Below are 57,362 nucleotides of genomic sequence, written 5' to 3' on the forward strand. Positions count from 1 at the left end.
CGCGCGCCCCGGAGAAGGAGGTCTACCGCGCCCCGGTCAAGCTGGTGCGCAACGCCAGCACCGGCCAGGTCGACTACGACGCGATGGCCAACGTGACCGCGGCCCCGCCGCAGGCCCACGGCCACATGGGCCTGCGCGCCAGCCGCTCGGCCGAGCCGGCGTCGGCCGCGACCAGCGCGCTGTCGGACTTCCCGACCGACCACAGCTACCTGGACATCCCGGCCTTCCTGCGTCGCCAGGCCGACTGAGTCGAAAGGCGGCCGGCCGCCCGCGCCCGACCAGGCGTGGCGGTGCGGTTCGCAGCCGGCCGGCCAGGAAGGCCGCGTCCGGTCAGGGTCTGGTCCCGCTTGCGGGGTTAGGCCTGCTGTCCCCAGGGGGTCAGGAAACCTTGGCCCGCCGGCCCTGCCGGCGGGTCCTTTTCCGGCCGATGAGGGCAGGGATGGGTCCAAAAGTGTGAACCAGCCCACATTTGTTGCTGAAATGGGACGCTGGGAATAATGTTAGGTTTTCGTTCATTGCGCCCTGTGCTATGGTTCGAGCGGTTTTGCGCGCTCCTCCCGGAGAACGCCACAAAAATGATCAGACAAAGAACCCTCAAGAACGTCATCCGCGCCACCGGCGTCGGCCTGCACAGCGGCGAAAAGGTCTACATGACCTTGCGCCCGGCTGCGCCCGATACGGGCATCGTTTTCCGGCGCGTTGACTTCGAATCGCCGGTCGAGATCCACGCCAAGGCGGAAAAGGTCGGCGACACCAGCCTCTGCACCGCGCTGGTCGAGGGCAACACCCGCGTCATGACGATCGAGCACCTGCTGTCGGCCATGGCCGGCCTGGGCATCGACAACGCCTACGTGGACCTGTCCACGGCCGAAGTGCCGATCATGGACGGCTCCGCCGGTCCCTTCGTGTTCCTGCTGCAGTCCGCGGGCATCGAGGAGCAGGCCAAGGCCAAGCGCTTCATCCGCATCCTCAAGCCGATCAAGGTCGAGGACGGCGACAAGTGGGCCCGCTTCGAGCCGTTCGAGGGCTTCAAGGTCGGCTTCACCATCGATTTCCAGCACCCCATCTTCAACAAGTCGACCTCCAGCACCGAGATCGACTTCTCGACCACCTCCTTCGTCAAGGAAGTGAGCCGGGCCCGTACCTTCGGCTTCATGAAGGACATCGAGTTCCTGCGCGAGCGCAACCTGGCGCTGGGCGGCTCGATGGACAACGCCATCGTCCTGGACGACTACCGCGTGCTCAACGAGGACGGCCTGCGCTACGAGGACGAGTTCGTGAAGCACAAGATCCTCGACGCCATCGGCGACCTCTACCTGCTGGGCCACAGCCTGATCGGCGCCTTCTACGGCTACAAGTCCGGCCACGCGCTCAACAACCAGCTGCTCCGCACCCTCCTGGCCGACACCTCGGCCTGGGAAGAGGTCACCTTCGAAGATCCGGCCCTGGCGCCGATCTCCTACGCCCACCCCGCCCAGGCGGTGTAAGGCGGCTGTCATCCCGCGGTAGCGGAATGAGACAGGGGTCACAAAGTTTGACCCCCATTTAACGTCTGGTTAACGACTCGACCCCGAGGCCGGGGCATCATGCCCCGTCGGTGCCTGACCGGGACGACGAGGCCAGCCGCAGAAGCTGTGCCCGCAGTTCCGGATCCGAAACCGATTGGGCGGTGGCCCGCAGTGAATCGCGGACTGCCTCGGAGAGTGGACGGGCGGTACCGGTCCCCGTGGGGACGGGCAACACCGGAGCAGACACTTTCACCACGAGCGACCGGCCCCTGAGGCCAGCCGCGGCCGCCGCGTCCAGCAGGGCGTCGGCATGCAGCCGCAGCTTGGCCTTCCAGACCGGCGCGCTCACCAGGAATACCAAGTGCTTGTCATCCACGTTGGCCAGCTTGCATTGGCCGGCCAAGGTGGCGGGGAGACTCTGGCGCAGCAATGGATCCAGCGTGGCCAACCATTTGGCGCGCTCGACCACGTTGGCCAGCCCGGAACCAGCCAGCGCCTCGAGCGCGAGCGGGGGAAGGGCAGGCGACGACGCGGCGCCGCGGACACGGGTTTTAGGTGGTTCAGACATGATGAATGTCATCATCGCAGCAAAATTCCTCCGGGCGCCAAAAAAACTGGCGTTCGACCAACCGAAGGTCGCGGGCATCGCACTGGGCGCCATCGCGCTCGTGCTGGCCACCGCCTTCGGGCTGGGCTACCTGGCCCGCGGCGCCAACGGCGCGGCCCTCCAGGAAATCGCCCGCATGCAGTCCCAGCTCGACGCCCAGGCGCTCGAGCTCGCCCAGGCCCGCGAAGAGGCCCAGCGCGAGGTCAACGCCATCGCCGCCCGCGTCGGTGAACTCCAGGCCCAGGCCAACCGCCTCAACGCCCTCGGCGACCGCCTGACCCGCGTCGGCAAGCTCAAGGACGGCGAATTCAACTTCGGCGAACTGCCCGGCCAGGGCGGCGGCGAGACCGCCGGCGACATCGCCGCCGGCGACCTGCTCGCCAGCCTCGACCAGCTGCAGTCGCAGTTCGACCATTCCGGCCGCCAGCTCGACGTGCTCGAGGCCCTGCTGTTCGACCAGGACGTCGACGCCAAGCGCACGCCGTCCGGCATGCCGGCCCCCGGCTACATCGTCTCGGGCTACGGCAGCCGCAACGATCCCTTCGGCCGCGGCCGCGCCCACCACATGGGCATCGACATCGATGCCAACGGCGGCGACCCGATCACCTCCGCCGCCGACGGCGTGGTCAGCTACTCCGGCTGGCGCAACGGCTACGGCAACACCATCGAGATCGACCACGGCAACGGCTTCAAGACCCTGTACGCGCACAACGCCGCGAACCTGGTGAAGTCCGGCGACGTGGTGCGCGCCGGCCAGCTGATCGGCAAGGTCGGCTCCACCGGCCGCTCCACCGGTTCGCACCTGCACTTCGAGATCAAGCTCGACGGTCGCCAGGTCAACCCGCGCCAGTACCTGGACCGGGTCCGCGGCTGAGCGTCGCGGGCGGGCTTGATAGTCCCGACCCCGTCCCCAAGTTAGACTAGACGGCCGCGACGCCCCCCGAGGGCTGCCGCGGCCGTTTCGTTTCGCGCCCCGCGCGGTCCTTTCCCTTACCGGTTTTCCCCATGCTCAACAGCTTGCTCACCCGCATCTTCGGCAGCCGCAACGATCGACTGCTGCGCCAGTTCCAGAAGAACGTCGCCGCGATCAACGCCCTGGAGCCCGAGCTGGAGCGTCTCAACGACGCCGCCCTCAAGCGCAAGACCGAGGAATTCCGCGAGCGGGTCGCCAACGGCGCCAGCCTCGACTCCCTGCTGGTCGAAGCCTTCGCCGTCTGCCGCGAGGCCTCGCGCCGCGCCCTCGGCCTGCGCCACTACGACGTGCAGCTGATCGGCGGCATGGTGCTGCATTCCGGCCGCATCGCCGAAATGCGCACCGGCGAAGGCAAGACCCTGGTCGCCACCCTGGCGGTGTACCTCAATGCGCTGGCCGGCAAGGGCGTGCACGTGGTCACCGTCAACGACTACCTGGCCAAGCGCGACTCGGCCTGGATGGGCAGGCTCTACAACTTCCTCGGCCTGACCGTGGGCGTCGTGTACCCGGGCATGCCGCATTCGGACAAGAAGGGCGCCTACGCCGCCGACATCACCTACGGCACCAACAACGAATACGGCTTCGACTACCTGCGCGACAACATGGCGCTGTCCAAGGACGACCGCTTCCAGCGAGGCCAGTTCTTCGCCATCGTCGACGAGGTCGACTCGATCCTGATCGACGAGGCCCGCACCCCGCTGATCATCTCCGGCCCGGCCGACGATTCCCCGGAGCTGTACGTCAAGACCAACCGCATCGTCCCGCACCTGGTGCGCCAGGAGAAGGAAGACGGCGAGGGCGACTACTTCGTCGACGAGAAGGGCAAGCAGGCCCACCTCTCCGAGCAGGGCATGGTCCGCGCCGAGGAACTGCTGCGCAATGCCGGCATCATCGGCGAGGACGACACGCTGTACTCGGGCAACAACCTGGCGGTGGTGCACCACCTCAACGCCGCGCTGCGCGCGCATGCGCTGTTCCAGCGCGACGTGGACTACATCGTCCGCGACGGCGAGGTCATCATCGTCGATGAATTCACAGGCCGCACGCTGGCCGGCCGCCGCTGGTCCGACGGCCTGCACCAGGCCATCGAGGCCAAGGAAGGCGTGCCGATCCAGCGCGAGAACCAGACGCTGGCCTCGATCACCTTCCAGAACTACTTCCGCATGTACGGCAAGCTGGCCGGCATGACCGGCACGGCCGACACCGAGGCCTACGAGTTCCAGACCATCTACGGCCTGGAAGTGGTGGTGATCCCGACCCACCGCCCGATGGTGCGCAAGGACCACGCCGACCTCGTCTACCTGGCGCGCCCGGCGAAGTACGACGCCGTCATCGAGGACATCAAGGACTGCTACGGCCGCGGCCAGCCGGTGCTGGTCGGCACCACGTCCATCGAGACCTCCGAGCTGCTGTCGAACCAGCTCAAGAAGTCCGGCATCCCGCACGAGGTGCTCAACGCCAAGCAGCACGAGCGCGAGGCGCAGATCGTCGCCGACGCCGGCAAGCCCAAGGCCGTCACCATCGCCACCAACATGGCCGGCCGCGGCACCGACATCGTGCTCGGCGGTTCGCTCGAGTCCGAGCTGCACAAGCTGGGCGAAGAGGCCAGCGAGGCCGACAAGGCCCGCGCCAAGGCCGAGTGGCAGAAGCGCCACGACGAAGTGAAGGCCCTCGGTGGCCTGCACATCATCGGCACCGAGCGCCACGAGAGCCGCCGCATTGACAACCAGCTGCGCGGCCGCGCCGGCCGCCAGGGCGACCCGGGCTCGTCCCGCTTCTACCTGTCGCTCGAAGACAACCTGATGCGCATCTTCGCCGCCGACTGGGTGCAGCGCGCCATGCGCGGCATGGGCATGAAGGAGAACGACGTCATCGAGTCGGGCCTGGTGACCAAGCAGATCCAGAACGCCCAGCGCAAGGTCGAGGCCCACAACTTCGACATCCGCAAGAACCTGCTCGACTTCGACGACGTCGCCAACGACCAGCGCAAGGTGATCTACCAGCAGCGCAACGAGCTGCTCGAGTCCGACTCGGTGGAAGACGCCATCGTCTCGATCCGCGAGGACGTGGTCACCGAGATCGTGCGCCGCCACGTGCCGGCCGAATCGATCGACGAGCAGTGGGACCTGCCGGGCCTCGAGCGCGCGCTGTCCGACGAGTTCGGCCTCGAGGTCGACCTGCAGGGCCCGGCCGCCGCCGAGTCCGAGATCGACGACGAGCGCATCCTCGACCTGGCCCAGCAGGCGGCCACCCGCCTGTTCGAGGCCAAGCAGGCCCAGCTGGGCCCCGAGATGATGCGCAGCCTAGAGAAGCACCTGATGCTCAACGTGCTCGACCAGAACTGGAAGGAGCACCTGGCCCGCATGGATTACCTGCGCCAGGGCATCCACCTGCGCGGCTTCGCGCAGAAGCAGCCCAAGCAGGAGTACAAGCGCGAGAGCTTCGAGCTGTTCGGCGACATGCTGGCCAAGGTGAAGCTGGAAGTGGTGTCTCTGCTGGCCCGCGTGCGGGTCCGCAACGAGGAGGAGGTCGCGGCCATGGAAGCCGCCGAGCGCCAGCGCCTGGCCGCCAAGTCGCAGCAGATGCAGTTCCAGCATCCCGAGACCGGCGGCTACGGCGCGGACGAGGAAGCCGCGCAGGCGCAGGCCCTGGCCGCCCGCGGCGAAGGCGTGCTGGCCACCCCGACCCTGCGCGACGAGCCCAAGGTGGGCCGCAACGATCCCTGCCCCTGCGGCAGCGGCAAGAAGTACAAGCAGTGCCACGGGCGCCTGGAGTGACCCCGGCGCATGCCCGGCGACCGACCTAAACCCCCGGTGCACGTGGTCGCGGCCGTCCTCCGGGACGCCCGCGGCCGGATCCTGCTGGCCCGCCGCACCGCGGGCCGCGACCTGGCCGGTGCCTGGGAGTTCCCCGGCGGCAAGGTCGAGCCCGGCGAAACGGCGCTGCAGGCGCTCGATCGCGAGCTCCGGGAAGAGCTGGGCATCCGCATCGGCCCGGCGCGGCCGCTGGTGTCGGTGCCGCAGGCCTATCCCGGCAAGCGCATCGTGCTCGACGTCTACGAGGTCGACCAGTTCGAGGGCACCGCCCGCGGCCTGGAGCGCCAGGCCCTGGCCTGGGCGCCTGCGGAGAAGCTGGCCAGCTATCCGATGCCGCCCGCGGACCGCCCGGTGGTGGCCGCGCTGACCGCCGCCGATCGCTACCTCATCACCCCCGAGCCCACCGATCGCCCCGGCTTCCTGTCGAAGTTGGACAAGGCCCTGGCGGCCGGCGCGCGCCGCATCCAGTTGCGGGCGCGGGCGATGGCTGCGGCCGACCTCGCCATTCTGGCCCGCGACGCCCAGATCCGCTGCCGCGCCAAGGGCGCCCAGCTGCTGCTCAACGGCGAGCCCGGGCTCGCCGCGGATCTCGGGCTGGGCCTGCACCTGCGTTCGGCCCAGCTGATGGCCCTGTCCGCGCGTCCGGTGCTGGCCGAGGGCCAGCCGGTGGCGGCGTCCTGCCACGATGCAGACGAGCTGGCGCAGGCCGAGCGCCTCGGCCTCGATTTCGTGGTGCTGGGGCCCGTGCGCGCCACCGAGTCCCATCCCGGTGTGGCGCCCATGGGCTGGGAGAAGTTCGCCGCGCTGCGCGAAGGCGTCTCGCTGCCGATTTACGCCCTGGGCGGCATGAAGCCCGCCGACGTGGCCGTGGCGCGCCGGCACGGCGGGCAGGGCGTGGCGGGGGTCCGCGGGCTTTGGCCCAAGTAAGGCTTCGGGCCTGAAGGCCCTCCTACACGAGCCGCTGTAGTAGGGCCTTCAGGCCCGAAGCTTTTCCGCCAGGTCCAAATAGCGCGGATGCAGCTTCGCCACCGCCGCCACCAGGTCATCGACCGGGCCGTCGTTCACGATCACGTCGTCCGCGATCGCCAGGCGCTGTTCGCGGCTGGCCTGGGCCGCCACCATGCGGCCGGCCAGCGCCGCCTCGAGTTGGTCGCGCTGCATCAGCCGGGCCTGCTGGACCGCGCGGGGCACGTCCACCACCAGGATGCGGTCCAGCCACGGGTAGCTGTCGCGGCCCCCGCCTTCGGCCAGCAAGGGAATGGCCACCACGGCATAGGCGCCGGGCGCGGCGGCGCAGGCGGCCTTGAGCCACGTGCGGATACGGGGGTGCAGCAGGGCCTCGAGGTCGCGCTTGGCGGCGGGGTCGGAAAACACCCGGCGCCGCATCGCGGCGCGGTCGAGCTGGCCGTCGGGCAGCAGGCTGTCGGCGCCGAAGCGTGCCGCGATCTCCTTCAGCGCCGGCTGGCCGACCGCCACGACTTCCCGGGCGGCGATGTCGGCATCCACCACGGCCACGCCCAGGGCCTCGAAGGCGCGCGTGGCCTCGGACTTGCCGGACGCCACGCCACCGGTCACGGCGACCAGGGTCGCGGCCATGGGCTCAGTTCAGGCCCGAAATATCGCGATAGGCCTGGATGAGCTGGGCGCCCCAGAGCAGCTGTACCCAGCCGGCCGCCGCGAGGTAGGGGCCGAACGGGATCGGCGTGGCCCGGTCGGCGCCGCGCCAGGTGATCCAGAGCGTGCCGACCACCGCGCCGATCAGCGACGAGATCAGCACGATCGGCAGGATGGCGGTGGCGCCGCACCAGGCGCCCAGGGCCGCCAGCAGCTTGAAGTCGCCGTAGCCCATGCCCTCCTTGCCGGTCAGCCACTTGAACAGCTTGTACACCGTCCAGAGGCTCAGGTAGCCGGCCATGGCGCCGAAGATGGCCTGGCTGGGCGAGGTGAACAGGGTGACCGTGGACAGGCCGAGGCCGATCCACAGCAGGCTCAGCGTGAGCTGGTCCGGCAGCAGGGTGGTGCGCAGGTCGATGCCGGCCAGGGCCACGAGGAAGCCGGTGAACACCATCGCGGCGAGCGCCTCGGGCGTGGCGCCAAAGCGCCAGACGCAGGCAGCGAACAGCAGGCCCGTGACCAGCTCGACCACCGGGTACTGGATCGAAATCGCGCCGCCGCAGCCGCGGCAGCGGCCCCGCAGCGCCAGCCAGCTCAGCACCGGGATGTTTTCCCAGGGCGCCAGCTTGTGGCCGCATTTCGGGCAGGCGGAGCGCTGGACGACGATGCCGGGCGGGGCGGGCTCGTAGGGCTCGGGCAGCTCCAGCATCTCGCGGCTGGTCTTGCGCCATTCCCATTCCAGCCAGGGCGGCAGCCGCAGGATGACGACGTTGAGGAAGCTGCCCACCAGCAGCCCGAAGACGAGGGCGAGGCCGAGCGCGAGGCCCGGCGTGGCCTGGATCAAATCGAGCATCGGGTCAGCCGACGGTCGCGGCCAGCTTGAAGATCGGCAGGTACATGCCAATGACCATGCCGCCGACCAGCACGCCGATCACCACCATGATGAAGGGCTCGATCAGGCTGGCGAGCGCATCCACGGAGTTGTTCACTTCCTGCTCGTAGAACTCGGCGACCTTGAGCAGCATGGTGTCGAGCGCGCCGGCCTCTTCACCGATGGCGGTCATCTGCACCACCATGTGCGGGAAGATGTTGACCTGCTTCATGGCGACGTTGAGCTGGTAGCCCACGGACACGTCGTCGCGGATGCGCTTGACGGCCTCGTTGTAGACGATCGAGCCGGTGGCGCCGCCGACCGTTTCCAGCGCCTCCACCAGCGGCACGCCGGCCTTGAAGGTCAGGGCCAGGGTGCGGGCGAAGCGGGCGATGGCCGACTGGTGCAGGATCATGCCGATCACCGGCAGCTTCAGCATCAGGCGGTCGACGTTGCGCTCCAGCGTCGCCGAGCGCTTGTAGATGAACAGGAAGCCGAACACCGAGCCCGCCACGATGGCAAGCACTGCCCACCACCAGGCCGTGAGGAAGCGCGAGGCGTTGACGATCATCTGGGTGAAGGCGGGCAGGTCGGCGCCGAAGCCCTTGAACACGTCCTCGAACTGCGGCACCACGTAGATCAGCAGGATGGCGCTGACCAGGATCGCCACCGCGATCACGGCCGCGGGGTAGAACAGCGCCTTCTTGATCTTGCCCTTCAGGGCCTCGGTGCGCTCCTTGTAGGTGGCGACCGTGTCCAGGACGGTATCGAGCACGCCGGCGCCTTCGCCGGCGCGGGTGAGGTTTCGGTACAGCGAGTCGAACTGCACCGGGTGGCGCGCCATGGCCTCGCTGAGCGAGCTGCCGCCGGCGATGGAGTCGCGGATGTCGAGCAGCATGTCGCGCATGCGCTGGTTCTTCTGGCCACCGGCCAGGATTTCGAAGCTCTGCACCATCGGCACGCCGGCCTGCAGCATGGTGGCGATCTGGCGGCTGAAGACCGAGATCTCCTGCGGCGTGATGGCCTTGCCGGCATTGCCGAACAGCGGCTTGGACTTGGTGCGCACCACCGTGGGGTTGATGCCCTGCTTGCGCAGCTCCGCCTTCAGCAGGTTGGCGTTCTTGGACGTGGTCTCGCCCTTCATCTTGACACCGCGCTTGTCGGTGCCCTCCCAGATGAACTGCTCCATCGCGTTGGTGCGCTGGGCGGGGGTTTTGGCAGCGGTCGTCGCCATGGCTTAGTCCTTCGTGACGCGGTTGATTTCGGCCAGGCTGGTGACTCCCTGCCGGGCCTTGAAGAGGGCGGACTGCCGCAGGTCGCGGACGCCGGCTTCCTGAGCGGCCTGGGCGATCTGCAGGGCATTGCCGCCCTCGAGGATGATGGACTGGATGTTCTCGGCCATCGGCATCACCTGGTAGATGCCGACGCGGCCCTTGTAGCCTTCATTGCAGTCCTCGCAGCCACCGGGCTCGAACAGGGTGACGCCGGCCTTGATGTCCTCGTGCGTGAAGCCCTCGGCCAGCAGGGCGTTCTCCGGCAGGTGGATGGGCTTCTTGCAGGCATCGTGCAGCCGGCGCGCCAGGCGCTGGGCGATGATGATGGTGACCGACGAGGTGATGTTGTAGGGCGCGATGCCCATGTTCATCAGGCGCGAGACGGTCTGCGGGGCATCGTTGGTGTGCAGGGTGGACAGCACCAGGTGGCCCGTCTGGGCCGCCTTGACCGCGATCTCCGCGGTCTCGAGGTCGCGGATCTCGCCGACCATGATCACGTCGGGGTCCTGGCGCAGGAAGCTGCGCAGGGCCGCGGCGAAGGTCATGCCCTTCTTGACGTTCATCTGCACCTGGTTGATGCCCGGGACGCGGATTTCGACCGGGTCCTCGGCGGTGGAGATGTTGCGCTCCTCGGTGTTGAGGATGTTCAGGCCGGTGTACAGCGACACCGTCTTGCCCGAGCCGGTGGGGCCGGTGACCAGGATCATGCCGTAGGGCTTGGCCAGCGCGTCGAGGTAGAGCTGCTTCTGGTCTTCCTCGTAGCCGAGCTTGTCGATGCCCAGCTTGGCCGCGCTGCCGTCGAGCAGGCGGAGCACCACCTTCTCGCCGAACAGCGTGGGGCAGGTGGACACGCGGAAGTCCATCTGCTTGGTCTTGGAGATGTTGAGCTTGATGCGGCCGTCCTGCGGCAGGCGGCGCTCGGCGATGTCGAGCTGGGCCATGACCTTCAGGCGCGCGGTGATGCGCGGGTGCAGCTTCACCGGGGCCTTGGCCACGCCGCGCAGGATGCCGTCCATGCGCAGGCGGACGCGGAACTCGGTTTCGTAGGGTTCGAAATGGATGTCCGAGGCACCGCGCTTGATGGCGTCGAGCAGCACCTTGTTGACGAAGCGGACCACCGGGGTGTCGTCGCCGCCCTTGGCATCGGCGATGCCGTCGTTGCCGTCATCGTCGCCGCCGGTGGACTCGAGGTTCTCCAGCCCCTCGTCGTCGCCCATGCTGTCGCCCATGCTGTCGGAGGCGGTCAGCGCCTGCTCGATGCTGCGGCGGAGCTTGTCCTCGTCGACCAGGATGGGCTCGACGGTGAGGTTGGCGGCGAACTTGATCTCGTCCAGCGCCCGGGTGTTGGTGGGGTCGGCGATGCCCACGAACAGGCGGTTGCCGCGCTTGAACAGCGGCAGCGCCTGGTGCTTGGTGATCAGCTCTTCGCTGACGAGCTTGGTGGCGGCCTGGTTGAGGTCGAGCGCGGCGCTGTCGAACAGCGGCATGCCGAACTCGACGGCATTGGCCCCGGCGATGTGGGCGCTGGTGACCAGCTTCTTCTCGAGCAGGTAGAGGTGGATGGGCCGCTTCTGCTTGCTGGCCTCGTCCAGGGCCTTGCGCGCGTCGGCCTCGCCCAGGACGCCGTCCAGCACGAGGCGCCGGGCAATGCCGGTGATACCCACCAGGTTGGCGGTCGCGTTGGCGTTCACTCTGCTCCCCAGAGACGCGCTAGTCGCCCAACTGTACCCGAAAACCGGCCGCTGGCCAGCCTCTTGCGGGACATTGTTCGCGTGAAGGGCCGGGAGGCGGCGGCGGGTGGCGGCGGGTTCCGGGGCATGGGGCGGGGCCGGGAATGGGAGGGCTGCCTGAGCAACGGAAAGATGGCCCGCCCGCGGACACGCCCGGCGGCGAGGGGGTGCGCGCATTGGCCGGGGCGCGGCCGTCGGGCCGGGTCGGCGCCAAAAAAAACCCCGGCCGAAGCCGGGGTTCTTCTTTTGCATCCCCCGCGGCAAGCCGCGGGGGATCGTGGTGCCTACGTTACGGAGCGGTGCAGCCGCCCGGCAGGTACGCGGCCTTCCAGGTGCCCGGACGGTTGGTCACGGTGCAGGTCCAGTTGCCATCAGCCAGACGGTTCAGGTTGACGATGGCGCCGTTGACGCGCGGGTTGCCGATCAGGGTGCAGGTGAGAGCACCGTTCTGCGAGCCGTCCGGGTTCGGCGCAAGAACGCCCTGCGCGCCGCAGCGGGCGGTGGCGCCGGCCAGGCCCATGTTCGCCGCGATGTAGTAGCCGTTCGGCTGGCCTTCGTTCACGCCGACTTCGTACGCGGTCTTCGCGCCGGTGATCTCGGACAGGCCGGTGGTGACCTGCGAGCGGGCGATGTAGTCCTGATACGCCGGCAGCGCGATGGCGGCCAGGATGGCGATGATCGCGACCACGATCATCAGCTCGATCAGGGTGAAGCCTTTCTGGATGTTCTTCATGGTGTAACCCCTAGGGTGGTTTGTGATTGTCACGTGCTGGAACGGTGGAACCTTCCGTGGCTTGCCGTGCCAAGGCACGTGCGGTAACGGTGATGCATCTTCTGTGCCAGTCCCCTCTGGCCGGGCACAGGCCGGAATATAGGCACAGAGTTCAACGCAAGACCAGCCGTTTCTGGGACACGCCGCAAGGTATTTTTCGACTTGTCAGAAAGTGACGCGGAGCGTCAGTTCGTGACAGCGGGATAGTGTGACTGCCATCACACTCGGCGCCGCACTCACTCCATTCCGAGCTTCTTGAGCTTGTAGCGCAGCGCCCGGAACGTGATGCCCAGCGCCGCCGCCGTCTTGGTCTTGTTGTAGCGGTTCGCCTCCAGCGCCTTCTGGATCGTCTCGCGCTCCATCTGCTCGATCGCATCCGGCAGCGGCGTGCCGTCCGGGCCGAAGGCGGTGGGCGAGGGGGGCGCGATGGTGCGCAGCGGGGCGTCGGCTTCGTGGCCGATCAGGCTGTCCACCTGCGGCAGATAAAGGTCGGCGACCTCGATGCGCTGGCCTTCGCACAGCGCGACGGCGCGCTCGAGGACGTTCTCCAGCTCGCGCACGTTGCCCGGGAAGGGGTAGGCGGCCAGCGCCGCCTCGGCCTCCTCGGACAGCGCGGGCAGGGCGTCGGCCTGCTCGCCGGCGAGGCGCTTGAGGATGGCGGCCGAGATCACGGGGATGTCCTCGCGGCGCTGGCGCAGCGGCGGCACGGCGAGTTCGATCACGTTGATGCGGTAGTAGAGGTCCTGGCGGAACTTGCCCTCCTCCACCAGCCTGGCGAGGTTCTTGTGCGTGGCCGAGAGGATGCGCACGTCCACCGGCAGCTCGGCCGGCGCGCCCACGGGCCGCACGCACTTCTCCTGGATCACGCGCAGCAGCTTCACCTGCATGTGCAGCGGCAGCTCGGCCACTTCGTCCAGGAACAGGGTGCCGCCGTTCGCGGCCTGGAACAGGCCTTCCTTGTCGGCGTGGGCGCCGGTGAAGCTGCCCTTCTTGTGGCCGAACAGTTCGCTTTCCATCAGCTCCGACGGGATCGCGCCGCAGTTCACCGGCACGAAGGTGCCGGCGGCGCGCGAGCCCTGCTCGTGGATCAGCCGCGCCACCAGCTCCTTGCCCACGCCGGATTCGCCGCTGATGTAGACCGGCGCCTGGCTGCGGGCCACGCGGCCGATGGTCTGCCGCAGCTGCTGCATGCGCGGCGAGTCGCCGATCAGGCGGTTGCTGGCGGGCGTGGCGCTGCGGCGCTGTTCGTTGAGGTCGAGCGCGTGCTGCACCAGCCGGCGCAGCACCGAGAGGTCCACCGGCTTGGTGACGAAATCAAACGCGCCGGCCTTGAGTGCCTGCACCGCGGCCTCGACGTTGCCGAAGGCGGTGATCATGGCCACCGGCGTGTCGGGATAGCGCTGGGCGATGTGCTCGATCAGGTCCTGGCCCGAGCCGTCCGGCAGGCGCATGTCGGTCAGGCACAGGTCGTAGCTGCCCTGGGCGAGCTGGGCGCGTGCGCTCGACAGGTCGGCCGCCGTGTCCACCCGCAGGCCCATCCGGCCCAGGGTCAGGACCAACAGCTCCCGGATGTCGCGTTCATCATCGACCACGAGGGCGCTGCGGGGGGTCGTCATCACTTACCGGTCGGGGCGGGAACCCCTACACATTAGCTGAAGGCGTGGGTCTCAAGCCAGATTGAGCCGGCCCGTGGGGCTGTCGTCCTGCATCAGGGTCATGCCCGGCGGCAGGATGATGCGGAAGCAGCTGCCGCCGCCCGGCACCGGCTGGTAGCTCAGGGTGCACTGGTTGGCCTCGCAAAGCTGCTTGGCGATGTACAGGCCCAGGCCCGTGCCGTGCTCGCTGGTCGTATAGAACGGGGTGAAGATCTGCTCGGCCACCGCCGAGGGGATGCCCGGGCCGCGGTCGAGCACGTTCAACTCCGGCGGTGCCCCCGGCGGCGCGCTAGGCACCGACACGGTCACCTTCGCCGGCTCGCCCGGCATGCGGCCGTAAGTCAGCGCGTTCTGCACCAGGATCGTCAGCACCTGGTGCAGGTGGCGCGGATCGGCCATGGCCAGGGTGCTTCGGTGGCTGATGGCCTGCAGGATGTCGGTCTCCAGCGGGTGGCTGGCCCGGTACTCGTCCACGAAGCGGCGGGCGAACTGGCTGATGTCCAGGGTCTCGGGCTGGGATCGCTCGCGCCGGGCCAGGCCCAGGATGTCCTGGACGATGCCGTTCATCCGCTGGCACTGGGTGTGGATGATCTCCAGCAGCCGCCGGTCCGCCTCGGGCAGCACGGCGGTTTCCTCCAGCAGCTGCACCGAATAATTGATGGCGGCCAGCGGGTTGCGGATCTCGTGGGCGATGCTGGCGGACAGCCGGCCCAGGGTGGCCAGGGTCAGCTCCTCGGCGCGGTCGGAGTAGATGCGGCTGTCGTCGAGGAAGATCAGGAACAGGTTGTCGGTCAGGCTCAGCGACACGAAGCGGGGCAGCACCTCGGGTGCGCCCTCGGCCAGGGTCATGGCCCGCGGGATGTCGCCCCGGCCCTGGCGCCAGAGCAGCAGGGCGCGGTGCAGGTCCATGGCGATGTCGGCCAGCTGCTGGCGGTCGGGCGAGGGTTTGCCGAGCAGGCCCCAGGCCGCCTCGTTGCAGACCTTGACCCGGTGCTCGCCGTCCACCACCAGGATGCCGGTGCGCATGCGCCGGATCACCAGCTCGTTGATCTCGGCCTGGTTGGCCAGCTCCTCACCGCGCTTCTCGGCCAGGGCCTGGGACTCGGACACCTGGCGGCTGAGCAGCTCGCACAGCACCGCCGTGGCCAGGTAGGTCACGCTGAACATCACCGACTCGGCCAGCGGGCGGGCGTTGAGCGGGTCGAAGGTGCGGTTGAGCAGGCTGTCGCCCAGCACCAGCAGCGCGGCCGCGGTGGCAAAGCCCAGGCCCGCGCGTTGGGGCAGGATCAGGGCGCCGGCGCCCACGTTGAACAGCATCAGCAGGGCGATGCCGCCCTGGCTGCCGCTGGTGGTGGCCAGCACGCCGCCCGCCACCAGCAGGTCCAGGCCCAGGCCGAGCGCAGCCTGCCGCCGCGGCGGAATCTGGCTCCGGAAGCTGGCGTAGACCATGCCGAGCGCCGCCGCGAGGTAAACCACTACGAGCGCCTGCAGGAGCACCGGCTGCCGGATCTCCAGCATCAGCTCGCCCAGCGGGCTGAAGGCCACCAGGGCCAGCAGCGCCGCCTCGAGCACCCGGTAGAGCGTGAAGAAATAGAGTTCGCGCCGCTGCGGCGAGGCGGCGTGGGCGGTGCGGTGGTTGGGGGGCGCCATGGCCCGATTATGCCTGCGAACCCGCCCGGTCCGGCCCGCGGGGCGCGTCCCGGGGTCCGCGGGTCGGGCCTTTTGCCTTTGCCGGAGGGGTCGGCGACAATACCGCCCCTCGCTCGCGAGCCCTCCCCAAGCACAGGTAGCCGCATGAACTTCCACGAATACCAGGCCAAGCAACTGTTCGCCGACTACGGCATCGCCGTCCCGGCCGGTCGCGTCGCCCGTACCCCTGAAGAGGCCGTGGATGCGGCCAAGGCCATTGGCGGTGACTTCTGGGTGGTCAAGGCCCAGATCCACGCCGGCGGCCGCGGCAAGGCCGGCGGCGTCAAGCTGGCCAAGACCCTGGACCAGGTCCGCGAGTACGCCAAGGGCATGCTCGGCACCAAGATGGCCACCTACCAGACCGCGGGCATCGCCCTGCCGGTCGACACGGTGCTGGTGACCCAGGCCACCGACATCGCCAAGGAGCTCTACCTCTCGGTGCTGGTCGACCGCGGCACGCGCTCGATCACCTTCATCGCTTCGGCCGAAGGCGGCATGGAGATCGAACAGGTCGCCGCCGAGAACCCGGACGCGATCAAGACCCTCAACGTCAACTTCGTGCAGGGCCTGCAGCCCTACCAGTGCCGCGAGATGGGCTTCGCCCTCGGCCTGAACGCCAAGCAGGTCAACCAGCTGAGCAAGATCATGCTGGGCCTGTACAAGCTGTTCAACGAGAAGGACCTGGCCCTGGTCGAGCTCAACCCGCTGGCCATCCTCACCAACGGCGACCTCGCCGTGCTCGACGGCAAGATCAACTCCGACGACAACGCCACCTTCCGCCACCCGGAACTGGCCGCCATGCGCGATATCCGCCAGGAAGACGAGACCGAGGTGCTGGCCAGCCAGCACGACCTCAACTACGTCACCATGGACGGCAACATCGGCTGCATGGTCAACGGCGCCGGCCTGGCCATGGCCACCATGGACGTGATCTCGCTCAACGGCGGCTCGCCGGCGAACTTCCTGGACGTCGGCGGCGGCGCCACCAAGGAGCGCGTCACCGAGGCCTTCAAGCTCATCCTGTCCTCGGACAAGGTCAAGGCCATCTTCGTCAACATCTTCGGCGGCATCGTCCGCTGCGACATGATCGCCGAGGGCATCATCGCCGCGGTGAAGGAAGTGGACGTCAAGGTGCCGGTGATCGTGCGCCTCGAGGGCACCAACGTCGAGAAGGGCAAGGAGATCCTCAAGAACTCCGGCCTGGCCATCCAGGCCGCCAACGACATCAACGACGGCGCCAAGCTCGCCGTCGCCGCTGCAGCCTGAGGACATCAATCCATGAGCGTTTTGGTCAACAAGAACACCAAGGTCATCGTCCAGGGCTTCACCGGCCAGCAGGGCACCTTCCACGCCGAGCAGATGCTCGACTACGGCACCAAGGTCGTCGGCGGCGTCACCCCGGGCAAGGGCGGCACCACCCACATCGGCCTGCCGGTGTTCAACACCGTGCGTGAAGCGGTCGAAGAGACCGGCGCCGACGCGTCCGTGATCTACGTGCCGCCGCCGTTCGCGGCCGACGCCATCCTGGAAGCGGCCGACGCCGGCATCCGGGTCATCGTCTGCATCACCGAGGGCATCCCGGTGCTGGACATGCTGCGCGTCAAGAACACCCTGATGGGCTACGACGACGTCGTGCTGATCGGCCCGAACTGCCCCGGCGTGATCACCCCGGGCGAGTGCAAGATCGGCATCATGCCGGGCCACATCCACATGCCCGGCAAGATCGGCATCGTCTCGCGCTCGGGCACGCTGACCTATGAAGCCGTGAAGCAGACCACCGACGCCGGCCTCGGCCAGTCGACCTGCATCGGCATCGGCGGCGACCCGATCAACGGCACCAACTTCATCGACGCGCTCAAGCTCTTCCAGGAAGACCCGCAGACCGAAGGCATCATCATGGTCGGCGAGATCGGCGGCAGCGCCGAAGAAGAAGCGGCCGAGTTCATCGCCGAGTACGTCACCAAGCCGGTGGTCGGCTTCATCGCCGGCGCCTCGGCCCCGGCCGGCAAGCGCATGGGCCACGCCGGTGCGATCGCCTCCGGCGGCCAGGGCACCGCGGCCGGCAAGTTCGCCGCGCTCGAGAAGGCCGGCGTCACCACCGTGAAGTCGCCCGGCGACCTGGGCAAGGCCATCGCGGCCCGCCTGAAGAAGTAAACTCGCGCCATCGACCGACCCGAAGGGCCGCCGCGTGCGGCCCTTCGTCGTTCAGGGCCACGACCGACGAAAGGCTGGATATGACCCGCAAGCTACGCATCGCGCTCGCCCAGTTCGACTTCCCCGTGGGCGCCGTGGCGTCGAACACGCAGCGGATCAAGGCGATGCTGGCGGAGGCGCGCGATGGGCATGGCGCCGACCTGGTGCTGTTCCCGGAGCTGGCGCTGTCGGGCTACCCGCCCGAGGACCTGCTGATGCGGCCGGCCTTCCTGGCCGCCTGCGAGCGCGCCATCCACGAGATCGCCGCCAGCTGCCGCGGCATCACCGCGGTGGTGGGCTGGCCGCAGGCCGCGGGTTCGGTGGTGTACAACGCCGCCAGCGTGCTGCGCGACGGCCGCATCGACCGGACCTACCGCAAGCGCGAGCTGCCCAACTACGCGGTGTTCGACGAGCGCCGCTACTTCGCGGTGGATCCGGACGGCGAGGCCTGCTGCTTCGAGCTCAAGGGCGTGAAGGTCGGGCTGGTCGTGTGCGAGGACCTGTGGTTCGCCGAACCGATGGCCGAGACCGTGGCACTGGGCGCCGAACTGGTGCTGGTGCCGAACGCCTCGCCCTTCGAGAGCGACAAGACCGCGCAGCGCGATGCGCTGCTGGCCCAGCGCGTGCAGGAATCCGGCGCCGGGCTGGCCTACCTCAACCTGGTCGGTGGCCAGGACGAGCTGGTGTTCGACGGCGCCTCGGTGCTGGCCGACGGCGACGGCGGCGTGCACCCGGCCGCGCGCGCCTTCGAGGACCACTGGCTGGTGGCCGATTTCGACGCCGACGACCGCCGCTTCACGCGCGTGCAGTGGCCCGAGGAAGACGACGAGACCCGCGAGTCGCTGGCCTATCGCGCCATCGTGCGCGGCATCCGCGACTACTGCGGCAAGAACGGCTTCGACCGCGTCTGGCTCGGGCTGTCCGGCGGCATCGACTCCGGGCTGGTGCTGGCGCTGGCGGTGGATGCGCTGGGCGCCCGCAACGTCGCCGCGGTCCGGCTGCCTTCGCGCTACACCTCGGGCCTGAGCAACGACCTGGCCGAAGAGCAGGCGCGCCTGCTGGGCGTGCGGCTGGAGACCGTCGCGATCGAGGCGCCGTTCACCGGCTTCCTCGAGGCGCTGTCGCCGCTGTTCAACGGGCTCGAGCCCGGCATCGCCGAGGAAAACCTGCAGTCGCGCTGCCGCGGCGCGCTGATGATGGCGCTGTCGAACAAGTTCGGCGGGCTGCTGCTCACCACCGGCAACAAGAGCGAATACGCGGTCGGCTACGCCACGATCTACGGCGACATGTGCGGCGGCTTCGGCCCGATCAAGGACCTGTACAAGACCGAGGTGCAGGCGTTGTGCCGCTGGCGCAACGCGCGTTCGCCGGCCATCCCGGAGGAAGTGATCACGCGGCCGCCCTCGGCCGAGCTGCGCGAGAACCAGACCGACCAGGACTCCCTGCCGCCCTACGAAATGCTCGACGCCATCCTGTTCCGCCACGTCGACCAGGAAATGTCGCTGGGCGAGATCGTCGGCGAGGGCTTCGACCGCGACACGGTCGAGCGGGTGCTGCGGCTCGTGCGCATCAGCGAGTGGAAGCGGCGCCAGTCCGCGCCGGGCCCGAAGCTGTCCAAGCGCGCCTTCGGCCGCGAGCGCCGCTACCCCATCACCTCGGGCTGGCGCGACTGAAACGAAAACGCCGCCCGGTGGGCGGCGTTGCGTCGACCCGGCAGGCGTGGCCCGTCAGTCGAAGGGGTTGATGCGGCTGATGATGCCGGTGCCGCTCGGCCAGCGCTCGCCCTGCGACAGGTAGGCGTGGTCGGGGTGGTTGGCTTCCAGCACCTTGCGGGCGTCGGCGGCCAGGTCGTCCTGGCCGAGCGCGGCGTAGGACGCGGCCATCAGGGCCAGGGCATCGCCGTCGTGCTCGCTCTGCGGGTAGGTCTGCAGCAGGTACTTGCCGCGGTTGGCGGCGGCCACGTAGGCGCCGCGGCGCAGGTAGTACTGGCCGACGCCCGCTTCGTGGCGGGCCAGCAGGTTGCGCAGGTACACCATGCGCTGGCGCGCGTCCGGGGCGTAGCGGCTGTTCGGATAGCGGCGCACCACGTCGGCGAAGTCGTTCAGGCTCTGGGTCGGCGCGCCGAGGTCGCGGGTGGCCAGGTCCTGGCGGGTCAGGCGCAGCAGCGCGCTCGAGCTGCGGTCGAAGTTGATCAGCGCCTTGAGGTAATAGGCGTAGTCGATGTGCGGGTGGGTCGGGTAGGTGCGGATGAAGCGGTTGATCGTGGAGGTGGCCTCCTCGGTCATCGCCAGCTTGTACTGCACGTAGGCCAGCTCCAGCTGGGCCTGCTCGCTGTACTCGCCGAACGGGAAGCGCGCGACCAGGCGCTGGTAGTAGCGGCCGGCGCGGGCGAAGTTGCGGTTCTCCAGCGCCATCTTGCCGGTGGCGTACATCTCTTCGACCGGCAGGGTCTCGGTTTCGTCGCGCTTGTCGCCGAACCAGCCGCCGATGGTCGAGCACCCCGCCAGGCCGGTGGCCAGCATCAGGATCATGAGGAAACGCGTCATTCCGTGCAGTCGGGTCATCAGGTTCGGCAGGTCAGGGCGCTGGAGGCAGCGAGTTCAGGGATAATACCGGAAAGCCCGCTGTCGCCTCCATGAATGCGGCCCCGGGCCCGCCCCGGCCCCACGAGACCCCCATGTCCCAGCCCAATCCGCCAGAAAACGACGACAACGAGCGCGAACTGCTCGAGTCCAGCATCCCCCTGGCCTCGGCGGGACGGCGCTTCGACCAGGTCCTGGCCGAGCTGTTCCCCGACTTCTCCCGCTCCCGCCTCACCGAGTGGATCAAGGCCGGCGACGCCCTGCTCGATGGCCGCCTGGTCAAGCCCAAAGAGGCCGTGCGCGGCGGCGAGCCGGTCACGCTGTCGGTCCGGATCGAGGTCGAGACCGGCGAGGCCCTGCCCGAGGACATCCCGCTCGAGATCCTGTTCCAGGACGAGGACGTGCTGGTGGTCAACAAGCCGGCCGGCCTGGTCGTGCACCCCGGCGCCGGCAACCCGCGCGGCACCCTGGTCAACGCGCTGCTGCATTTCGACCCGCGCCTGGCCGGCCTGCCGCGCGCCGGCATCGTCCACCGCCTCGACAAGGACACCTCCGGCCTGATGGTGGTCGCCCGCAACCTGCGCGCGCACACCTCCCTGGTCGAACAGCTCTCCGGCCGCGAGGCCCACCGCCAGTACCTGGCCGTGGTGCAGGGCACGATGGTCGCCGGCACCACCATCAACGCGCCCATCGGCCGCCATCCCACCGACCGGGTGCGCATGGCCGTGGCCAAGGAGGGCGCGCCCGGCCGCGACGCCATCACCCACTACCGGGTGCGCGAGAAGTTCCGCGCCCACACCCTGGTGGAATGCCGCCTCGAGACCGGCCGCACGCACCAGATCCGCGTGCACATGGCCTACGTCCGCCACCCGATCGTGGGCGACCCGCTGTACGGCGGTTCGTTCCGGCTGCCCAAGGCCGCCACCGAGGACCTGGTTGCCCGCCTGCAGGGCTTCAAGCGCCAGGCGCTGCACGCGGAGAAACTCAGCTTCAAGCATCCCGCCACCGGCGAGATGGTGACGGTGGAGTCGCCGATGCCCGAGGACATGCAGGGCCTCGTGCTCGACCTGCGCAACGACACCGCGGCCGCCAAGAAGGCGGGATGAGCGCCGCCGGCGCCTGGACCGAAGCCGGCTGGCCGGCGCCGCCCGGCATCCGCGGCGGCACCAGCCTGCGCGGGGGCGACGGCCTGTCGCCGCCTCCCTTCGATCGCCTGAACCTCGGGCTGCGCTGCGGCGACGACCCCGCGCACGCCCGCGCCAACCGGGAGCGTCTGGCCGGCTGGCTCGGCCTGCCGTCCACCCCGCATTGGCTGGACCAGGTGCACGGCACCGCCGTGGTCCGCGTCGACGCGCCGCCCGCGGGCGGGCCCGAGCCGGTGGCCGATGCCGCCGTCACCTCCGCGCCCGGCGTGGTGCTCGCCATCCTGACCGCGGATTGCCTGCCGGTGCTGTTCGCCGCCCGCGACGGCGGCGAGATCGGCGCCGCCCACGCCGGCTGGCGCGGCCTGGCCGCCGGCGTGCTCGAGGCCACCGTGCAGGCGATGCACACGCCGGCGGGTGAGGTGATCGCGTGGCTGGGGCCGGCGGCCGGGCCCCGGGCCTACGAGATCGGCGCGGAGGTGCGCGAAGCGTTCCTGGCCCACGATCCGGCGGCGGCCGACGCGTTCACCGCCACCCGGCCGGGCCACTGGCGCGCGGACCTGTATGCGCTGGCGCGCCAGCGGCTGGCGGCGGTCGGCGTGCGCGAGGTGCACGGCGGCGGCGAGTGCACCCTCAGCGATGCCGGGCGCTATTTCTCGCACCGCCGCGATGGCCGCAGCGGGCGGCTCGCGACCCTGGCCTGGCGCGAAGGCTGAACCGGAGGCGATTTCCTGCCTTCTGGCAGGCTGACGCCGCGCGGCGCCCGTGTCATGTTCGCGCCTCCCCGGCCCGAGACCTCCGCATGCGCGCACCGATCCTCGCCCTGACCCTGCTGCTGCTGTCGCTGCCCTTCGCGGCCGCGGCCGCCACCGTTGCCGAAGCCACGGCCTGGCTGGTAGCCAAGGATGCGCGCGCCGCGCCCGCCATCACCGCCCTGCTCAAGGCCCAGCCGCGCAGCGCCGACGTGCACGTGCTGCACGCGCGCCTGCTGCTGCAGCAGCGCGAGCCGGAGGATGCGATCGAGGCGGCCGAGCGCGCGGTGGGCCTCGCGCCGACCGACGCGCAGGCGCACTACTGGCTGGGCAACGCGCTGGGCCAGCGCATCGGCCAGGTGAACATGCTGCGCCAGGCGTCGATGGCGCCGAAGCTGCGCGAGGCCTTCGAGCGCGCACTCGAGCTCGACCCGGCGATCCACGAGGCGCGCCTGAACCTGATCGAGTTCTACCTGCAGGCGCCGTCCATCGCCGGCGGCAGCGTCGACAAGGCGCGGGCCCACGCCGCCGAGCTGGTGCGCCGGGATCCGCCGCGCGGCCACTTCGCGACGGGCCGGCTGGCCCAGCACGCCGAGGACCTGCCCGCGGCCGCCAAGGCCTACGGCGCCGCCTACCGCGCACGCCCGGACAGCACCAACTTCCGCATGGCCGCCGGCACCGCCTGGCAGGCCACGAAGCAGTGGGACGAGGCCTTCGCGCTCTACCAGGCCTGGACGAAGGAGGACCCGACGGCGGCCGGCGCCCAGTACCAGCTGGGCCGCACCGCCGCGCTGTCCGGCCGGTTCCTGGCCGAGGGCGAGGCCGCGCTTCGCCGCTACCTCGCCCTGCCGCTGGTGCCCGGCCAGCCGCCGCTCCACCACGCCTGGTACCGGCTGGGGCAGGTGCAGGCCCACGCCGGCAAGAAGGACGCCGCGCGCGTGTCCTTCCAGAACGCGCTGAAGGGGGAGCCCGGCAACGACGACTTCCAGGCCGCGCTGTCCGCGCTCTGAACCGCCGGGCCGGCCTTCGCTTGAAAGGCCCGCGCCGGGGCGCCATTTGCTTGGCATACGGGCGGCACCCCGCCGCCCCGGATTCCCAAGGGGCTCCCCGATGCGCATGGACAAACTCACCTCGCGTTTCCAGCAGGCGCTGAGCGACGCGCAGTCGCTGGCCGTGGGCCGCGACCACAACCTGATCGAACCGCTGCACCTGATGGTGGCCCTGCTCGACCAGCAGGGCGGCAGCACGCGCCCGATGCTGGCCCAGGCCGGCGTCAACGCCGCCGCGCTGCGGCAGCGGCTGGGCGAAGCGCTCGACAAGCTGCCCAAGGTCAGCGGCCAGGCCGGCGACGTGTCGCTGGGCAACGACCTGGCGCGGCTGCTGAACGTCTGCGACAAGCTGGCGCAGCAGCGCGGCGACGGCTTCATCGCCAGCGAACTGTTCGTGCTGGCGGCGCTGGAGGACAAGGGCGCGCTGGGCCAGGCGCTCAAGGCCAGCGGCGCGCAGAAGGCGGCGCTGGAGCAGGCCATCGAGGCCCTGCGCGGCGGCGAGAAGGTGCAGGACGCCAACGCCGAGGAGAATCGCCAGGCGCTGGAGAAGTACTGCATCGACCTCACCGCCCGCGCCGAGGCCGGCAAGCTCGACCCGGTGATCGGCCGCGACGAGGAAATCCGCCGCACCATCCAGGTGCTGCAGCGGCGCACCAAGAACAACCCGGTGCTGATCGGCGAGCCCGGCGTCGGCAAGACCGCGATCGTCGAGGGCCTGGCCCAGCGCATCATCCACGGCGAGGTGCCCGAGGGCCTGCGCAACCGCCGCGTGCTGTCGCTGGACATGGGCGCGCTGATCGCCGGCGCCAAGTTCCGCGGCGAGTTCGAAGAGCGGCTCAAGGGCGTGCTCAGCGACCTGTCCAAGCAGGAAGGCCAGGTGATCCTGTTCATCGACGAGCTGCACACGATGGTCGGCGCGGGCAAGGCCGAGGGCTCGATGGACGCCGGCAACATGCTCAAGCCGGCGCTGGCCCGCGGCGAGCTGCACTGCATCGGCGCCACCACGCTGGACGAGTACCGCAAGTACGTCGAGAAGGACGCGGCGCTCGAGCGCCGCTTCCAGAAGGTGTTCGTGGGCGAGCCCTCGGTCGAGGACACCATCGCCATCCTGCGCGGCCTGAAGGAACGCTACGCCGTGCACCACGGCGTCGAGATCACCGACCCGGCGATCGTCGCCGCGGCCACGCTGTCGCATCGCTACATCGCCGACCGCCAGCTGCCGGACAAGGCCATCGACCTGATGGACGAGGCGGCCTCGCGTATCCGGATGGAGATCGACTCGAAGCCGGAGGAGATGGACCGCAAGGAGCGCCGCCTGATCCAGCTCAAGATCCAGCGCGAGGCGCTGAAGAAGGAGAAAGACAAGGAATCGCAGCAGCGCCTGGCGGATCTCGAGACCGAGATCGCGACGCTGGAGCGCGAGTTCAACGACCTGGAGGAAATCTGGAAGGCCGAGAAGGCCACGCTCACCGGCGCCACCAGGGTCAAGGAGCAGCTGGAGCAGGCGCGCCTGGCGCTGGACGCCGCGCACCGCCAGCAGGATTTCGCCAAGGCCAGCGAGCTGCAGTACGGCCGCATCCCCGAGCTCGAGAAGCAGCTCGAGTCGGCCCAGGCCGTCGAGACCAAGGGCTTCCAGCTGCTGCAGGACAAGGTGACCGCGGAGGAGATCGCCGAGGTGGTGTCGCGCTGGACCGGCATCCCGGTCAGCAAGATGCTCGAGGGCGAGCGCGAGAAGCTGCTGAAGATGGAAGACGCGCTGCACCACCGCGTGGTCGGCCAGCACGAGGCGGTGAAGGCGGTGTCCGACGCGATCCGTCGTTCGCGCGCCGGGCTGTCCGATCCGAACCGGCCCAACGGCTCCTTCCTGTTCCTCGGCCCGACGGGCGTGGGCAAGACCGAGCTGTGCAAGGCGCTGGCCGGCTTCCTGTTCGACACCGAGGACGCGATGGTGCGCATCGACATGAGCGAGTTCATGGAGAAGCACTCCGTGGCCCGCCTGATCGGCGCGCCCCCGGGCTACGTGGGCTATGAAGAGGGCGGCTACCTCACCGAGGCCGTGCGGCGCCGGCCCTACAGCGTGCTGCTGCTCGACGAGGTCGAGAAGGCGCATCCGGACGTGTTCAACATCCTGCTGCAGGTGCTCGACGACGGCCGCCTCACCGATGGCCAGGGCCGCACGGTGGACTTCCGCAATACCGTGATCGTGATGACCTCCAACCTCGGCAGCCAGCACATCCAGGAGCTGAGCGGCGAGGGCGACGCGGCCTACATCCAGATGAAGGCGGCGGTGATGGGCGTGGTGCAGTCGCACTTCCGCCCGGAATTCATCAACCGGCTCGACGAGATCGTGGTCTTCCACCCGCTGGGCCGCGAGCAGATCCAGTCCATCGCCCGCATCCAGACGGCGTACCTGTCCAGGCGCCTGGCCGAGCGGCAGATCAGGCTCGAGATCGACGACGCGGCGCTGGCCCTGCTGGGCAACGTCGGCTTCGATCCGGTCTACGGTGCCCGGCCGCTCAAGCGCGCCATCCAGCAGCAGCTGGAAAACCCGCTGGCCCAGAAGATCCTGGCCGGCGAGTTCGGCCAGGGCGACACCGTGAAGGTCACCGCGGAAGGCGGGACCCTGGCCTTCCTCCGCGCCTGAGAGAAAAAGGGGTCAGAGTGATTATTTGCTTCAGGCAAATAATCACTCTGACCCCTTTTTCGCGCTACGGGCTTACCAGGTGTAGCTGGCGTTGGCGTACAGGTAGGCGCCGTTGAAGCCGAACGGCGAGCTGCCGCTGTAGGGCAGCTGCCCCGAGGTGGAGTTGGCGAACAGCACTTCGTCGGGATAGCTGTCGAGCACGTTGTCCGCGCCCAGCGTGAAGCGCCAGCGCTCGTGCGTGTAGCTGGCCGACAGGTCCAGCGTCCACTCCGCGCCATAGGTCTGGTCGCGCGAGGTATCCGCCGGGTTGTTGCCGAACAGCACGGTGAACTCGCCGTATCGGGTCGCGGTGGCTGCGAACTCGAACGCCCCCGCCTTCCACACGCCGCCGGCCATCAGCTTGTCGCGCGGGGCGCCCACTTCGAAGCGGGCCAGCTCGACGCGGCCGAAGCGCAGCGCGGTCGGGTCGATCGCGGTGAGCGTGGCCGGGTTGGCGGCGACGCGGTCGATGTCGGTCTTGTTGTAGTTGTAGCCCAGCGTCAGGTCGAGCGTGCTGTCCTGCAGCTGCCAGGCATAGGTGCCGACGATGTCGACGCCGCGCGTGGTGGTGTCGATGGCATTGGTGAAGTAGCGGCCACCGCCCAGGCCCGGGAAGCCGTTGGCGTTGAGGTAGTTGCGCACCGCGGTGCTGGTGAGGTTCTCCGACAGCGTGATGCGGTCGTCGACCTCGATCTGGTAGGCGTCGATGGTCACGTAAAGGCCTTCCGCCGGCTGCAGCACCAGGCCGATGCTGGCGTTGGTGGATTCCTCGGCGCGCAGCGGCTCGGCGCCCAGCGCGATCGCCGCCGGGTTGTTGACCCGCAGCGTGGCGATGTCGAACGGCACGCCGCCGATGAAGTTGGTGGCCGTGGACTGGAAGTACTGCTGCTGCAGCGACGGTGCCCGGAAGCCGGTGGACACCGTGGCCCGCACCGCGACCGCGCGGTTGAACTCGTAGCGCGAGGACAGCTTCCAGTTCGAGGTGGTGCCGAAGTCGGAATAGTCCTCGTAGCGCGCGGCCAGTCCGAGGGACAGGCGCTCGGTCACCTCGCCCTCGAGGCCGGCGTAGACCGAGACGTTGTCGCGGTCGAAGCTGCCGCCGTCGCTGGGCCGGAAGCCGGGGAAGACCTGCGCGCCCGGGATGTTCGCGAACGTGCCCAACGCGTAGGACAGCGGCTCGCCCGGGCTCTGCGTGAAGCTGTCCTGGCGCCACTCGGCGCCGTAGGACAGCGTCACCGGATAGGCCAGGCCCCAGTCGAGCTGGTTGCTGAAGTCGAGGTTGAACACATCCTGCTCGACCTCCAGCGCGCCGGCGTAGAACTCGGTGGGCGAGGTCGGGCCGAGGCTGCGGTTGAGCGTGTTGAGGATGTCGAAGGTCAGCTCGTTGGTGCCGTAGGTGTAGCTCACGTCCACCGAGGTGCCGTTGGCCAGCGTGCCGCGCACGCCGAAGCCCAGGTGCGCGTCGGTGGAGACGTTGTTGATCTGCGGCAGGAAGCCGTCGGGGTAGATGGCCGGGATGTTGCGGGCGTCGCCGGCCGGGCGGAAGAACCCGTTCGAAAGGGCATCGCGCTTGGTGTAGATGCCGGTGCCGTAGAACGCGAAGGTTTCGCCGAGCGCGAGCTCGCCGTTGAAGGTGAGCGAGCCGTAGTCGACCGCCGGGTCGCCCTGGCGCTGCACCACCACGCCCAGCGGCGGCGTGGTCGGGCCGGGCGTGCCAATGAAGGGGCGGGCGCGGTCGGTCTGGTTCTGCTGGCCGGCCTGGGCCGAGAGATGCAGGAAGCCGTCGGCACCGAGTGCGAAGCCGGCATCGGCGCCGACCTGGGCGATCTCGCCGTCGCCGGCGCTGTACTGGCCGTAGCGCGCGTTGACGCTGCCGCCCGAATCGCTGCCCTTGAGCACGATGTTGATCACGCCGGCGATCGCGTCCGAACCGTACTGCGCCGAGGCGCCGTCGCGCAGCACTTCCACCCGCGAGATGGCGGAGATCGGGATGGTGTTGAGGTCCACCGGCGACGAGCTGCGGCCCTGCGAGCCGTTGACGTTCACCAGCGAGCCGGGGTGGTAGCGCTTGCCGTTCACCAGCACCAGCACGTGGTCGGGCGACAGGCCGCGCAGCTGGGCCGGGCGCACGGTGTCGGTGCCGTCGTTGATGGCCGGGCGCGGGAAATTCAGCGAGGGCAGGGCGCGCGACAGCGCGGTCGCCAGTTCGGGCGTGCCGGTGGCGGTCAGCGCTTCCGGGGTGAGGATGTCGATCGGGGCCGTGGATTCGGCCACGGTGCGGTCGGCGACGCGGGTGCCGGTGACGATGACCGCGTCGAGCAGGGCGGTGTCGTCGGGGGTTTCCTCCGGCGCGGTCTGGGCGAACACGGGGCTGGCGGCGAGGGCCGCCAGCAGCGCGAGGGTGAGCGGGTTGCGGCGCATCGGGTCTCTCCTGCAGGGCTGGGGACGGCCTTTGATACCACGACAGCCGGCGGCCGGCACCCAAGCTTCCGGCATGTCCTCATGCCGTCCCTGCCACAAGGGATTCACGTCCCCCCGGGCAGGCTCTCGGAGATGCCCGTCCAACTCGTCTGGTTCAAGCGCGACCTGCGCACGCATGACCATGCCCCGCTGTGCGCGGCGGCGGCGCGCGGGCCGGTGCTGCCGCTCTACGTGGCGGAGCCGGGCTACTGGGCGCTGCCCGACGCTAGCGGCCGGCAGTGGGCGGCCACCGCCGAGGCCCTGCAGGAATTGCGCGACGACCTGGCGCGGCTGGGCCAGCCGCTGGTGGTCCGCAGCGGCGATGTCGTTCACGTGCTCGACCAGCTGCATCGCGAGCACGGCCTCGCCGGTCTCTGGTCGCACGAGGAAACCGGCAACGACTGGACCTTCGCCCGCGACCGCCGCGTTGCCGCCTGGGCACGCGCGAACGGCATCCCGTGGCAGGAGTCGCCGAACGGCGGCGTCCAGCGCCGGCTCCGCAGCCGCAACGGCTGGGCGGCGGAATGGGAGCGCCGGATGGCGCCGTCGCCCTTGCCCGAGCCCGAGATCGCCCCGGTGCCAGGCGTCGCGCCGGGCGACATTCCCGCGGCGGACGCGCTGGGCATCGCGCCCGATCCTTGTCCCGGCCGCCAGCGCGGCGGCCGCCGGCGCGGCGAGCGCGCCCTGCACACCTTCCTCGCCGGCCGCGGCGCGGGCTACATGCGCGGCATGAGCAGCCCGCTCTCCGCCGAAACCCGCTGCTCCCGCTTCTCGCTGGCGCTGGCCACCGGCGCGCTGTCGCTGCGTGAAGTCGTGCACGCCGTTCGCGGCGCCAGGGCCGAAGGCAGCCCGGTGCCGGCGCGCGACCTCGCCTCGCTCGAGAAGCGCCTGCACTGGCACTGCCACTTCATCCAGAAGCTCGAGAGCGAGCCTGGCATCGAGTTCCGCAACGTCCACCGCGGTTTCGACGGCCTGCGCGAAGACGACTTCAACCGCGAATGGTTCGGGGCCTGGCAGCGCGCGGAAACCGGCTGGCCATTCGTCGACGCCTGCCTGCGTTCGCTGCAGCAGACCGGCTGGATCAACTTCCGGGCGCGGGCGATGCTGGTCTCGATCAGCAGCTACCACCTCTGGCTGCACTGGCCGGAGCCGGCGCGCCAGCTCGCGCGCTGGTTCACCGACTACGAGCCCGGCATCCACTACCCGCAGGTGCAGATGCAGGCCGGCGTCACCGGCATCAACATCCCGCGCATGTACAACCCGGTGAAGCAGTCGCAGGACCAGGACCCGGACGGCGCCTTCATCCGCCGCTGGCTGCCCGAACTCGAGGCGGTGCCGGACGCCTGGATCCACACGCCGTGGCAGATGGGCGCGGCGCAGCAGCGCGCCGCCGGCCTGCGCCTCGGTGAAACCTATCCGCTGCCGGTGCGCGACCACGAACAGGCCGCCCGCGAGGCGCGCGCGAAGCTCACCGCCTGGAAGCGCGCCTACGTCGCCCGCGAGGAAAGCCAGCGCGTCTTCGAGAAACACGGCAGCCGCAAGCGCCAGCCTTCGCGCGGCCGCACGAAGGCCACGCCGTCGAAGGCGCCGCTACCGGCGGAGCAGGGCGACCTGTTCTAGCCGTCGCCCTTGTGGGAGGGACTTCAGTCCCGAAGCCTTTCGCCGGAAAGCTTCGGGACTGAAGTCCCTCCTACAAGGAGGCATCAGGCGCGCTGGTGGCGGAAGGGCGGGGCGGAGAGGGCCATCTCGGCCATGCTGTGGGCGAGTTCCTTCTCGGCCAGCACCGCGCCGTCGGCGCCGTGCCTGATCAGGTGCTTCACTTCGGCATCGCTGTGCGCGCGCGCCAGGATGGTCAGGCCCGGGTTGAGCGCGCGCAGCCGGGCCACGACTTCGCCGGCCTCCAGCGCCTGCGGGATCGCCAGCACCACCAGCTGCGCGCCGGCCGGCGAGGCTTCGTCCAGCACGCGCGGCGTGGCGGCGTTGCCGCGGATCGCGGGGAAGCCGGCGCCGCGGGCGCGCTCGACCAGGTCGGCGTCGTCGTCGATCACGACCAGCGGCACCTCGCGCTCGCGCAGCAATTTCGCGATCTCGCCGCCCACGCGGCCGTAGCCGATCAGGATGGCGTGGCCTTGCGCAGGCAGCGCCGGGCCCGCGTTCCGGACCGGGGCCGGCCCCGGCGACACGCCGGCCTCGGCGTCCGCGGCGGCGCGACGCGCCTCCAGCTTGTCCAGCGCCGCGAAGATCAGCGGGTTGGCGATGATCGACAGCAGCGCGCCGGCCAGCACCAGGTCGCGCCCCATCTCCGGCAGGATCGCCAGCGACACGCCCAGTCCGGCGAGGATGAAGGAGAACTCGCCGATCTGGGCCAGGCTGGCCGAGATCGTCAGCGCGGTGCCGTTGGGATGCCCGAACGCGCGCACGATCAGGTAGGCCGCCAGCGACTTGCCGACGGTGATGATCAGGAAGGTGGCCAGCACCGGCAGCGGCTGCGTCACCAGGATCATCGGGTCGAACAGCATGCCCACCGACACGAAGAACAGCACCGCGAATGCATCGCGCAGCGGCAGCGAATCCGAGGCCGCCTTGTGGCTCAGGTCGCCGTTGAGCAGCATGCCGGCGAAGAAGGCGCCCAGCGCGAACGACACGCCGAACAGCTTGGCCGAGCCGAAGGCCACGCCCAGCGCGATCGCCAGCACGCTCAGCGTGAACAGCTCGCGCGAACCGAAGCCCGCCACCCGCTCGAGCAGCCACGGGATCGCGCGCTTGCCCACCAGCAGCATCAGCGCCACGAAGGCGCCGACCTTGAGCAGCGTCCAGCCCAGCGAGGCCATCACCGGTCCCAGCGCCAGGGTGCCGTCCTTCGCGTTCTCGCCCATGGATCCGGCCAGCGCCGGCAGCAGCACCAGGGCCACCACCATCACCAGGTCCTCGACGATCAGCCAGCCCACCGCGATCCGGCCGCGCCGGGTTTCCAGCAGGCGCCGGTCTTCCATCGCGCGCAGCAGCACCACGGTGCTGGCCACCGACAGCGCCAGGCCGAACACGATGCCCTGCAGCGTCGGCCAGCCCAGGAACCAGGCCAGGCCCCAGCCCAGCACCGTGGCCACGGTGATCTGGACCATGGCGCCGGGGATGGCAATGGCCTTCACTTCCATCAGGTCCTCGACCGAGAAGTGCAGGCCGACGCCGAACATCAGCAGGATCACGCCGATTTCCGACAGCTCCATCGCCAGGTCGGGATCGGCCACGAACCCGGGCGTGAACGGCCCCACCAGGATGCCCGCCACCAGGTAACCCACGATCGGCGACAGGCGCAGCCGGTGCGCCAGGCTTCCCAGCACGAAGGCCAGCACCAGGCCGACGGCGAGCAGGGCGATCAGCGGGGTGTCATGGGGCATCGGCAGTCCTCGGGCGAATGGCGTCCGGGGCAGGGGGCCGCCGGACCGCCTGATAGACTACCCGACCCTTGCTTCAGCCCACGTCATGATCGCCTTCCGCAATTTCGCCCTCCGCCGGGGCGAACGCCTCCTGCTCTCCCAAGTGGACCTCAGCCTGCACGCCGGCTGGCGCATCGGCGTCATCGGCCGCAACGGCTGCGGCAAGTCCAGTCTGTTCGCGGCGATCATGGGCGAGGTCGAGGCCGACCAGGGCGACATCGACCTGCCCGGCAAGGTGCGCATCGCCAGCGTGGCGCAGGAAACGCCGTCGCTGCCCGACGCCGCCATCGACTTCGTGCTTTCGGGCGACACCGAAGTGCACGCCATCCTGCAGGCCGAGGCCGCCGCGATGGCCGCCGAGGACTGGGACGCCGTGGCCAACGCGCACCAGCGCCTGGCCGAGATCAACGGCTACGACGCCACCGCCCGCGCCGGCAAGCTGCTGCACGGCCTGGGCTTCCCGGCCGATACCCATTCGCGCGCGGTGTCCTCGTTCTCCGGCGGCTGGCGCGTGCGCCTGAACCTGGCGCGGGCGCTGATGATGCCCTCCGACCTGCTGCTGCTCGACGAGCCCACCAACCACCTCGACCTCGACGCGGTGCTGTGGCTCGAGGCCTGGCTGCTCAAGTACCCGGGCACCCTGCTGATGATCTCGCACGACCGCGAGTTCCTCGATGGCGTCAGCACCCATACCCTGCACCTGCACGAAGGCCGCGCCAAACTCTACGCCGGCGACTACACCAGCTTCGAGCGCCAGCGCGCCGAGCACCTGCGCCAGCAGCAGATCGCGCACGACAAGGAGCAGGCCGAGCGCGCCCACCTGCAGAGCTTCATCGACCGCTTCAAGGCCAAGGCCAGCAAGGCCCGCCAGGCCCAGAGCCGCATGAAGCGCCTGGCCAAGCTGGCCGGCACCGAGGCGGTGCGCGCCGAGCGCTCGTTCCGCATCGTCTTCGCCGAGCCGGCGCGCCTGCCGCATTCGCTGATCCGCCTCAACCACGTCGATGCCGGCTACGCCCCTGTAGGAGGGACTTCAGTCCCGAAGCTTTCGGCGAACAGCTTCGGGACTGAAGTCCCTCCTACCGGGAGCGTGCGGATCCTGGCGGACGTGGGCTTCGGGCTGGAGGCGGGCGACCGCGTCGGCCTGCTGGGCCCGAACGGCGCCGGCAAATCCACGCTTGTGAAGACCCTGGTCGGCGAGCTGCGCCCGCTGGCCGGCGAGCGCGTCGCGCATCCCGACCTGCGCATCGGCTACTTCGCCCAGCACACGGTCGAGAGCCTGCACGAGGGCCAGAGCCCGCTGTGGCACCTCAAGGAGCTGGCGCCCAACGCCGGCGAGCAGGTGCTGCGCAATTACCTGGGCCGCTGGAACTTCGTCGGCGACCGCGCCTTCGAGAACATCGACGGCTTCTCCGGCGGCGAGCGCGCGCGCCTGGCGCTGGCCCTGATCGCCTACCTCGAGCCGAACGTGCTGCTGCTCGACGAGCCCACCAACCACCTCGACCTCGACATGCGCGAGGCCCTGGCCGAGGCGCTGAGTGATTTCCCCGGCGCGATCGTGCTGGTCTCGCACGACCGCCACCTGATCGGCCTGGTCTGCGAAAGCTTCTGGCGCGTGGCCGACGGCAAGGTCGAGGAGTTCAACGGCGACCTGGACGAGTACGCCGCCTGGCTGCGCAGCCGCAACAACGAGCCGCGCGCCGCCAAGCCCTCGTCCTCGCCGGTGGCCAAACCCGCGCCCAAGCCCGTGCGCAGCAAGCACGAGGTCGAGGTCGCCGGCCGCCGGCTGCGCCAGGTCGAGGCCCGGGTCGCCGAACTCGAAGCCGCGCTGGCGGAGGTCGAGGGCCAGCTGGCCGATCCGGCCATCTACGGCAACGACGGCGGCATCGAGGTCGCGCAGCTGGCCCAGCGCCAGGAAAAGCTGGCGCGTGAAAAGGAAGCCCTCGAAGCCGAGTGGCTCCAGCTCCTCGAAACCACCGACCCCTGACGCCCGCCGCCCCTCGTGGGAGGGACTTCAGTCCCGATGCCTCTCGCCGAAATGCATCGGGGTTGAAGTCCCTCCCACAGGGACGGGGCTTGAATGGCCGGGGCAAACCCCCACTAATCCACCCACCCACCCACCCACCCACCCGGCCACCGGCCGCACGAGCTCCCGCGACCATGCCCATCTATGCCTTCGAGTGCGCCCACTGCGGCCACGCCTTCGACCGCCTCCAGAAGCTGTCCGACCCGGACCCGACCGACTGCCCCGAGTGCGGCCAGGCCCAGGTCCGGCGCCAGCTGACCGCGCCCAGCTTCCGCCTGGCCGGCTCCGGCTGGTACGAGACCGACTTCAAGAAGGACGGCGACAAGAAGCGCAACCTCGCCGAGGGCGGCGCCAAGGCCGAGCCGGCGGCCAAGTCCGAGCCCGCCGCCAAGCCGGCCGAATCCAAGCCGTCCCCCGCCGCCGACTGATTGCTGCGCGCGCCCGCGGCGGGGTAGGGTCGTCGGCATGAAGACCCCGATCTACGCCGCGAGCCTGCTCGCCACCGCCGTCCTGCTGGCCGCCTGCGCCGGCGCCGATGCCACCCGTCCCGATGCCGGGGCGCAGTTCGGCCTGCCCGAGCCGCTGCCGCCGCCCGGGATGGGCGATCCGGCGGTGCAGGTGGCGCCCGTGGATGCCTTCCTCGCCCGCCTCGCCACCCACTGCGGCCAGGCCTTCGAGGGCAGGGTGCGGGTGGATACCCCGGCCCAGCCCGACAACGCCTTTGCGGGCAAGAAACTGGTGATGCACGTGCGCAGTTGCGGCGCCGATGAGCTGCGCATCCCCTTCCACGTCGGCGAGGACCGCTCGCGCACCTGGGTGCTGACCCGCACCGCCACCGGCCTGCGCCTCAAGCACGACCACCGCCACGAAGACGGCAGTTCGGACGCCGTGACGATGTACGGCGGCGACACCGCCAGCCCCGGCAGCGCACGCCGCCAGGCCTTCCCGGTCGATGCCGAATCGATCGCCACCTTCCGCCGCGAGGGGCTGATGGCCTCGCTGGAAAACACCTGGGCGATGGAGATCGAGCCCGGCCAGGTCTTCGTCTACGAACTCTCGCGCCCGAACGGCCGCCTGTTCCAGGTCGAGTTCGACCTCAGCCGCCCGGTGCCGGCGCCGCCGGCGCCCTGGGGCAGCGAGCTGGCGCCGGAGTAAGCCACCGCCTTCGAAAGCCCCGGCGTTTGCCGGGGCAGGCCCGCCGGGCCTAAAATCCCGGGTCTTCCGCCGCCCGTCCGGGTCCGGCGAATTCCCTTCGGAGCAAGCATGCGCAGCCATTTCTGCGGCCTCGTGGACGAGTCCATGATCGGCCAGACCGTCACCCTCTGCGGCTGGGCCGACGTCGCCCGTGACATGGGCGGGCTGTGCTTCATCGACCTGCGCGACCACGAGGGCATCGTCCAGATCGTGGCCGAGCCGTCCGCCGACGCCGGCAACGCCGCCGTGGTCGCGGCCGCCGCCAAGGTGGGCTACGAGGACTGCCTGCGCATCACCGGCGTCGTGCGCGCCCGTCATTCGGTGAACGAGAAGATCCGCACCGGCAAGGTGGAAGTGCTGGCGACGCAGATCGAGCTGCTCAACAAGGCCGAGCCGCTGCCCTTCCACGCCCACGAGAACGCGGGCGAGGACGTGCGCCTGAAGTACCGCTACCTCGACCTGCGCCGTCCCGAGATGCAGAAGATGATGCGCACCCGCATCCGCCTGGTGCAGGCGCTGCGTCGCTGGCTCGACGCGCGCGGCTTCCAGGACATCGAGACGCCGATCCTCACCAAGGCCACGCCCGAGGGCGCGCGCGACTTCCTGGTGCCGGCGCGCATGCATCCGGGCGAGTTCTACGCGCTGCCGCAGTCGCCGCAGCTGTTCAAGCAGATCCTGATGGTGGCCGGCTTCGACCGCTACTACCAGATCGCCCGCTGCTTCCGCGACGAAGCGCTGCGCGCCGACCGCCAGCTCGAGTTCACCCAGCTCGACCTGGAGTTCGCCTGGGTGCGCGAGCAGGACGTGCAGGACGCGGTCGAGGGCATGATCCGCGAGGTGTTCAAGGAAGTGATCGGCGTCGAGCTCGATGCGAGCTTCCCGCGCATGACCTGGGCCGAGGCGATGCGTCGCTACGGCTCCGACAAGCCGGACCTGCGCAACCCGCTGGAGCTGGTGGACGTGGCCGAGCTGGTCAAGGTTTGCGAGTTCAAGGCCTTCACCGATGCCGCCAACGATCCGGATGGCCGCGTCGCCGCGCTGCGCATCCCGGGCGGCGCCGCGCTGAGCCGCAAGCAGATCGACGAATACGCCGCGCACGCCGCCAAGTACGGCGCCAAGGGCCTGGCCTACGCCAAGGTCGACGAGGCGGGCGCGGTGAATTCGCCCATCGCCAAGTTCTTCGCCGAGGACGCTTTCGCGGCGCTGCTCGCCGCCACCGGCGCACAGAAGGGCGACATCGTCTTCTTCGGCGCCGGCGCCTACAACAAGGCCAGCGACTTCATGGGCGCCGTGCGCCTGAAGGCCGGCAAGGACTTCAACCTCGTCTCCAGCGACTGGAAGCCGCTGTGGGTCACCGACTTCCCGATGTTCGAATGGGATCCGGACGAGGAGCGCTATGTCGCGCTGCACCACCCGTTCACCGCCCCGGCCGTGGACGACATCGCCGAGCTCAAGGCGAACGCGAAGATCGCGGTGTCGCGCGGCTACGACATGGTGCTCAACGGCAACGAGATCGGTGGTGGCTCCATCCGCATCCATCGCCCTGACATGCAGAGCGCGGTGTTCGACCTGCTGGGCATCGGTGCGGAAGAGGCCGAGGCCAAGTTCGGCTTCCTGCTCGACGCGCTGCGGTTCGGCGCGCCGCCGCACGGCGGCATCGCCTTCGGCATCGACCGCATCGCGGCGCTGATGGCCGGCACCGAGTCGATCCGCGACGTGATCGCCTTCCCGAAGACGACCACCGCGCAGTGCCTGATGACCGGCGCGCCGTCGCCGGTGCCGGACGTGCAGCTGGCCGAGGTGCACGTCGCCGTCCGCCCCAGGCCCGACAAGGCCTGAGTCGTGGCGCTGGCGATCCGTCGCGCCACGCCGGCGGACGCCGCCACGCTGTCTGCGCTGGCCGAACGCACTTTCGTCGAGGCCTTCGGGCATCTGTACCCGCCGGAGGACCTCGACACGTTCCTGCGCGAGTCCTACGCCGTGGATCGCCAGCGCGTGATTCTGGAGACGCCGGGCTACGCCGTCTGGCTGCTCGAGGACGACGGCGTCGCGGTGGGCCACGCGGCCGCCGGTCCCTGCGGCCTGCCCAACCCCGCGGTCGAGCCCGGCGACGGCGAGCTCAAGCGCCTTTACGTGCTGGCCGCCTACCAGTCCGGCGGCTGGGGCGGGCGGCTGTTCGACGCGGCGATGGACTGGCTGCAGGCCGAGGGCCCGCGCACGGTCTGGATCGGCGTGTGGTCGGAGAACCCCGGGGCACAGCGCTTCTACGCCCGGCGCGGCTTCTCGAAGGTCGGCGAACACACCTTCCCGGTGGGCCGCGTGGTGGACCTTGAGTTCACCCTGCGCCGCGAAAAGACCGCCGCGCCGGCATAGACTGCCGGCTTCCCGCCGCACGAGCGACGCCCTTGCGCCCAGCCTCCGGTCCCCGCGTGATCCTGCTGCACGGCGTCTGGATGCGCGGCTTCACGCTGTGGCCGCTGGCGCGGCGCCTGCGCGCGCACGGCTTCCGCGCCGACGTCTTCGACTACGCCAGCCTGTTCCGCGGGCCGGCCCCGTCGGTGGACAAGCTCGCCACGACCCTGCTGGCTTCGGGCGGCGAGCCGGTGCATCTGGTGGGCCACAGCCTCGGCGGCCTGGTCGCGCTGGAAACCGCCGCCAGCTACGCCGGCCTGCCGCCCGGCCGCATCGTCTGCCTGGGCTCGCCGCTCGCCGGCAGCGGTGCCGCCCGCGGCATGGCCCACAGCCATCTGGGCGGGTTGCTGGGCCGCAGCGCCCGGCTGCTCAAGAGCGGCCTGTACGAACTGCCGCGTGGCCGCGAGGTCGGTGTCGTCGCCGGCTGCAAGGCCGCGGGGCTGGGCAAGGTGTTCGGGCGCTTCGACGGTCCCAACGACGGCACCGTCGCAGTGTGGGAAACCCGGCTGCCGGGCCTGGCCGACCATCGCGTCCTGCCCGCCAGCCACACCGGCATGATCTTCTCCGCCGAGGTCGCGGCGCTGGCCGCCGGCTTCCTCCGGGACGGCCGGTTCCCCGCCTGAGCGCATGGCGTCGGCCCTATAATCACCGCATCGCAAATCACCGTTAAGCGGGCAGGGGTCGGGTTCCATGGGCAGATTGATGGCCATCGAAGGGCGCAAGAACGCCCAGGACGCCAAGCGCGGCAAGGTCTTCACCAAGATCATCCGCGAGATTTCCACCGCCGCGCGCCTCGGCGGCGGCGACCCGAAGGGCAATCCGCGCCTGCGCGTGGCGGTCGACAAGGGCCTGGGCGTGAACATGTCGCGCGACGTCATCGAGCGCGCCATCAAGAAGGCCACCGGCGAACTCGAGGGCGTGAGCTACGAGGAAATCCGCTACGAGGGCTACGCCCCCGGCGGCGTCGCCGTGATCGTCGACTGCCTCACCGATAACAAGGTGCGCACCGTCGCCGACGTGCGGCACGCGTTCAACAAGTGCGGCGGCAACCTTGGCACCGATGGCTCGGTCGCCTTCATGTTCAAGAAGCTGGGCGTGCTCAGCTTCGGCCCGGGCAGCAGCGAGGACGCGCTGACCGAGGCCGCGATCGAGGCCGGCGCCGACGACGTGCAGGCCTTCCCCGAGGACGGCCTGGTCGAGGTGCTGTGCGCGCCGGAGTCGTTCGAGGCGGTGAAGTCGGCGATGGCCGCGGCCGGCTTCACGCCGCTCGAGGCCGAGGTGACGATGCGCGCCGACAACGACATCGCGGTCACCGGCGACACCGCGCTGCAGGTCAAGAAGATGCTCGACATGCTCGAGGACCTCGACGACGTGCAGAACGTGTATTCCAACGCCGACCTGGGCGACGTCGCCTACACGTGACCCGCATCCTCGGCATCGACCCGGGTTCGCAGCGCACCGGCGTCGGCATCATCGACGTCGACGCCACGGGCAAGTGCGCCTACGTGCACTGCCAGGCCCTGAACCTGCTGGTGGACACCGAGGATTTCCCGGCGCGGCTGGGCAAGCTGGTGTTCGACCTCGAGGAAGTACTGGAGACCTGGCGGCCCACGGTCGTCGCGATCGAATCGGTGTTCATGGACAAGTCGGCCACCTCGGCGCTGAAGCTGGGCCACGCCCGCGGCGCCGCCATCGCCACCGTGGTGCGCCGCGGCCTGTCGGTGAGCGAGTACGCGCCGCGCCTGATCAAGCAGTCGCTGGTCGGCAGCGGTGCCGCCGACAAGACCCAGGTGCAGCACATGGTGCGCCTGCTGCTGAACCTGGGCGAGAAGAAGCTGCAGGCCGACGCCGCCGATGCGCTCGCGGTCGCGCTCACCCACGCCCACACCAGCGCCACCGCCGGCCGCACCGGCCTGGCCAGTGCCTTGCTCCGGAGACGCAGATGATCGGCCGCCTGAAGGGTTTGCTCGTGTACAAGGCGCCGCCGGCGCTGATGGTGGACGTGGGCGGCGTGGGCTACGAGCTCTCGGCGCCGATGAGCACCTTCTACGACCTGCCCGACGTGGGTCGCGAGGTCACGCTGTTCACCCACTACGCGGTGAAGGAGGACGGCGTGGCGCTGTTCGGCTTCCTCACCGAGGCCGAGCGCCGGCTGTTCCGCGAAGTGCAGAAGGTGACGGGCGTGGGCGCCAAGATCGCGCTGGCGGTGCTCTCGGGTGCCAGCGTGGACGACTTTGCGCGGCTGGTGCAGGCCGGCGACATCACCGCGCTGTGCCGCATCCCGGGCATTGGCAAGAAGACCGCCGAGCGCATGGTGGTCGAGCTGCGCGACCGCGCCGCGGACTTCGCCGGCGGCGGCGTCGCCGTGCTCACCGGCAAGGGCGGCGCGGTGCCGGCCGACCCGGTCACCGAAGCCTCGGTGGCCCTGACCCAGCTCGGCTACAAGCCGGCCGAGGTGCAGCGCATGCTCAAGCAGGCCGAACCCGGCGACAGCGCCGAGGACATCATCCGGAAAGCCCTCCGCAGCATGCTGAAGGGCTAGCCCATCAAAAAAGGGGTCAGAGTGAATATCTGTTTCAAACAGATATTCACTCTGACCCCTTTTTTGATGGGGGTTCCCTGACATAATCCGGGGCCATGGAAGACACCCGCGTCATTGCCCCCGGCGCCACGCGCGAAGACGAACTGGCCGAGGCCAGCATCCGGCCCAAGCGGCTGGACGACTACCTGGGCCAGCAGCCGGTCCGCGAGCAGCTCAAGATCGCCATCGAAGCCGCCAAGGGCCGCGGCGAAGCCATGGACCACGTGCTGATCTTCGGGCCGCCGGGCCTGGGCAAGACCACGCTCAGCCATGTCATCGCCAACGAGCTGGGCGTGAACCTGCGCACCACCTCGGGCCCGGTGATCGAGCGCGCCGGCGACCTGGCCGCGCTGCTGACCAACCTGCAGCCGCACGACGTGCTGTTCGTGGACGAGATCCACCGCCTCTCGCCCGTGGTCGAGGAAGTGCTGTACCCGGCGATGGAGGACTACCAGATCGACATCATGATCGGCGAGGGCCCCGCGGCCCGCTCGATCAAGCTCGACCTGCCGCCCTTCACCCTGATCGGCGCCACGACCCGCGCCGGCCTGCTCACCGCGCCGCTGCGCGACCGCTTCGGCATCGTCCAGCGGCTCGAGTTCTACAGCGCCGAGGAGCTGACCCGCATCGTCCGCCGCTCGGCCAGCATCCTGGGCATCGAATGCGCCCCGGACGGCGCCGGCGAGATCGCCCGCCGCGCCCGCGGCACGCCCCGCATCGCCAACCGCCTGCTGCGCCGCGTGCGCGACTTCGCCCAGGTGCGCGCCGGCGGCACCATCACCCGCCCGGTGGCCGACGAGGCCCTGGCCATGCTGAAAGTCGACGCCGAGGGCTTCGATACCCTGGACCGCCGCATGCTGGGCATGATCATCGAGAACTTCGACGGCGGCCCGGTCGGCGTCGAGTCGCTGGCCGCGGCCCTGAGCGAGGAGCGCGGCACCCTCGAGGACGTGATCGAGCCCTACCTGATCCAGCAGGGCTACCTGGTCCGCAGCGCCCGCGGCCGCATGGTGACCCACAAGGCCTACACCCACCTGGGCCTCAAACCCCCTCGCAAGGCCGTCCCGCCCGACCTGTTCGAGTCATGAGCGCGGTTCCGTTCAGCTTCCCGATAAGGGTTTATTGGGAGGATACCGACGCTGGCGGGGTGGTTTACCACGCCAGCTACGTGCGGTTCCTTGAACGCGCCCGGACCGAATGGCTCCGGGCGATGGGCATCGGGCAGCAGGGCCTGCGCGAAAGCGAGGACCTGGTGCTGGTGGTCCGCGCCATGCAGCTCGATTTCCACCAACCCGCCCGGCTCGATGACGAACTGCTCGCCAGCGTCGTCGTCACCGAGCGGCGCCACGCCAGCCTGTTGATCGGGCAGGTGATTACCCGGGGCGACCAGGTCCTGGTCCGCGCGACTGTCCGCGTGGCCTGCCTGGTGGCCTCCAGTTTCCGCCCGCGTGCCCTGCCCGAATGGCTGGCCGTGGATTCCACGTAACCCGGAGCACCCAAGATGCCGCACCCGAACGCCCTGATCCTCGCCGCCGCCCCGGTGACCGAGCTCCCGACCGAGGCGTTGCCCGCCGCGACGGACGCGGCCGCGGCGGCCGGCGGCTCCGGCATCAACTACCTCGAGCTGATGCTGCACGCCAGCTGGCCGGTGCAGCTGATCGTGCTGATGCTGCTGCTGGGCTCGGTGATGAGCTGGGTGATCATCTTCCGAAAGAACCGCGTCTTCGCCCGCGCCGCCGACGATGCCGACGAGTTCGAGACCCGCTTCTGGTCGGGCGTGGACCTGACCCAGCTCTACCGCTCGGCCACCGACCGCAACCGCGTGGTGTCGGGCCTGGAGGCGATCTTCGAGGCCGGCTTCCGCGAATACGCCCGCCTGCGCCAGAAGAAGGGCCTGGACGGCCGCACCCAGCTCGAGGGCGCCCAACGCGCCATGCGCGCCACCTACGCCCGCGAGGTCGACCGCCTCGAGCACAACCTCGAGCTGCTGGCCAACATCGGCTCCACCGCGCCCTACGTCGGCCTGGTCGGCACCGTGTTCGGCATCATGGTCACCATGCACGGCCTGTCCACGCAGCAGAGCGCGTCCATCGCCGCCGTGGCCCCGGGCATCTCCGAGGCGCTGTTCGCCACTGCCATCGGCCTGTTCGTGGCGATCCCGGCGGTCTGGGCCTACAACCGCTTCGCGACCAAGGTCGAGCGCATCTCGGTGCGCTACGAAAGCTTCGCCGAGGAGTTCTCCTCGATCCTGCAGCGCCAGTCCCACGTCGAGGAATAAGCGGGTAACCCCGTTTCCCCCGACCACACGTTGAGAGCTGTCGCCATGTCCGCCACCATCACCCGCCACCGCAAGCGCCGCAAGCTCAAGGCCGACATCAACGTCGTGCCCTACATCGACGTGATGCTGGTGCTGCTGATCATCTTCATGGTCACCGCGCCGCTGCTCAGCCTCGGCGTCGACGTCGAGCTGCCGCAGGCGCGCGCCAAGCCGATCGAGCAGCAGAAGGAGCCGGTGATCGTCTCGGTCACCGCCGAGGGCGCCTACGCGCTCAAGCTCGAGGGCGGCGCCAACGAGCCGATCGACGCCACCGAGCTGCAGGCCAAGGTCGCGGCCTTCGTGCGCGCCAACCCGGAGGTGCCGGTGTTCGTCGCCGGCGCCCGCGACGCCGATTACTCCACCGTGTTCGACACCATGGTGCTGCTGCAGCAGGCCGGCGTGCCGCGCGTGGGCCTGATGGGACAGCCGCCGGAAAATGCACGCTGATACCGCCCGCCCCGGGGACGTGCAGGACGACATCGCGGCGCCGGTCGCGATGGCGGTGGCCCTGCACGTCGGCCTGCTGGCGCTGCTGCTGGTCGCCGGCTGGTGGCAGCCCGCGCCGCAGGTGATCTCGGTCGCCGGCCCGGTGGTCGAGGCCTCGCTGGTCGTGTCGCCGTCCGACGTGGTCGCCGCCGAGCGCAGCGCCGCCGAAGCCCCCAAGCCCGAACCCACGCCGCCGCCCCCGGTGGAAGCCGCGCCGCCGCCGCAGCCGCTGCCCGCGCCGCAGCCCCAGGACGCGCCCGACGAGGCCCAGCCGGTGCCGCAGGAGCGCGTGCCCGAGCCCTCGCCGGTCGAACAGGATGCGGTCGCGAAGCTGGCCTTGGAGCAGGAGCAGGCGAAGGAGCGCGAGGAGCAGGAGGCCAAGCGCATCCAGGAACAGATCGACCTCACCGAGCGCGAGCGCAAGCAGGAGGAGGCCGAGCGCCGCCAGCGCCTGCGCGAGCAGCAGCTGGCCCAGCTGGCCGAGATCCGCAAGCAGAAGGAAGAGGCTGAGCGCCAGTCGAAACTGGAAGAACAGCGCCTGCGCCAGCTTGCCGACCGGGAGACGGCGCCGGCGCCCAGCCCGGCCCCGGCCCAGCCCGCCGGCGGCAACAACGGCGTCGACACCGACCTGGCCGCGCGCTACGCCCTGGCCATGCTGCAGACCGCCGAGATGAACTGGAACCGCTCGCTGGCGCCGGAAAGCACCCCCTGCAAGGTCCGCTTCACCCAGATCCCGGGCGGCGAAGTGATCGACATCAGCTTCCTGTCCTGCCCCTTCGACGGCCAGGCGCGGGAGTCGGTGGAGCGCGCGCTGCGCCGTTCGCCGATGCCCTATGCCGGCTTCGAACCCGTGTTCCAACGCCAGATCGACCTGACTTTCTGCTACCCCCAAGAGGCCTGCCCACGATGAGACGCTTACTGACCTTCCTGGCGTTCGCGCTGCTGCTGCCCTTCGGTTCCGCCCAGGCCCAGGGCCTGGACATCGGCATGGTGCAGGGCCGCGACGGCGCCCTGCCCATCACGATCGTGCCGATGCCCTACCTTGGCACCAGCGTGGCCCCCGACACCGACATCGCCGCGGTCATCCGCGCCGACCTCAACCGCTCCGGCCAGTTCAACGCGCTGTCCGAACAGGACGTGATCGAGAAGCCGATCCGCGGCAGCGAGATCAAGTTCCCGACCTGGCGCGTGCTCAAGCAGGACTTCATCGTCGTCGGCCGGGTGCTGGACAACGCCGACGGCGGCTACCGGGTCGAGTACGAGCTGTACGACGTGGCCAAGCAGGAGCGCATGCTCGGCCTGGCCGTCGGCGGCCGCGCCCGCGGCATGCGCGACGTGGCGCACCAGATCGCCGACCAGGTGTACGAGAAGATCCTCGGCGTCCGCGGCGCCTTCTGGACCCGCATCGCCTACGTCACCGCCAACGGCCTGGGCGGCAACACCCAGTACGCGCTGATGATCGCCGACTCCGACGGCTTCAACCCGCAGACGGTGGTGAAGTCGCGCGAGCCGCTGCTGTCCCCGGCCTGGAGCCCGGACGGCCGCAAGCTGGCCTACGTCAGCTTCGAGCGCGGCAATTCGACCATCTACGTGCAGGAAATCACCACCGGCGCCCGTGAGGTCCTGGCCAGCTTCAAGGGCATCAACGGCGCCCCGTCCTTCTCGCCGGACGGCCGCCGCCTGGCCCTGACCCTGTCCCGGACCGGCAACCCCGAGATCTACGTGATGGACCTGGCCACCAAGCAGGTGACCCAGGTGACCCGCCACTACGGCATCGACACCGAGGCGGTGTGGTCGGCCGACGGCCAGTCCCTGGTCTTCACCTCGGACCGGGCCGGCAAGCCCCAGCTCTACCAGGTGCCCGCTTCGGGCGGCGAAGCGACCCGGCTCAGCTTCCAGGGCGACTCCAACGCAAAGGCCAGTATTTCCTTTGACGGCAAGAAGATAGCTATGGCGCAGGGCAGCGGAAACGTTTATCGTATTGCCGTTCTAGACCGCAGTTTTGGCGGGGCAGGGCGTTGGCAGACGCTGTCGCCGGGCAACCTCGACGAGTCGCCCAGCTTTGCCCCGAATGCCAGCATGCTGCTTTATGCAACCAAGGAAGGTAGGCGCGGAGTGCTGTTCGCAGTGTCTGCGGATGGCAGTGTGCGACAGCGTTTGGTGTTGGCCGATGGTGACGTCCGGGAGCCCGCCTGGTCACCGTTCAGGCAGAGATAAGCAAGGACGGGCCGAAAATAACCACAGCTACAACCCCTGCATCCGAATAATAAGAGGCTTCCCCAATGAACATGACCACCCGCGTGCTGCTCGCCGCTTCGATCACCGTCGCCCTTGCCGCCTGCACCAAGAAGACCAAGCCGGTTGAAGAAGCCGTCACCGAGACTCCGGCCGTGACCCAGCCGGTCTCCGACGGCCGCTACACCCCGGCTGACCTCGACACCGACTCCTGCCTGCGCCAGCGCACCGTGTACTTCGACTTCGACCAGGACACCCTGCGTCCGGAGTTCCAGGCCATCATGGCCTGCCACGCCAAGTACCTGAACGACCGTCCGGAGTCGCGCATCACCCTCGAGGGCAATGCCGACGAGCGCGGTACCCGTGAGTACAACCTGGGCCTCGGCGAGCGCCGCGGCAACGCCGTCTCCGGCGCCCTGCAGGGTGCGGGTGGTTCGGCCGGCCAGCTCACCGTCGTGTCCTACGGCGAAGAGCGTCCGACCTGCGGCGAGTCCAGCGAGACCTGCTGGCAGCAGAACCGCCGCGTCGAAATCGTCTACACCGCCAAGTAAGCGATGGGACGCCAGCGCATCCTTTGCGTTGTGACCGTGGTGGCGGCCCTCGTGGCCGCCACTCCGGCCGCTGCCCAGCGACTGAGCCTCGGCGAGCGCGTCACGCTGCTCGAGAACAAGGCCAATACCGAGAACCAGGCGGCGGTGCAGGGCAACATCGAAGCCCAGAACCGCATCGTGCAGCTGCAGTCGGAAGTGCAGTCGCTGCGCAACCAGATCGAGACGCTGCAGAACGAGATCGAGCAGCTCAAGCAGACCAACCGCCAGCAGTACCTCGACCTCGACGGCCGCCTCGCGCGCCTCGAAGGCGGTGCCGCCCCGGCCAATCCCGCGTCACCCCAGAATCCCGCCGCCGCGCCTGCCGCGCCGGCCGCCAATCCCGCGACTGCGCCGGCCACGGCCGCGCAGGCCCCGGCCGCGGATGCCGCCGCCCCGGCCGCTGTCGATCCCGCCGCCGAGGAAGCCGCCTACCAGGCCGCCCTCGATGCGCTGGTCGAGCGCTTCGAGGCCGACGAATCCGCGCGCCTGTTCCAGCGCTTCCTGCGCGACTACCCGGCCAGCGCCCTCGTGCCCAACGCCTACTACTGGCTGGGCGAGAGCTACTACGTCACCCAGAACTACGAGCTCGCGCTGGAGGCTTTCCAGACGCTGCTGTCGCAGCACGCCGGTTCGCGCAAGGAGGGCGATGCCCTGCTGAAGCTGGGCTACTGCCAGATCGCCCTGGGCCAGCGCGCCGCGGGCGAGGAGTCGCTGCGCCAGGTGTCCGCGCGCTTCGCCGGCACCGACGCCGCGGGCAAGGCCGAAAGCCGCCTGCGCACGCTCGCCCTCGAAAACCGCTGATCCCGGCTCCGCGCCGGCCCCCGCCATGGAAACCCCGGCCGCCGAGCGCCTGCGCCTGACCGAAATCTTCCTGTCCGTGCAGGGCGAGGCCCGCGCCGTGGGCTGGCCCACCGTATTCGTGCGGCTCACCGGCTGCCCGCTGCGCTGCCAGTACTGCGACACCGCCTACGCCTTCCACGGCGGCGAGTGGTGGGAGATCGACACCATCCTGGCCGAGGTCGCGCGCCACGGCGTCCGCCACGTCTGCGTCACCGGCGGCGAGCCGCTGGCCCAGAAGCGCTGCCTGAAGCTGCTCGAGGCGCTGTGCGACGCGGGCTACGAGGTCTCGCTGGAAACCTCGGGTGCGCTCGACATCGCCGGCGTCGATCCGCGCGTGAGCCGCGTGGTCGACCTCAAGACACCGGGCTCGAAGGAAATGCACCGCAACCTGCTGTCGAACCTGCCGCTGCTGACCGCGCACGACCAGGTCAAGTTCGTCATCTGCGACCGCGCCGACTACGAGTGGGCGCGCGCGATGGTCGCCGAGCACGCGATCGCCGGACGCTGCGACGTGCTGTTCTCGCCAAGCCAGTCCGAACTCGCCCCGCGCGACCTCGCCGACTGGATCATCGCCGACCGCCTCCCGGTCCGCTTCCAGCTCCAGCTCCACAAGGTCCTCTGGGGCGATACGCCGGGTAAGTAGGGTCCACTGATTGAACGCGGATCAGAGCGGATGGACGCGGATAAAGGCGGATAAAGCGAAACCTTTTTGAATGGATCCGGCTTTTCATTTCGATTGCTCTATCCGCCCTTATCCGCGTCCATCCGCTCTGATCCGCGTTTGAATATTGATAATCGGTCTACGCAATGACGACACAGCAGCGCAAGGCAGTGGTATTGGTTTCCGGCGGGATGGACTCGGCGGTCGTGCTGGCGATGGCGCGCGAGCAGGGGTTCCTGTGCCATGCGCTCAGCGTGTCGTACGGGCAGCGGCATACCTCGGAGCTGGCCGCCGCCGCCGCGCTCGCCGCGCTGCACGGCGCCGAGCACAAGGTCGTGACCGTGGACCTGCGCAGCATCGGCGGCTCGGCGCTCACCGCCGACATCGCAGTGCCCGAGGCCGCGGCGGCCGGCATCCCCGTCACCTACGTGCCGGCGCGCAACACCATCATGCTGTCGATCGCGCTGGGCTGGGCCGAGGTGCTGGGCGCCGACGACCTGTTCTGCGGCGTGAACGCGGTCGATTACTCCGGCTACCCGGACTGCCGCCCGGAATTCATCGCCGCGTTCGAGTGCCTGGCCAACCTGGCCACCAAGGCCGGCGTCGAGGGCCACGCCCTGCGCCTGCACGCGCCGCTGATGCGGATGTCCAAGGCCGACATCGCGCGCGAAGGCGCCCGCCTCGGCGTGGATTTCTCGGCCACCGTGTCGTGCTACCAGGCCGACGCCGACGGCCGCGCCTGCGGCCGCTGCGACGCCTGCCGCCTGCGCGCCGAGGGCTTCGCCGCCGCCGGCCTGCCCGACCCCACGCGCTACGCCTCGCGCGAATGATGGGTTAGAATCACCGCCCCGAGCGCCGGCAAGCCGCGCCCGGGTCTCGATGGGCCGTTAGCTCAGTTGGTAGAGCAGAAGACTTTTAATCTTTTGGTCGATGGTTCGAATCCATCACGGCCCACATTTTTTGGAGGCAGCGCCTCCAAAAAATCCCACCTTTCCTTCGCGCTTCGCGCTCGAAAAGGCGGGCCCCGGTTCGTATTCACCCGATCCCCCGCGCCTGTCGGCGCGCCCGCCTTACCAAGGGGGGCTTGGGCGATTGCGGCATTCGGCATGAAAAAGGGGTCTGGGAAAAAAGGGGTCAGAGTAATTATCCGTTTCAAACGAATAATTATTCTGACCCCTTTCTTTCGCATCACTTCCGATCCCTGCGCCTGTCGGCGCGCCCCCTTACCAAGGGGGCTTTCCTCCATGAGGCGCGCGGTGGAGCCCGGGTTTCGAATCAGAACGCGCGGGAGAAGGTGAGGGTGCCGAAGGCGGGGAGTTCTTGCTGGCCTTCGAATTCGCGGGTGCGGCGGACGTGGGTGGCGGTGAACTTCCAGGGGCCGCGGGTGATGGCGACGCCGAGGACGAGGTCGGCGACGGCGTCCTTGGGTTCGACCGAGTGGCTGTCCTTCGAGGTGTTGCCGTCGAAGAGGATGTCGTTGCCGACCCAGCGGCCGTCGAGGGCGATGAAGCCGTGCCAGCGGATGGCTTCGACGTTCTCGTCGCGGATGCCGGGGGCGCTGTTGTCGCCGCCGAGGCGCAGCGGGTTCGAGCCGAAGTCGTCGGGCAGGTGCTTGCCGAAGCGCAGCTCGGCGCCGGCGTTGGCGTAGGAGGCGAGGTTGCCCACGGCGCCGCCGGCGTGGCCGATGGCATCCCAGCGCCAGCCGCCGGCGGTGGTGGCGAAGTCACGGCGCCAGGCGCGCTCGTGCGCCAGCTGCACCACCACTTCGTCGCGCAGCTGGTTGTCCCAGCCCTTGAAGCGCGGGCGGCCGAACCACTGGTGCAGCGAATCCTGGCCCATCTCCGCCTGCGCCGAGGGGCCGACCATGCCGAGGCGCAGCTGGGTGGTGCCGAGCCGGTTGCCCTTGCGCGCGTTCAGCGCGACCGACAGCGTGGCGACGCCGGCGTAGGGGCGGTCTTCCGCGATCACGTCGCTGCGGGTGCCGTCGGTGGGCGTGTAGGTGCCGTGCTGGAAGCCGAGCACCACGTTGTTCTGTTCGCCCTCGGGGACCAGCCAGCCCAGGCTGCGGGCGGCGAGGCGCACCGGCGCGGCCAGGCAGTCGGCGTCGAAGCGTTCGACATTCGGCGAGACGTAGGTGACCACGAAGCCGTTCGTGTAGCCCTGGTCCTGGCCTTCGCGGCCGTAGAGGTCGTTGTCCGAGCGCAGCAGCCAGGTGGCGCGGTCCTCGCCGTCGTCGGCGGGGGCGGGGCAGGCGGCCTGGGCCAGGGCGGGGGCGAGGAGGAGGGCGGTGGCGGCGAGCGCCGGGAGGCGGAGGGTCATGGAGCCTGGCTTTCGTGGGGGACGCGCCATGTTACCGGCCCGGCGGCGCGGGTGATGGACGCCGGGTGAACACGCGGTGGCGCGCCTTCACGCGCTTCGGGCGACTCGCGCGCGGCGAATGCGGGCCGGGACGCCCCGGGCCTCAGGCGGTCTCGGCGTCGCGAAGCGCCGCCAGCACCTGCTCGCCGTAGCGCTCGAGCTTGGCGGCGCCGACGCCGCTGACCTGGCCCAGCGCGTCCAGCGTGCCCGGGCGGCGCTCGGCGATGGCACGCAGGGTGGCGTCGTGGAAGATCACGTAGGCGGGCACCGATTGTTCGCGCGCCAGCTCGGCGCGCAGCTGGCGCAGGGCTTCGAAAACGGGCTGGTCGGCGGCATCCAGGGACATCGGGGCCGGTGCGCCGCCGCCGCGTGCCGCACGGGCGCCCTTCTCGCGCTTGCGCACGGACTCCTCGCGCAGGTGCACCGACTGCCCGCCCTTGAGCACGGGCCGGCTGGCGTCGGTCAGGCGCAGGCTGCCGTGGCCCTCGACGTCCACTTCCAGCAGGCCCATCGCCACCAGCTGGCGGAACACGCCCTTCCACTGCCGCGCGTCGAGCTCGGTGCCGATGCCGTAGGTGCTGAGCTGGTCATGGCCGAGCTGCCGGATGCGGTCGTTCTCCGAGCCGGTGAGCACGTCGACCAGATGGGTGACGCCGAAGCGCTGGCCGGTGCGGTAGACGCAGGACATGGCCTTCTGCGCGGCGACGGTGGCGTCCCAGGTGCGCGGCGGCTCGAGGCAGTTGTCGCAGTTGCCGCAGGCGCGCGGGTAATCCTCGCCGAAGGCGGCCAGCAGGGTCTGGCGACGGCAGCGGGTGGATTCGCAGTAGCCCAGCAGCACGTCGAGCTTGCGGCGCTCGAGCCAGCGGCGCTCCTCGCCGGCCTCGGAGTTCTCGATCATCTGGCGCAGCATCACCATGTCGCCCAGGCCATAGCAGAGCCAGGCCTCGGCGGGCTCGCCGTCGCGGCCGGCGCGGCCGGTTTCCTGGTAGTAGCCCTCGAGCGACTTGGGCAGGTCGAGGTGGGCCACGAAGCGCACGTCGGGCTTGTCGATGCCCATGCCAAAAGCGATCGTGGCGCACATCACCACGCCGTCCTCGCGCAGGAAGCGGCGCTGGTTGGCGGCGCGCACGCCCGCGTCGAGGCCGGCATGGTAGGGCAGGGCGGTGAGGCCCTGCGCAGACAGGTATTCGGCGGTTTCCTCGACCTTGCGGCGCGAGAGGCAGTAGACGATGCCGGCGTCGCCGCGGTGCGCGGCCAGGAAATCAAGCAGCTGCCGCCGGGCGTTGTCCTTGAGCTGCACCCGGTAGCGGATGTTGGGCCGGTCGAAGGAGGTGATGAACTGGCGCGCCTCGTCCAGCCCCAGCCGCTCGGCGATCTCGCGCCGGGTGGGCGCGTCGGCGGTGGCGGTGAGGGCGATGCGCGGCACCTGCGGCCAGCGCTCGTGCAGCAGGTTGAGCTCGCGGTACTCGGGGCGGAAGTCGTGGCCCCACTGCGAGACGCAGTGCGCCTCGTCGATCGCGAACAGGGCGACGTGGGTGCGTTCGAGCAGGCGCAGGAAACGGTCGGTGAGCAGGCGCTCGGGCGCGACGTAGAGCAGGTCGAGGTCGCCGGCCAGCAGCCGCGCCTCGACCGCGGCGGCGGCCTCGCCCGACAGCGAGGAGTTGAGGTAGGCGGCGCGGACGCCCAGCTGCTCCAGCGCCTCCACCTGGTCCTGCATCAGCGCGATCAGGGGCGAGACGACGATGCCGGTGCCCTCGCGCAGCAGCGCCGGCACCTGGTAGCACAGGGACTTGCCGGCGCCGGTGGGCATCAGCACCAGGCAGTCGTTGCCGGCGACCAGGTGCTCGACCACCGCGGCCTGCTCGCCGCGGAAGTCGGCGTAGCCAAACACGCGGCGGAGCAATTCACGGGCAGGGGTCGTCATGGCGACAGTTTACCGGCCCCGGACGTGGACGCGGCGGCAGGTTGCCCCGCCGCCGCCTCGGAAAACCGCCCGCCGGGGCCTGCGCTTACTCGAGCAGCGAGCGCAGCATCCAGGCGTTCTTCTCGTGCACCTGCAGGCGCTGGGTGGCCAGGTCGACCGAGGGGTCGTCGCCGGCGCCGTCGGCGGTCTTGATCACCTTTCGCGCGGTGCGGCAGACGGCTTCGTTGCCGACCACCAGCTGGCGGACCATTTCACGCCAGTCCAGCGCGCCGGGCGCTTGTTCTTCCTTAATGCTCGAGAGCTGCACGAATTCGGCATAGGAACCCGGCGCCATGTAGCCGAGGGCGCGGATGCGCTCGGCGATCTCGTCCAGCGCGGTCCATTCCTCGGTGTACTGGGTCATGAACATGGTGTGCAGGGTGTTGAACATCGGCCCCGTCACGTTCCAGTGGAAATTGTGGGTCTTGAGGTAAAGCGTGTAGCTGTCGGCCAGGAAGTGCGAGAGGTCACCGGCGATCTTCTTGCGGTCCTTCTCGCCGATGCCGATGTCGATCTTCGGCGCGCCGGACGTTGCCTCTGCGGGTTTCTTGGAAGCCATGGCTTTCCTCCTTCGCTTTTGGACCCGCCCATACTACGCCAGCACGGGTTTAGCGCGGATGAACCGGGGCCGTGGCCGCTACAATACACGGCCATGACGCCCGCCGCGCCGCCCATTCCCGCCTTCCCCGACCACGCCGCGCTCACGCGCGACCGCGGGCGGCTGCTGCGCCTGCTGGGGCAGTGGCGCAAGGCGCCCGACGACGCTGCGCGTCGCGCCGCCTACGAGCAGGCGTTGGCCGCGTCCGTCGCCGCGCGCGAACAGCGCGACACGCAGGCGCCCACGCCGACCTTCGACGACAGCCTGCCGGTGGCGCGCGAGGCGGACACGCTGGTGGCGCTGATCCGCAAGCATCCGGTGGTGGTGGTCGCCGGCGAGACCGGTTCGGGCAAGACCACCCAGCTGCCCAAGATCTGCCTGGCCGCGGGCCGCGGCCGCGCCGGCATGATCGGCTGCACCCAGCCGCGCCGCATCGCCGCCCGCGCCGTCGCACGGCGCGTGGCCGAGGAGCTGCAGTCGCCGATGGGCGGCGCGGTCGGTTACCAGGTGCGCTTCACCGAGAACGTGGGCGACAACACCTTCGTCAAGTTCATGACCGACGGCATCCTGCTGGCCGAGATCCAGTCCGACCGCTGGCTGTCGAAGTACGACACGATCATCGTCGACGAGGCGCATGAGCGCAGCCTCAACATCGACTTCCTGCTGGGTTACCTGAAGCAGCTGGTGCGCAAGCGGCCGGACCTGAAGCTGGTGATCACCTCGGCCACCATCGACACCGAGCGCTTCGCGAAGCATTTCGACGGGGCGCCGGTGGTGAGCGTGGAGGGGCGGAGTTTCCCGGTCGAGGTCCGTTACCGGCCCGATGATGCATCGGAGGAAAAGTCGTACCAGGTTCATTTTTCCGGAGAAGATCGCGCTTCGAAGCCGGGTCAGGCCCGGAAAAATGAACCTGGTACGGCTTCCCCGGCTTCTCGCGAGGCGCGCCCTCTCGCGGAGGCCATCGTCGCGGCGGCGGACGAAATCACCCGCGAAGACCCGCAGGGCGACGTGCTCGTCTTCCTGCCCGGCGAGCGCGAGATCCGCGATGCCCACGCGGCGCTGAACCGCCGCAAGTACCGCAGCACCGAAGTGATCCCGCTGTACGCGCGGCTGTCGGTGAAGGACCAGGACAAGGTCTTCAACCCCGGGCCGGGACGGCGCATCGTGCTGGCCACCAACGTCGCCGAGACCTCGCTGACGGTGCCGCGCATCCGCTACGTGATCGACCCCGGCGTGGCGCGCGTGAAGCGCTACAGCCCGCGCGGCAAGCTCGACCGCCTGCACATCGAGCCGGTGAGCCAGGCCAGCGCCGACCAGCGCAAGGGCCGCTGCGGCCGCATCGCCGCGGGCATCTGCTACCGGCTGTACTCGCAGGACGATTTCGAAAGTCGCCCGCGCTACACCGATCCGGAGATCCTGCGCGCCTCGCTGGCGGGCGTGATCCTGCGCATGCTGACGCTGGGCCTGGGCCGGGTGGAGGACTTCCCCTTCATCGACGCGCCCGATTCGCGCGCGATCGCCGACGGCTGGCAGACGCTGCTCGAGCTGGGCGCGGTGGACGAGCAGCGCCAGCTCACGGCGATCGGCCGCCAGATGGCGCGCCTGCCGGTGGACGTGAAGCTGGCGCGCATGCTGGTGGCCGCGCAGGCGCTGGGCTGCCTGCCGGACATGACCGTGATCACGTCCTTCCTCGGCATCCAGGACCCGCGCGAGCGTCCCGCCGACGCGCGCGAGAAAGCCGACAACGCGCATGCCGAATTCACGGATCCGAACTCCGAGTTCGTCGGGATCCTGAAGCTCTGGGAAGCGCACCACGCGGCCCACGAGGACCTGACGCAGTCGAAGCTGCGCGACTGGTGCGAACGCCGCTACCTCGCCTTCCTGCGCATGCGCGAGTGGCGGGAGCTGCATCGCCAGCTCTTGCTGGCCTGCGAGGAGCTGTGGCCGGATGCCACGAATCAAAAGACGTACCAGGTTCATTTTTCCGGAGGGGAGACCGGCAGTGGCCAGGATCGACTCCGGAAAAATGAACCTGGTACGGCTTCTCGCGAAGCGAATCAAAATTTGCATCGGGCGTTGATCGCGGGCTTGCCGACCCAGATTGGCCACCGCAGCGAGAAGGGGCTTTACGACGCACCGCGACAGCGCAAGTTCTCGCTGTTCCCGGGCTCGTCGCTAAGCAAGCTGCCGCCGGGCAGGAGCCCAAGTGCCCCGAAGGCCATGGATGGCCGGGAGGGGCCTCCGGCTTGGGTGCTGGTCGCGACCTTGCTCGACACCCAGAAGGTCTGGGGCATGACCGCCGCGCGCATCGAACCCGACTGGGTGATCGCCGAGCTGCCGCACCTGCTCGCGCGCAAGCACTTCGACCCGCACTGGTCGCGGCGCCAGGGCCGCGTCATCGGCAGCGAGCAGGTGTCGCTGTTCGGCCTGGTACTGGCGCCGAAGAAGCCGGTGCACTACGGCGGCCTGTACCCGGCCGAATCGCGCGAGATCTTCGTGCGCCAGGGCCTGGTGCCGGGCGAGGTGGACACCCGCAGCCCCTTCCTCAAGCGCAACCTCGCCACGCTCGGGAAGGCGCGCGAAGAGGAGGCCAAGCTGCGCCGCGCCGGCCTGGTCGCCGACGAGGACTGGCAGGCGCGCTGGTACCTCGACCGCCTGCCGCCGGAGCTCAATTCGGTCGCCGGCCTCGACAGCTGGTACGGCAAGCTGCCGCCCGAACAGAAGAAGTCGCTCGAGTGGTCGCTGGCCGACCTGCTGCCGGGCGAGGGCAGCGAGGCCGAACGCTTCCCGAAGTACTTCGCGCTCGGCGACGCCCGCCTTGCGCTGCACTACCGCTTCGAGCCCGGCCACGCCGAGGACGGCGTCACCCTCGACCTGCCGCTGCACCTGCTGATGGCGCTCGACCCGACGCGCCTGGGCTGGCTCGTGCCCGGCCTCGTCGAGGAAAAGGCCACGGCCCTGATCCGCGGCCTGCCCAAGGCGCTGCGCCGCAACTACGTGCCCGCGCCGGATTTCGCCCGCGCCTTCGCCGAGGCGCACCCGAAGCCCGAGGCCGACAGCCTGCCCGGCAGCCTCGCGCGCTTCCTCACCCGCGCCACCGGCGCGCCGGTCGCGGCGCTGGATTTCGACGAAGCCGCGCTCGAGCCCCACCTGCGCATGAACCTGCGCCTGGCCGAACGCGACGGCCGCGTGCTGGCGCAGTCGCGGGACCTGGCGGAACTGCGCGCGCGCTTCGGCAGCGACGCCGAGCGCGCCTTCGCCGAGCGCGCGGGCGAAGACCTCGCGCGCGACGGCCTCACGACCTTCCCCGACACGCCGGTGCCGCGCGAAGTGCCCGGCGCCGCCGGCGTGCCGGCCTACCCGGCGCTGGTGGACCAGGGCGAGACCGTCGCGCTCAGCGTCTTCGCCGATCCGCACGAGGCCGCGCGCGAACACGACGCCGGCGTCCGCCGCCTGGCCGCGCTGGCGCTGGCCGACAAGTTGCGCCAGGCCCGCAAGCAGCTGCCGGTGTCGCCCAAGCTGGCGCTGCTCTACGCCGCCATCGAAGGCTTCACCCAGGCCCCGGGCCAGGCGCCCGCGCACGAGCACCTTCGCACCGACCTGGCCCAGGCCGCGCTCAATGCCGTGCTCGAAGGCGACTTCGCCGACGTGCGCGATGCCGACGCTTTCCGCCGCTTGCTCGACACGGCCGGCAAGCGCCTGTTCGCCGAGGCCATGGCGCGGCTGCAGCTGGCCGAAGCGATCCTCGGCGGTGTCGCCGAAATCAAGCCGCGGCTGGAGTCGCCCCTGCTCGGCTGGGCGAGCGGCAACCTCGACGATCTCAAGGCGCAGCTGGCGGGTTTGGTGCCGCCGGGCTTCCTGCGCGACACGCCCGCGGGCCTGCTGGCCGACTACCCGCGCTACCTCAAGGCCCTGTCGCTGCGGGCCGAGCGCGCCCTGCGCGACCCGCAGCGCGACCAGGCCCGCATGCTCGAGCTCAAGCCCTTCCACGATGCGCTGCTGCAGGCACGGAAGACCGGCCGTGCGCAGGAGCCCGGCTGGCAGGAGCTGCGCTGGGACCTCGAGGAACTGCGCGTCTCGGTGTTCGCGCAGGAGCTGGGCACCAAGCGCCAGGTCTCCGCCAAGCGCCTCGCGCGCCAGCTCGAGGCGCTTACTCGACCCGCCTGACCTTGGCGCGGGCGTTGTAGCCCTCGATCCGCAGGCTCCACGAACCGAAGGCCGCCGGCAGGCAAGCAGGAAGGGCAGGCGCATGGCGTGGCTTCCGTAGCTGGTTAGACTGGGCGGGACTCCTCCGGATTCTAGCCTTGACGCCTCCCCGCGCCACGCCCCGCCTCCACGACTGGTTCGCCGGCCACGCCGCCCACGCCCCGCTGCTGGCGGCGCTAAGGGACGCGGCCGCCGCATTGCCGCGCGCGCCCGAGGAAACCCTGGCCGTCCACGTGCTCGCCGTGCTGCAGCCGCTGCGCGCCGATCCGGAGGTGCTGGCGGCCGCGGCGCTGCACCTGTGGCCCGCGCTGCGCGCCGCCGTCGCGCCCGAGGCGCTGGGCCCGCGCCTGCCGCCGCTGCTCGAAGGCCTGGCCGCCGCCGACCAGGTGCGCGCGCTGCACCACCAGCGCCAGGGCAAGGGCAGCGCCGAAGGCCTGCGCCGCCTGCTGCTGGCCCTGGTGCGCGACCTTCGCGCGGTGCTGGTGCTGCTGGCGATCCAGCTGGTGCGCCTGCGCGAAGCCGGCACGCTCGAGCACGAAGCGCGCCATGCGCTGGCCGAGCTCACCGCCGACATCTACGCGCCGCTCGCGAACCGGCTCGGCATCTGGCAGCTCAAGTGGGAGCTCGAGGATCTCGCCTTCCGCTGGCTTCAGCCCGAGACCTACCAGCGCATCGCCCGCCTGCTCGACGAGAAGCGCGGCGACCGCGAGCGCTTCATCGAGGACGCGATGGCGCGCATCCGCGCCGCGCTGGCCGAGGCCGGCATCACCGCCGACGTCGCCGGCCGCCCCAAGCACATCTACAGCATCTGGAAGAAGATGCAGCGCAAGGGCGTGCCCTTTAGCGAGCTCTACGACATCCGCGCGGTGCGCGTGCTGGTGGACGACATCCCCGGTTGCTATGCCGCGCTCGGCCTGGTGCACCAGCTCTGGCCGTCGATCCCGTCCGAATTCGACGATTACATCGCGCACCCGAAGGGCAACGACTACCGCTCGCTGCACACCGCGGTGATCGGCCCCGGCGGCCGCACGCTGGAAGTGCAGATCCGCACCCACCAGATGCACGAGCACGCCGAACTCGGCGTCGCCGCG

Annotated in this window: 47 protein-coding genes, 1 tRNA gene and 2 pseudogenes (2 of these 50 only partly in view); 36 read left to right on the forward strand and 14 right to left on the reverse strand. The window is 70.0% G+C overall.

The annotated features are described in order from the left end of the window. Positions 1–248, forward strand: the 3' end of a protein-coding gene (ftsZ, locus tag N787_RS03425) for a cell division protein FtsZ (protein WP_034210818.1). 982 nt of this gene lie to the left of the window's left edge; only the last 248 of its 1,230 coding nucleotides appear in the window; its start codon lies off the left edge, out of view; it ends in the stop codon at positions 246–248. Positions 249–575: 327 nt separating this feature from the next. After that, positions 576–1,487, forward strand: coding sequence for a UDP-3-O-acyl-N-acetylglucosamine deacetylase (gene lpxC / locus N787_RS03430; RefSeq protein WP_034210819.1), 912 nt, complete (start codon positions 576–578; stop codon positions 1,485–1,487). 97 nt (positions 1,488–1,584) lie between these two features. On the opposite strand, the gene N787_RS03435 is transcribed toward lpxC, so the two are convergent. Beyond that, positions 1,585–2,091, reverse strand: a complete 507-nt coding sequence (locus N787_RS03435; protein WP_169742276.1) for a DciA family protein — start codon at positions 2,089–2,091, stop codon at positions 1,585–1,587. On the opposite strand from N787_RS03435, the gene N787_RS03440 reads away from it, so the two are divergent. The 3 genes from N787_RS03440 to N787_RS03450 all read left to right on the forward strand — a co-directional run bounded on the left by N787_RS03440 (position 2,075) and on the right by N787_RS03450 (position 6,831). Continuing rightward, positions 2,075–2,989 carry a M23 family metallopeptidase gene (locus N787_RS03440; protein ID WP_034210821.1) on the forward strand — a complete coding sequence of 305 codons (915 nt, stop codon included), beginning with the start codon at positions 2,075–2,077 and terminating at the stop codon, positions 2,987–2,989. The genes N787_RS03435 and N787_RS03440 overlap by 17 nt on opposite strands. A gap of 131 nt (positions 2,990–3,120) precedes the next feature. Next, positions 3,121–5,865, forward strand: coding sequence for a preprotein translocase subunit SecA (gene secA, locus N787_RS03445; RefSeq protein WP_034210822.1), 2,745 nt, complete (start codon positions 3,121–3,123; stop codon positions 5,863–5,865). 9 nt (positions 5,866–5,874) lie between these two features. Continuing rightward, on the forward strand, positions 5,875–6,831 hold the full coding sequence (locus N787_RS03450) for a Nudix family hydrolase (RefSeq protein WP_034210824.1): 957 nt from the start codon (positions 5,875–5,877) through the stop codon (positions 6,829–6,831). A gap of 48 nt (positions 6,832–6,879) precedes the next feature. Here the strand turns inward: N787_RS03450 and coaE are convergent, their stop codons facing one another. The 7 genes from coaE to N787_RS03485 all read right to left on the reverse strand — a co-directional run bounded on the left by coaE (position 6,880) and on the right by N787_RS03485 (position 15,470). Next, a complete protein-coding gene (gene coaE / locus N787_RS03455) occupies positions 6,880–7,500 on the reverse strand; it encodes a dephospho-CoA kinase (protein WP_034210826.1) in 621 nt (206 codons plus the stop codon). A 4-nt stretch (positions 7,501–7,504) separates the two neighbouring features. Next, a complete protein-coding gene (locus N787_RS03460) occupies positions 7,505–8,371 on the reverse strand; it encodes a prepilin peptidase (RefSeq protein WP_034210828.1) in 867 nt (288 codons plus the stop codon). A gap of 4 nt (positions 8,372–8,375) precedes the next feature. Beyond that, positions 8,376–9,623: a type II secretion system F family protein gene (locus tag N787_RS03465; RefSeq protein ID WP_034210830.1), complete on the reverse strand. Its 1,248-nt coding sequence runs from the start codon at positions 9,621–9,623 to the stop codon at positions 8,376–8,378. 3 nt (positions 9,624–9,626) lie between these two features. After that, positions 9,627–11,354: a type IV-A pilus assembly ATPase PilB gene (pilB, locus tag N787_RS03470; RefSeq protein WP_034210832.1), complete on the reverse strand. Its 1,728-nt coding sequence runs from the start codon at positions 11,352–11,354 to the stop codon at positions 9,627–9,629. Between the two features lie 328 nt (positions 11,355–11,682). After that, a complete protein-coding gene (locus N787_RS03475) occupies positions 11,683–12,126 on the reverse strand; it encodes a pilin (protein ID WP_034210834.1) in 444 nt (147 codons plus the stop codon). Positions 12,127–12,401: 275 nt separating this feature from the next. Then, positions 12,402–13,781, reverse strand: coding sequence for a sigma-54-dependent transcriptional regulator (locus N787_RS03480; protein WP_034210837.1), 1,380 nt, complete (start codon positions 13,779–13,781; stop codon positions 12,402–12,404). A 51-nt stretch (positions 13,782–13,832) separates the two neighbouring features. Further along, positions 13,833–15,470, reverse strand: coding sequence for a sensor histidine kinase (locus N787_RS03485; protein ID WP_052575092.1), 1,638 nt, complete (start codon positions 15,468–15,470; stop codon positions 13,833–13,835). 144 nt (positions 15,471–15,614) lie between these two features. On the opposite strand from N787_RS03485, the gene sucC reads away from it, so the two are divergent. From sucC to N787_RS03500, 3 genes are all read left to right on the forward strand, one after another. Next, the gene (gene sucC, locus N787_RS03490; protein ID WP_034210838.1) at positions 15,615–16,775 is read left to right on the forward strand and encodes an ADP-forming succinate--CoA ligase subunit beta; all 1,161 of its coding nucleotides are present in this window, start codon (positions 15,615–15,617) and stop codon (positions 16,773–16,775) included. Between the two features lie 12 nt (positions 16,776–16,787). Beyond that, positions 16,788–17,663, forward strand: a complete 876-nt coding sequence (gene sucD / locus N787_RS03495; RefSeq protein WP_034210840.1) for a succinate--CoA ligase subunit alpha — start codon at positions 16,788–16,790, stop codon at positions 17,661–17,663. 80 nt (positions 17,664–17,743) lie between these two features. Next, positions 17,744–19,375, forward strand: a complete 1,632-nt coding sequence (locus N787_RS03500) for an NAD+ synthase (RefSeq protein ID WP_034210842.1) — start codon at positions 17,744–17,746, stop codon at positions 19,373–19,375. Positions 19,376–19,429: 54 nt separating this feature from the next. Here the strand turns inward: N787_RS03500 and N787_RS03505 are convergent, their stop codons facing one another. After that, entirely contained in the window at positions 19,430–20,248 is an 819-nt protein-coding gene (locus tag N787_RS03505; RefSeq protein ID WP_245593952.1) for an outer membrane protein assembly factor BamD, read from the reverse strand. A gap of 131 nt (positions 20,249–20,379) precedes the next feature. On the opposite strand from N787_RS03505, the gene rluD reads away from it, so the two are divergent. From rluD to clpB, 4 genes are all read left to right on the forward strand, one after another. Next, the gene (gene rluD, locus N787_RS03510; protein WP_034210903.1) at positions 20,380–21,390 is read left to right on the forward strand and encodes a 23S rRNA pseudouridine(1911/1915/1917) synthase RluD; all 1,011 of its coding nucleotides are present in this window, start codon (positions 20,380–20,382) and stop codon (positions 21,388–21,390) included. Continuing rightward, positions 21,387–22,142 (forward strand): peptidoglycan editing factor PgeF, encoded by a 756-nt coding sequence (pgeF, locus tag N787_RS03515; RefSeq protein WP_034210846.1) that lies wholly within the window; start codon positions 21,387–21,389, stop codon positions 22,140–22,142. The genes rluD and pgeF overlap by 4 nt, the downstream gene beginning before the upstream one ends. Positions 22,143–22,228: 86 nt before the next feature. Beyond that, on the forward strand, positions 22,229–23,188 hold the full coding sequence (locus N787_RS14215) for a tetratricopeptide repeat protein (protein ID WP_052575093.1): 960 nt from the start codon (positions 22,229–22,231) through the stop codon (positions 23,186–23,188). Positions 23,189–23,288: 100 nt separating this feature from the next. After that, a complete protein-coding gene (gene clpB / locus N787_RS03525; protein ID WP_034210848.1) occupies positions 23,289–25,871 on the forward strand; it encodes an ATP-dependent chaperone ClpB in 2,583 nt (860 codons plus the stop codon). A gap of 72 nt (positions 25,872–25,943) precedes the next feature. Here clpB and N787_RS03530 read toward each other — a convergent pair whose 3' ends face one another. Next, the gene (locus N787_RS03530; protein WP_034210850.1) at positions 25,944–28,331 is read right to left on the reverse strand and encodes a TonB-dependent receptor plug domain-containing protein; all 2,388 of its coding nucleotides are present in this window, start codon (positions 28,329–28,331) and stop codon (positions 25,944–25,946) included. 132 nt (positions 28,332–28,463) lie between these two features. Between N787_RS03530 and N787_RS03535 the strand changes: the two genes are divergently transcribed. After that, positions 28,464–29,990: an FAD-binding domain-containing protein gene (locus N787_RS03535; RefSeq protein WP_034210851.1), complete on the forward strand. Its 1,527-nt coding sequence runs from the start codon at positions 28,464–28,466 to the stop codon at positions 29,988–29,990. Between the two features lie 83 nt (positions 29,991–30,073). Here N787_RS03535 and ybaL read toward each other — a convergent pair whose 3' ends face one another. After that, complete coding sequence (ybaL, locus tag N787_RS03540) at positions 30,074–31,768, reverse strand: YbaL family putative K(+) efflux transporter (RefSeq protein WP_034210853.1); 1,695 nt, start codon at positions 31,766–31,768, stop codon at positions 30,074–30,076. 85 nt (positions 31,769–31,853) lie between these two features. On the opposite strand from ybaL, the pseudogene N787_RS15495 reads away from it, so the two are divergent. The 21 genes and pseudogenes from N787_RS15495 to N787_RS03640 all read left to right on the forward strand — a co-directional run. Next, positions 31,854–32,327 (forward strand): annotated as a pseudogene (locus N787_RS15495) (ATP-binding cassette domain-containing protein); the annotation flags it as partial. Between the two features lie 150 nt (positions 32,328–32,477). After that, positions 32,478–33,791: pseudogene (locus N787_RS03545) on the forward strand (ABC-F family ATP-binding cassette domain-containing protein); the annotation flags it as partial. 173 nt (positions 33,792–33,964) lie between these two features. After that, the gene (locus tag N787_RS03550) at positions 33,965–34,258 is read left to right on the forward strand and encodes an FmdB family zinc ribbon protein (RefSeq protein ID WP_034210855.1); all 294 of its coding nucleotides are present in this window, start codon (positions 33,965–33,967) and stop codon (positions 34,256–34,258) included. Between the two features lie 169 nt (positions 34,259–34,427). Further along, positions 34,428–34,985, forward strand: coding sequence for a hypothetical protein (locus N787_RS03555; protein ID WP_052575103.1), 558 nt, complete (start codon positions 34,428–34,430; stop codon positions 34,983–34,985). Positions 34,986–35,093: 108 nt separating this feature from the next. Then, positions 35,094–36,863: an aspartate--tRNA ligase gene (aspS, locus tag N787_RS03560; RefSeq protein WP_034210856.1), complete on the forward strand. Its 1,770-nt coding sequence runs from the start codon at positions 35,094–35,096 to the stop codon at positions 36,861–36,863. A gap of 3 nt (positions 36,864–36,866) precedes the next feature. Beyond that, positions 36,867–37,397: a GNAT family N-acetyltransferase gene (locus N787_RS03565; RefSeq protein ID WP_034210857.1), complete on the forward strand. Its 531-nt coding sequence runs from the start codon at positions 36,867–36,869 to the stop codon at positions 37,395–37,397. Between the two features lie 56 nt (positions 37,398–37,453). After that, complete coding sequence (locus N787_RS03570; RefSeq protein WP_084590605.1) at positions 37,454–38,059, forward strand: esterase/lipase family protein; 606 nt, start codon at positions 37,454–37,456, stop codon at positions 38,057–38,059. A gap of 67 nt (positions 38,060–38,126) precedes the next feature. After that, the gene (locus N787_RS03575) at positions 38,127–38,858 is read left to right on the forward strand and encodes a YebC/PmpR family DNA-binding transcriptional regulator (RefSeq protein ID WP_034210860.1); all 732 of its coding nucleotides are present in this window, start codon (positions 38,127–38,129) and stop codon (positions 38,856–38,858) included. Next, positions 38,855–39,382 (forward strand): crossover junction endodeoxyribonuclease RuvC, encoded by a 528-nt coding sequence (gene ruvC / locus N787_RS03580; RefSeq protein ID WP_034210861.1) that lies wholly within the window; start codon positions 38,855–38,857, stop codon positions 39,380–39,382. Before N787_RS03575 ends, ruvC begins: the two co-directional genes overlap by 4 nt. Continuing rightward, the gene (gene ruvA / locus N787_RS03585; RefSeq protein ID WP_034210862.1) at positions 39,379–39,978 is read left to right on the forward strand and encodes a Holliday junction branch migration protein RuvA; all 600 of its coding nucleotides are present in this window, start codon (positions 39,379–39,381) and stop codon (positions 39,976–39,978) included. Before ruvC ends, ruvA begins: the two co-directional genes overlap by 4 nt. Before the next feature lie 95 nt (positions 39,979–40,073). After that, positions 40,074–41,105, forward strand: a complete 1,032-nt coding sequence (ruvB, locus tag N787_RS03590) for a Holliday junction branch migration DNA helicase RuvB (protein WP_034210864.1) — start codon at positions 40,074–40,076, stop codon at positions 41,103–41,105. After that, a complete protein-coding gene (gene ybgC / locus N787_RS03595; protein ID WP_034210865.1) occupies positions 41,102–41,503 on the forward strand; it encodes a tol-pal system-associated acyl-CoA thioesterase in 402 nt (133 codons plus the stop codon). Before ruvB ends, ybgC begins: the two co-directional genes overlap by 4 nt. A gap of 15 nt (positions 41,504–41,518) precedes the next feature. Then, on the forward strand, positions 41,519–42,295 hold the full coding sequence (tolQ, locus tag N787_RS03600) for a protein TolQ (protein ID WP_034210866.1): 777 nt from the start codon (positions 41,519–41,521) through the stop codon (positions 42,293–42,295). A 45-nt stretch (positions 42,296–42,340) separates the two neighbouring features. Next, positions 42,341–42,781: a protein TolR gene (gene tolR, locus N787_RS03605; RefSeq protein WP_034210867.1), complete on the forward strand. Its 441-nt coding sequence runs from the start codon at positions 42,341–42,343 to the stop codon at positions 42,779–42,781. Then, positions 42,771–43,730 (forward strand): hypothetical protein, encoded by a 960-nt coding sequence (locus tag N787_RS03610; protein ID WP_034210868.1) that lies wholly within the window; start codon positions 42,771–42,773, stop codon positions 43,728–43,730. The genes tolR and N787_RS03610 overlap by 11 nt, the downstream gene beginning before the upstream one ends. After that, entirely contained in the window at positions 43,727–45,037 is a 1,311-nt protein-coding gene (gene tolB, locus N787_RS03615; RefSeq protein WP_034210869.1) for a Tol-Pal system beta propeller repeat protein TolB, read from the forward strand. The genes N787_RS03610 and tolB overlap by 4 nt, the downstream gene beginning before the upstream one ends. Positions 45,038–45,102: 65 nt before the next feature. Beyond that, positions 45,103–45,606: a peptidoglycan-associated lipoprotein Pal gene (gene pal / locus N787_RS03620; protein WP_034210870.1), complete on the forward strand. Its 504-nt coding sequence runs from the start codon at positions 45,103–45,105 to the stop codon at positions 45,604–45,606. Between the two features lie 3 nt (positions 45,607–45,609). Further along, positions 45,610–46,446 (forward strand): tol-pal system protein YbgF, encoded by an 837-nt coding sequence (ybgF, locus tag N787_RS03625; RefSeq protein ID WP_052575095.1) that lies wholly within the window; start codon positions 45,610–45,612, stop codon positions 46,444–46,446. Positions 46,447–46,471: 25 nt separating this feature from the next. Continuing rightward, positions 46,472–47,128, forward strand: coding sequence for a 7-carboxy-7-deazaguanine synthase QueE (gene queE / locus N787_RS03630; RefSeq protein ID WP_034210872.1), 657 nt, complete (start codon positions 46,472–46,474; stop codon positions 47,126–47,128). Between the two features lie 164 nt (positions 47,129–47,292). Further along, entirely contained in the window at positions 47,293–47,976 is a 684-nt protein-coding gene (gene queC, locus N787_RS03635; RefSeq protein ID WP_034210873.1) for a 7-cyano-7-deazaguanine synthase QueC, read from the forward strand. Between the two features lie 51 nt (positions 47,977–48,027). Further along, positions 48,028–48,100: transfer RNA gene (locus N787_RS03640), tRNA-Lys, on the forward strand. A 321-nt stretch (positions 48,101–48,421) separates the two neighbouring features. On the opposite strand, the gene N787_RS03645 is transcribed toward N787_RS03640, so the two are convergent. The 3 genes from N787_RS03645 to N787_RS03655 all read right to left on the reverse strand — a co-directional run bounded on the left by N787_RS03645 (position 48,422) and on the right by N787_RS03655 (position 52,026). Beyond that, positions 48,422–49,465 (reverse strand): lipid A deacylase LpxR family protein, encoded by a 1,044-nt coding sequence (locus N787_RS03645; protein WP_034210874.1) that lies wholly within the window; start codon positions 49,463–49,465, stop codon positions 48,422–48,424. Positions 49,466–49,607: 142 nt separating this feature from the next. Further along, positions 49,608–51,428 (reverse strand): DNA helicase RecQ, encoded by a 1,821-nt coding sequence (gene recQ, locus N787_RS03650; protein ID WP_034210875.1) that lies wholly within the window; start codon positions 51,426–51,428, stop codon positions 49,608–49,610. A gap of 85 nt (positions 51,429–51,513) precedes the next feature. Next, positions 51,514–52,026 carry a Dps family protein gene (locus N787_RS03655; protein ID WP_034210876.1) on the reverse strand — a complete coding sequence of 171 codons (513 nt, stop codon included), beginning with the start codon at positions 52,024–52,026 and terminating at the stop codon, positions 51,514–51,516. A gap of 93 nt (positions 52,027–52,119) precedes the next feature. On the opposite strand from N787_RS03655, the gene hrpA reads away from it, so the two are divergent. Together hrpA and N787_RS03665 are read left to right on the forward strand one after the other, a co-directional pair. Then, positions 52,120–56,232: an ATP-dependent RNA helicase HrpA gene (gene hrpA / locus N787_RS03660; RefSeq protein ID WP_034210877.1), complete on the forward strand. Its 4,113-nt coding sequence runs from the start codon at positions 52,120–52,122 to the stop codon at positions 56,230–56,232. Positions 56,233–56,369: 137 nt separating this feature from the next. Next, on the forward strand, positions 56,370–57,362 hold the beginning of the coding sequence (locus tag N787_RS03665) for a bifunctional (p)ppGpp synthetase/guanosine-3',5'-bis(diphosphate) 3'-pyrophosphohydrolase (protein WP_052575096.1). It continues 1,131 nt past the right edge of the window; 993 of the gene's 2,124 nt are visible here — the first part of the coding sequence; it begins with the start codon at positions 56,370–56,372; its stop codon lies beyond the right edge, outside the window.

Origin of the sequence: Arenimonas metalli CF5-1, assembly GCF_000747155.1 — a bacterium.
Taxonomy (GTDB): domain Bacteria; phylum Pseudomonadota; class Gammaproteobacteria; order Xanthomonadales; family Xanthomonadaceae; genus Arenimonas; species Arenimonas metalli.

Bases quoted from the DNA above. Each gene is read 5' to 3' on its own strand.
- lpxC (WP_034210819.1), top strand. From the start codon at position 576: ATGATCAGACAAAGAACCCTCAAGAACGTCATCCGCGCCACCGGCGTC.
- N787_RS03440 (WP_034210821.1), top strand. From the start codon at position 2,075: ATGATGAATGTCATCATCGCAGCAAAATTCCTCCGGGCGCCAAAAAAA.
- N787_RS03435 (WP_169742276.1), bottom strand. From the start codon at position 2,091: ATGATGACATTCATCATGTCTGAACCACCTAAAACCCGTGTCCGCGGC.
- secA (WP_034210822.1), top strand. From the start codon at position 3,121: ATGCTCAACAGCTTGCTCACCCGCATCTTCGGCAGCCGCAACGATCGA.
- N787_RS03450 (WP_034210824.1), top strand. From the start codon at position 5,875: ATGCCCGGCGACCGACCTAAACCCCCGGTGCACGTGGTCGCGGCCGTC.
- coaE (WP_034210826.1), bottom strand. From the start codon at position 7,500: ATGGCCGCGACCCTGGTCGCCGTGACCGGTGGCGTGGCGTCCGGCAAG.
- N787_RS03460 (WP_034210828.1), bottom strand. From the start codon at position 8,371: ATGCTCGATTTGATCCAGGCCACGCCGGGCCTCGCGCTCGGCCTCGCC.
- N787_RS03465 (WP_034210830.1), bottom strand. From the start codon at position 9,623: ATGGCGACGACCGCTGCCAAAACCCCCGCCCAGCGCACCAACGCGATG.
- N787_RS03475 (WP_034210834.1), bottom strand. From the start codon at position 12,126: ATGAAGAACATCCAGAAAGGCTTCACCCTGATCGAGCTGATGATCGTG.
- N787_RS03480 (WP_034210837.1), bottom strand. From the start codon at position 13,781: ATGACGACCCCCCGCAGCGCCCTCGTGGTCGATGATGAACGCGACATC.
- N787_RS03485 (WP_052575092.1), bottom strand. From the start codon at position 15,470: ATGGCGCCCCCCAACCACCGCACCGCCCACGCCGCCTCGCCGCAGCGG.
- sucC (WP_034210838.1), top strand. From the start codon at position 15,615: ATGAACTTCCACGAATACCAGGCCAAGCAACTGTTCGCCGACTACGGC.
- sucD (WP_034210840.1), top strand. From the start codon at position 16,788: ATGAGCGTTTTGGTCAACAAGAACACCAAGGTCATCGTCCAGGGCTTC.
- N787_RS03500 (WP_034210842.1), top strand. From the start codon at position 17,744: ATGACCCGCAAGCTACGCATCGCGCTCGCCCAGTTCGACTTCCCCGTG.
- N787_RS03505 (WP_245593952.1), bottom strand. From the start codon at position 20,248: ATGACGCGTTTCCTCATGATCCTGATGCTGGCCACCGGCCTGGCGGGG.
- rluD (WP_034210903.1), top strand. From the start codon at position 20,380: ATGTCCCAGCCCAATCCGCCAGAAAACGACGACAACGAGCGCGAACTG.
- pgeF (WP_034210846.1), top strand. From the start codon at position 21,387: ATGAGCGCCGCCGGCGCCTGGACCGAAGCCGGCTGGCCGGCGCCGCCC.
- N787_RS14215 (WP_052575093.1), top strand. From the start codon at position 22,229: ATGCGCGCACCGATCCTCGCCCTGACCCTGCTGCTGCTGTCGCTGCCC.
- clpB (WP_034210848.1), top strand. From the start codon at position 23,289: ATGCGCATGGACAAACTCACCTCGCGTTTCCAGCAGGCGCTGAGCGAC.
- N787_RS03530 (WP_034210850.1), bottom strand. From the start codon at position 28,331: ATGCGCCGCAACCCGCTCACCCTCGCGCTGCTGGCGGCCCTCGCCGCC.
- N787_RS03535 (WP_034210851.1), top strand. From the start codon at position 28,464: ATGCCCGTCCAACTCGTCTGGTTCAAGCGCGACCTGCGCACGCATGAC.
- ybaL (WP_034210853.1), bottom strand. From the start codon at position 31,768: ATGCCCCATGACACCCCGCTGATCGCCCTGCTCGCCGTCGGCCTGGTG.
- N787_RS03550 (WP_034210855.1), top strand. From the start codon at position 33,965: ATGCCCATCTATGCCTTCGAGTGCGCCCACTGCGGCCACGCCTTCGAC.
- N787_RS03555 (WP_052575103.1), top strand. From the start codon at position 34,428: ATGGGCGATCCGGCGGTGCAGGTGGCGCCCGTGGATGCCTTCCTCGCC.
- aspS (WP_034210856.1), top strand. From the start codon at position 35,094: ATGCGCAGCCATTTCTGCGGCCTCGTGGACGAGTCCATGATCGGCCAG.
- N787_RS03575 (WP_034210860.1), top strand. From the start codon at position 38,127: ATGGGCAGATTGATGGCCATCGAAGGGCGCAAGAACGCCCAGGACGCC.
- ruvA (WP_034210862.1), top strand. From the start codon at position 39,379: ATGATCGGCCGCCTGAAGGGTTTGCTCGTGTACAAGGCGCCGCCGGCG.
- ruvB (WP_034210864.1), top strand. From the start codon at position 40,074: ATGGAAGACACCCGCGTCATTGCCCCCGGCGCCACGCGCGAAGACGAA.
- ybgC (WP_034210865.1), top strand. From the start codon at position 41,102: ATGAGCGCGGTTCCGTTCAGCTTCCCGATAAGGGTTTATTGGGAGGAT.
- tolQ (WP_034210866.1), top strand. From the start codon at position 41,519: ATGCCGCACCCGAACGCCCTGATCCTCGCCGCCGCCCCGGTGACCGAG.
- tolR (WP_034210867.1), top strand. From the start codon at position 42,341: ATGTCCGCCACCATCACCCGCCACCGCAAGCGCCGCAAGCTCAAGGCC.
- N787_RS03610 (WP_034210868.1), top strand. From the start codon at position 42,771: ATGCACGCTGATACCGCCCGCCCCGGGGACGTGCAGGACGACATCGCG.
- tolB (WP_034210869.1), top strand. From the start codon at position 43,727: ATGAGACGCTTACTGACCTTCCTGGCGTTCGCGCTGCTGCTGCCCTTC.
- pal (WP_034210870.1), top strand. From the start codon at position 45,103: ATGAACATGACCACCCGCGTGCTGCTCGCCGCTTCGATCACCGTCGCC.
- ybgF (WP_052575095.1), top strand. From the start codon at position 45,610: ATGGGACGCCAGCGCATCCTTTGCGTTGTGACCGTGGTGGCGGCCCTC.
- queE (WP_034210872.1), top strand. From the start codon at position 46,472: ATGGAAACCCCGGCCGCCGAGCGCCTGCGCCTGACCGAAATCTTCCTG.
- queC (WP_034210873.1), top strand. From the start codon at position 47,293: ATGACGACACAGCAGCGCAAGGCAGTGGTATTGGTTTCCGGCGGGATG.
- N787_RS03645 (WP_034210874.1), bottom strand. From the start codon at position 49,465: ATGACCCTCCGCCTCCCGGCGCTCGCCGCCACCGCCCTCCTCCTCGCC.
- recQ (WP_034210875.1), bottom strand. From the start codon at position 51,428: ATGACGACCCCTGCCCGTGAATTGCTCCGCCGCGTGTTTGGCTACGCC.
- N787_RS03655 (WP_034210876.1), bottom strand. From the start codon at position 52,026: ATGGCTTCCAAGAAACCCGCAGAGGCAACGTCCGGCGCGCCGAAGATC.
- hrpA (WP_034210877.1), top strand. From the start codon at position 52,120: ATGACGCCCGCCGCGCCGCCCATTCCCGCCTTCCCCGACCACGCCGCG.